Source organism: Aeromonas sp. QDB54 (assembly GCF_027707385.1).
In the GTDB taxonomy this organism is placed as follows: Bacteria; Pseudomonadota; Gammaproteobacteria; order Enterobacterales; family Aeromonadaceae; genus Aeromonas; species Aeromonas hydrophila.
This window is the reverse complement of sequence record NZ_JAPCIT010000015.1, coordinates 1-55,905: the sequence shown is the minus strand read 5'-3', so window position 1 is coordinate 55,905 and position 55,905 is coordinate 1. Positions and strand designations below refer to the sequence as shown.

Below are 55,905 nucleotides of genomic sequence, written 5' to 3'. Positions count from 1 at the left end.
GACATTCGTCGACTGGTCCTGTAAGTGAGAGGGCGGGCCCAGAGCCTGCCCTTTTTACTTCTCATTTCGTTAACAGGATTGTAAACTTGCCCCGTTTTTTTCACGGCTGCAGCCGCCTCGTTCTGGTTTAAGACTGCGCTGTCCGGGGATATAAGAACGACAAAGAGGTCATGATGAGTAAAGAAATCAAAACCCAGGTCGTAGTACTGGGTGCTGGCCCTGCCGGTTATTCCGCTGCCTTCCGTGCGGCTGATTTGGGTCTGGATACCATTATCGTCGAGCGTTACTCCACCCTGGGTGGCGTCTGCCTGAACGTGGGTTGCATCCCGTCCAAGGCGCTGCTGCACGTCGCCAAAGTCATTGAAGAAGCCAAGGCGCTGGCCGAGCACGGCATCGTCTTCGGTGCCCCGCAGACCGACATCGACAAGATCCGTCTGTGGAAAGAGAAAGTCATCAACCAGCTGACCGGCGGTCTGGCTGGCATGGCCAAGATGCGTAAAGTACAGGTTGTTAACGGCTTCGGTAAGTTTACCGGCCCGAACACGCTCGAAGTGACCGGGGAAGACGGTAAGACCACCGTTACCTTCGACAACGCCATCATCGCTGCCGGTTCCCGTCCGGTGAAGCTGCCGTTCATCCCGCATGACGACCCGCGCGTATGGGACTCTACCGATGCGCTGGAGCTGACTACCGTTCCTGGCAAACTGCTGGTTATCGGTGGCGGCATCATCGGCCTGGAGATGGGTACCGTGTACTCCTCCCTGGGTTCCGAGATCGATGTGGTTGAATTTGCCGACCAGCTGGTACCGGCTGCCGACAAAGACATCGTCAAGATCTACACCAAGCGCGTGGCCAAGAAGTTCAACATCATGCTGGAGACCAAGGTCACCGCAGTTGAAGCCCGTGAAGACGGCCTGTACGTCTCCTACGAAGGCAAGCACGCCCCGGCCGAGCCGGTGCGTTACGACAACGTGCTGGTTGCCGTAGGTCGTGTGCCGAACGGCAAGATGCTGGATGCCGAGAAGGCCGGCGTTGCCGTGACCGAGCGCGGTTTCATCGAGGTGGACAAGCAGCTGCGTACCAACGTGGCTCACATCCACGCCATCGGTGACATCGTTGGTCAGCCGATGCTGGCTCACAAGGGTGTGCACGAAGGCCACGTGGCTGCCGAAGTCATCGCCGGCAAGAAGCACTACTTCGACCCGAAAGTGATCCCGTCCATCGCCTACACCGAGCCAGAGATGGCCTGGGTTGGTCTGACCGAGAAGGAAGCCAAGCAACAAGGGCTGAACTTCGAAGTGGCCACCTTCCCGTGGGCGGCTTCCGGTCGCGCCATCGCGTCCGACTGCTCCGACGGCATGACCAAGCTGATCTTCGACAAGGAGAGCGGCCGCGTCATCGGTGGTGCCATTGTGGGTACCAACGGTGGTGAACTGCTGGGTGAAATCGGTCTGGCCATCGAGATGGGTGCCGACGCCGAAGACATCGCGCTGACCATCCACGCTCACCCGACTCTGCACGAGTCTGTGGGTCTGGCTGCCGAAGTGTTCGAAGGCTCCATCACCGACCTGCCGAACGCCAAGGCCAAGAAGAAGAAGTAATTCGCTTCTGCCTGTAAAAAAGCCGCTCAATCGAGCGGCTTTTTTGTTTTTGTATATAGCTGAGATTTGTTCGGGGCTGATTGCTATGCTAATGACTTCCATATCACTTGCTGGAGTCAGCCATGCAAACACCGGCTATCCCTGACAATGAAAGATTGCGCCTCGACGCATTGCGCCAGATCTCCATTCTCGACAGTTCCGCCGAAGAGCGTTTCGATCGGATCACCAGGATGGCGCGCAGCATGTTTGATGTGCCCATCTCGTTGGTGTCGCTGGTGGATGAAAACCGGCAGTGGTTCAAATCCTGTTGTGGTTTGCCGGTGCAGGAGACACCGCGCGACGTCTCTTTCTGTGGGCATGCCATTCTCGGTGATGGTCTGTTCGTGGTGGAGGATACCAGGCAGGATCTGCGCTTTGCCGATAATCCACTGGTATCCGGTGAACCCCATATCCGCTTCTATGCCGGCTGCCCGTTACAGATTGGCGAAGGCTACAAGCTGGGTACTCTGTGCATCATTGATCGCAAGCCGCGACTGCTGGATTCCCGCCAACAGGACTTGCTGACGGATCTGGCCGGCATGGTGGAGCGCGAGCTGGCCGCGATCCAGCTGGCTACGCTCGATGAACTGACCGGTATTACCAATCGACGCGGCTTCATGCTGCTGGCGCAAAAATGTCTGCAACTGGCTCACCGGCAGGAGCGGGAGGCTACCCTGCTGTTCATCGATCTCAACCGTTTCAAGGAGATCAACGACCGGCTTGGGCACGATGTGGGTGATGATGCCTTGCAACAGATGGCCGGTCTGATGTGCCGGGTTTTTCGGGAGGCGGATATTTTTGCCCGGCTGGGGGGTGATGAATTTGCGGTGCTGCTGCTGGGTTCAGGCCCTCTTGAGATAACAAGGGTATTGGCCCGTTTTGCCGAGGCTCTGGCCGTCTTCAATCAGGAGGGTGGCAAACCCTATCAGCTGACCTGCTCGATCGGCGTGGGACATTATGACGGACGCTCGCCGCCTGCGCTGGAACAGCTGCTGCAGCAGGCGGACCAGAAGATGTATGACTGTAAAAAAGGGCGCTAGCAGCGCCCTTTCTTGGCCTGCCCCGGCGGACAGAAGGTACCATAACCCCCCCGATCCCCGTCGCTGACCCGTATCCGGGTATCGTCCACGCTCACGTCGGCGCCGTGTACCCGTACCGGCCCGCTGCTGCAGGCGCTGAGCAGACCGCTCAACAAGATCATCACTACCAGCTTGCCCATAACTCCTCCTCTCATTTTCCTGATTATGGGGCATTTTCAGAGGCGGGTGGAGGCGGCGCAAAGCCCCTGCGTCACGGCCTGCCGTGGTGGCGACAGAGGGCGCCGCAGCGCCCTCTGGCAAGTCGTGCCGAGGCAGCCAAAAGCTACAGACGGAAGTTGCCGACCAGCTTGTCCAGCTCGCCGGAGAGCTGCTGCAGGCCGCGACTGGCATCGGTCAGCTGGTGGGCAATGTCGGCGGTTTCCATGGTGAGCTGGTTGATGTCCTCCACGTTGCGGTTGAGTTCGCCGACCACGCTCGACTGCTCTTCGGTGGCGGTGGCGACCTGGATGTTCATGTCGTTTATCTGGGTGATGTGGGCGGTGATCTGGCCGAGCGCGCCGTTGGCCTCGTCAGCCTGGGTCACGACGGCCAGGCTCTGGCTGCGGCCCTGGGTCATGGCGCTGACGGCGCGGGCACTCTGCTCCTGCAGCCGGTTGATCATGCCCTGGATCTCGGCGGTGGAGGCGGCGGAGCGGTTGGCAAGGTTGCGCACCTCATCCGCCACCACGGCGAAACCACGACCCTGCTCCCCGGCGCGGGCGGCCTCGATGGCGGCGTTCAGTGCCAGCAGGTTGGTCTGCTCCGAGATGCTGCGGATGGTTTCCAGAATGCTGCCGATGGAGTCGGTCTGGGTCGCCAGCGACTCGATCACCCCGGCGACCTGTGCAATCTCGTCGGAGAGACCGACGATGCCGTGGCGCGCCTGGGCGACCACGCCGGCACCCGCATCCGCCTGCTCGTTGGCCTGTCTCGCCACTTCTGCGGCGAGGGAGGCGTTGCCGGCGATCTCGGTGACGGTGGCGCCCATCTGGTGGATGGCGGTAGCCACCTGCACGGTGCGATCGCGCTGGGCGGTACAGTTCTGCTGGGTCAGCTGGGCCTTGGCGGCCACCTCGTCGGCCGTGGCGGCCAGTTGGTGGGAGTTACGGGCCACCTGCTCGATGGCGCTGTGGATCTTGCTGACGAAGTGATTGAAGCTCACCGTGATCTCCGCCAGCTCGTCATTGCCGTTCAGCTGGGCACGGGAATCCAGCGCCAGGTGTTCGGCGGCATAGCCGATGTACTGCTGCAGGAAGCCGACCCGGCGCTTGAGGTTCATCAGGATGAGTACCGAGACCAGCAGCGAGATGAGGATGGCGCCGGTGATGATGCTGATCATCTGCAGCCGCCCGCTGGCATAGCTCTGTTCACCGAGCTGATGACGCTGCTGGGCCTGCTGGATCAGGCCGTCGAGCAGGGCGTTGGCATCCTTGCGCATGGTGCCGTAGGTGACGGTATAGCGATCCCGATAGATGCCCCTTGCCGCTTCCATGTCGCCCTGTTCCAGCGCCTGCAGCATGGGAGCCAGCTCGTTGCTCGCCATTCCCTCGAACTGGCTGAGCAACTGCTGGGCATTGGCTTTGGCGGCGGGGTCGGTCTGGGCGGTGACGGCCTGTTGCATGGCCTGACGCATCTCGGGAATGTCCTCCTCCCGGCTCTCCTTGACCCGGGTGATCACCCCCTTCGCATCCTTGAGAGAGGTATCCTGCAGCAGCATCATGTCGATGCCGACCCGCATGCGGGGAATGCGCGACACCACCTCCGCCATGGCGCGCATGGGGGTGGCGGTGTTCTGGTAAAGCTCGGTGGATTGCTGCTGGATGGTGCCCATGCTCTTGAGGCTGGCACCGCCCACCAGCAGCAGGGCGAGACAGGGCACGGTGACAGCCAGGATCAGCTGCAATTTGAGCGTCAGTTTACCTTCTAGCATGGGTTTTCCTCGCTGATCATGACGATGTGAATTGTCAGAGTATAAATCGACGGATTTGGCGCCAACTTGAGTTGTTGTTAACAAACAACCAACAAAAAGGGGCGCCATAGCGCCCCTCATGATGTCAGAAGTCTTAAAGCCGGAAGTTGCCGACCAGCTTGTCCAGCTCGCCGGAGAGGTGCTGCAGGCTGCGGCTCGACTCGGTCAGCTGGTGGGCGATGTCGGCGGTCTCCATGGTGAGCTGGTTAATGTCTTCCACGTTGCGGTTGATCTCGCCCACCACGCTGGACTGCTCTTCGGTGGCGGTGGCGACCTGGATGTTCATGTCGCTGATCTGGGTGATGTGGGCGGTGATCTGGCCGAGGGCGCCGTTGGCCTCATCAGCCTGGGTCACCACGTCCAGGCTCTGGTTGCGGCCCTGGGCCATGGCGCTGACGGCGCGGGCGCTCTGCTCCTGCAGCCGGTTGATCATGCCCTGGATCTCGGCGGTGGAGGCGGCGGATCGGCTGGCGAGGTTGCGCACCTCGTCGGCCACCACCGCGAAGCCGCGGCCCTGTTCCCCGGCGCGGGCGGCCTCGATGGCGGCGTTGAGCGCCAGCAGGTTGGTCTGCTCCGAGATGCTGCGGATGGTGTCGAGGATGCTGCCGATGGAGTCGGTCTGGCTGGCCAGCGACTCGATCACCCCGGCCACCTGCTCAATCTCGCCGGAGAGGCCGACGATGCCGTGACGGGCCTGGGCTACCACCAGGGCGCCGGCGTCGGCCTGTTCGTTGGCCTGCTTGGCCACATCGGCCGCCAGCGAGGCATTGCCGGCGATTTCACTCACGGTGGCGCCCATCTCGTGGATGGCGGTGGCCACCTGCACGGTGCGATCGCGCTGGGCGGTACAGTTGTGCTGAGTCAGCTGGGCCTTGGCGGCCACTTCGTTGGCGGTGGCGGCGAGCTGGCGGGAGTTGCTCGCCACCTGCTCGATGGAGCCGTGGATCTTGGCGACGAAGTTGTTGAAGCCGGTGGCCACCTGGGCCAGTTCATCCCGCCCCTCCACCTTGAGGCGCTGGGTCAGATCGCCGTCGCCGCTGCCGAGTTCGCGGAACAGACGGGCCAGCTGGTTGAGCGGGCGGCTCACCGAGCCGGCCAGCAGCATGCCGAGCAGCCCCATGCCGGCGGCGATGGCCAGGCTCACCAGCAGGATGTGCAGGCGGGCACGGTCCAGTTCGGCATAGATCTCCGCTTCCGGCACCTGGGCCACCAGATACCAGTCGAGCAGCGGAATGTAGCTGCTGGCCAGCACCACCGGCTGGCCGTCGATCTCGGCGTGGGTGGCGGCAAAGGGCTGCTTGTTCAGCAGGTTGCCGCTGCCGCTTGCCAGCTGGGCCAGGCTGTCACGGTCGATGCGGCTGGCGTCTGGGTGCAGTTTCACCTTGCCGCTGCCGTCGGTCATGAACACGAAGCCGCTGTCGCCGATGCGGAAGTTGGCGAGCATGCTGACCATGCTGTCGAGGGACTTGGCGAGGCCAGCGAGGCCGCGGCCATTGAGCTGCTGGAAGTTGACGAACAGCTTCACCTCGCCGTTGCTCTCGCGAAAGATGCTGAGCATTAGGTCTTGCTGGCTCTTGGTGTAGCCATAGAACCAAGCATCCTGCTCCGGGGTGAGGTTGCGCAGGAAGCCATCCTGGTTGTAGTAGGCGGCGCTCTGGCGATCGGCGAATGAGGCGGTGACCAGCCCGTACTGGGCTGCCATGTCCTTGAGCTGGTCGATCAGGATCGACTCCTGCTCCTTGGGCATGCCGCGGGCCACCCAGTCCAGCACGAAGCGATCGTTGGCCAGCTGTCTGGCGGCGCCGGCGACCGAGGTGAGATCCTTCTCGATCTCCTTGCCGATGCGCTGGGTCAGGTTGGGCAGCTCCTGCTCGAACATACGGCTTTCGATCAGCTGCTGCGCCGAGCGCTGGCTGAAGTAGCCTACCAGCAGGCAGGAGAGCACCACGGCCAGGGTGACCGTGGCCAGGATTTTCTGTTTGAGTGTCAGGCTTGCAAGCATAGGAGTGACTCGGGTGTGTGAACACGGGATTGAGGACATATTAGCGGCAGCCCGGCGTCACCCTTGATAGGCCGACCCACTTTATTGACGGATTACGTTTGCGCTCACATCGCTGCATGGGCGGCCAGCGTCGCAATGCGTGCCGATATCCCCTGCGAACTGTTGCGGTTCGCCGGCCGCCCCTTATAGTAGGCTTCACTGCCTAGCTGGCTCGCCCTGGATTCAATGGAAAATCATATGCGCATCTTTCGTCGAGGATGGAACCCCCTGTTCCTGATATTGCTGGCCTGTCTGCCGCTGATGGCGGCGGCCCAGTCCGAGCGGCCCAAAATTGCCCTGGTGCTCAGCGGCGGCGGCGCCAAGGGGGCGGCCCACATCGGCATCCTCAAGGTGCTGGAAGAGAAGCGCATCCCGGTCGACATCATAGTGGGCACCAGCATGGGTTCCTACGTGGCGGGTATGTACGCCATGGGACTCAGCGCCGAAGAGGTGGAGCGCACCACCCTGGCCATCGACTGGAACAAGGGCTATCAGGACAAGGTGGGGCGCGACGAGCTCTCCCTGCGCAAGAAGCAGCAGAGCGAGCAGTATCAGCTGCGTACCGACATCGGTATCAATGGCGACTCGGTCCAGTTCCCCGACGGCTTCTTCCAGGGCCAGTCCATGGCCAGCCTGCTGCGCCACGCCACCTCCAACCTGCCGGTGCAGAAGAGCTTCGACGATCTGCCCATTCCCTATCGCGCCATGGCCACCGACATGGAGACGGTGACCCCCTTCGTGCTGGACCACGGCAGCCTCGCCAAGGCGATGCAGGCGTCCATGTCCATTCCCGGTGCCCTCAAACCGGTGGAGTGGGAGGGACACATCCTGGCCGATGGCGGTACCGTCAACAACATGCCGGTAGACGTCGCCAAGGCGATGGGGGCCGACGTGGTGATCGCGGTGGACATCAGCGCCAAGCTGCGCACCCGCGAGTCCTTGAAGTCGGGGCTGGCCATGATCGATCAGCTCACCACCTACATGACCCAGGTCGGCACCGAGAAACAGAAGGCGCTGATGGGGCCCAGGGACGTATTGCTGACGCCTGAGTTCGGCAACATGGGCATCGCCGACTTCGCCCTGATGCCGGAGGGGATCAAGCTCGGGGAGCAGGTGGCCAACCGCGCCTCGGCCCAGCTCGATGCGCTCTCTCTCTCGCCCGCTGCCTATACCGCCTATCGCAACCAGAAGCTGAGCCGGCGCGCCGAGCGCAGCGGCCAGCCCGCCTACTACATCGACAAGGTGGAGATCATCAACAAGTCCCGTCTCTCCGACGAGACGGTGCGCGCCATGCTGAAGGTGCGGCCCGACAAGATCCAGACCAACGAGAGCCTGGAGGCGGGCATTCGCCGGCTCTATGCGCTGGAGTCGTTCGATCGCATCACCTATGAGGTGGAGGAGCGGGGCGGCGAGAACGTGCTGGTGGTCAACGCCAGCGAGAAGAACTGGGGGCCGGGCTACCTCAACTTCCAGTTCGGCTTCTCCGATGACTTCGAGAGCAGCTCCAACTACAACGTGGGCATGTCCTACACCCTCACCAACGTCAACGACTGGGGGGCCGAGTGGCTGACCGAGGCATCGCTCGGCACCGCCAAGCACTTCAAGACCGACTTCTACACCCCGCTGGAGCCCTCCCAGACCTTCTTCGGCGAGGCGAGCCTGGCCTACGACAAGACCCAGCGCCGCATCTTCATGCCCGAGGAGACGCGGGCGGCGGACGGGGTGAGCTATGTCGATTCCGAATACAACTTCACCAACGTCGATCTGGCGGTGGGCTGGAATCGCCAGCCCTGGAGCCGCCTCTCGCTCGGGTTGGAGGGGAAGGTGGGCGACATCGATGTGCGCAACGTGGCGGATGCCAAGGTGGATGCCTCCTCCTGGGGCCCCTATGTCCGCTTCGAGCACGATACCCTCGACAGCCGCTACTTCCCCTATCAGGGCGCCTACTGGGACATCAAGGGGGGGTACTCCGCCGTCCGGCTGGATAATAACAGTGACATAGATGATCGCTATGAGGGGGTCAACTATCACCTGGCGATGGTCAAGCCCTGGTCCTGGGACAGACACAGCCTGAACCTGTTGCTGGAGGGTGGGGGCTCTACCTCCCAGGAAGAGCTGCCGCTGTTCGTGCAGGATCTGGGCGGGTTGTTCCGCATGTCCGGCTTCCAGCGCTATCAGCTGAGCGGCCGTTACAGCCTGTTTGGCGGGCTGCGCTACATCTACCGGGTGGCGGACAACGACTTCGGCGCGCTGCGGGCGCCGCTCTATCTGGGCGGCTCCCTCGAGCAGGGCGGGGTGTGGGACAAGGGCGAAGACATCAGCATGGAGAGCTCCTTCACCGCCGGCTCCGTCTACGTGGGGGTGGAGAGCTTCCTCGGCCCCATCTTCCTCGGCTACGGCATGGCGGAGGGGGGCAACGACATGTTCTATCTGCAATTGGGCAGCACATTCGAATAGCGGTCAAATGCTGCCTTTTTGTTAACTTATTTCTGGTGTGCCATTTATCTGTTTGTAAAACACCAGCAACTTTAGATGGTTATGTTGTTTTGATGAATATCTGTACAGGCTTTGGATTTTAATTAGTCGTTAAAACTTATATAGTGGGGGGCACCCTACGGGTGTCCCGCAAGGACGATCGCCGCGAGCGTGGGCGAACCCCAAAAAAAGACCAAAGAGGAATTAGTCGTGCTTGAAACATACCGTAAACACGTCGCAGAACGTGCCGCCGAAGGCGTGGTTGCCAAACCTCTGGACGCAGAGCAGGTCGCCGCCCTGGTCGAGCTGCTGAAGAACCCGCCCGCCGGCGAACAAGACTTTCTGAAAGAGCTGTTGTCCTCCCGTATTCCCCCTGGTGTTGATGAAGCGGCCTATGTCAAAGCCGGCTTCCTCACCGCCGTCGCCAAGGGCGAAGCCCACTCTCCCATCCTGAGCGCTGCCGAGGCCGTCGAGCTGCTGGGCACCATGCAGGGTGGTTACAACATTCAGCCGCTGATCGACCTGCTGGACCACGGGACCCTGGCTCCTCTTGCCGCCAAGGGCCTCTCCCACACCCTGCTGATGTTCGATTCCTTCCACGACGTGGAAGAGAAGGCCAAGGCGGGCAATGCCCACGCCAAGCAGGTGATGCAATCCTGGGCCGACGCCGAGTGGTTCCTCTCCCGCCCTGAACTGGCCGAGAAGATCACCGTCACCGTGTTCAAGGTGACCGGCGAAACCAACACCGACGACCTGTCGCCGGCGCCGGACGCCTGGTCCCGCCCGGACATTCCGCTGCACGCGCTGGCCATGCTGAAGAACGCCCGTCCCGGCATCACCCCGGACAAGGATGGCGTCATTGGCCCCATCAAGACCATCGATGCCCTGAAAGAGAAAGGTTTCCCGCTGGCTTACGTGGGTGACGTGGTCGGTACCGGTTCTTCCCGTAAATCCGCCACCAACTCGGTGCTCTGGTTCATGGGCGACGACATTCCGCACGTGCCGAACAAGCGCGCCGGCGGTGTCTGCCTCGGTGGCAAGATTGCCCCGATCTTCTTCAACACCATGGAAGATGCCGGCGCTCTGCCCATCGAGGTGGATGTCTCCAAACTGGAGATGGGCGATGTCATCGACATCTACCCGTTTGCCGGCAAGATCTGCAAGCACGGCACCGACCAGGTGCTGGCGCAGTTTGAACTGAAAACCGACGTGCTGATCGACGAAGTGCGCGCCGGTGGCCGTATCCCGCTGATCATCGGCCGCGGCCTGACCGACAAGGCCCGCGAAGCGCTGGGTCTGCCGTTCTCCACCGTGTTCCGTCGTCCGCAGCCTGTCGCCGACACCGGCAAGGGCTTCACCCTGGCCCAGAAGATGGTGGGCAAGGCGTGCGGCGTGAAGGGCATCCGCCCGGGCACCTACTGCGAACCCAAGATGACCACGGTCGGTTCCCAGGACACCACGGGCCCGATGACCCGCGACGAGCTCAAAGATCTGGCCTGCCTCGGCTTCTCCGCCGATCTGACCATGCAGTCCTTCTGCCACACCGCGGCCTATCCCAAGCCCATCGACGTACAGACCCACCACACCCTGCCGGACTTCATCATGAACCGTGGCGGCGTGAGCTTGCGTCCGGGTGACGGCGTCATCCACTCCTGGCTGAACCGCATGCTGCTGCCGGATACCGTGGGTACCGGTGGTGACTCCCACACCCGTTTCCCCATCGGCATCTCCTTCCCGGCGGGCTCCGGTCTGGTGGCCTTCGCCGCCGCCACCGGCGTGATGCCGCTGGATATGCCGGAATCCGTGCTGGTGCGCTTCAAGGGCGAGTTGCAGCCGGGCATCACCTTGCGTGACCTGGTCCATGCCATCCCCTACGCCGCCATCCAGAAAGGGCTGCTGACCGTCGAGAAAGCGGGTAAGAAGAACATCTTCTCCGGCCGCATCCTCGAGATCGAAGGTCTGCCGACCCTGAAGGTGGAGCAGGCGTTCGAACTGGCCGACGCCAGCGCCGAGCGTTCCGCCGCCGGTTGCACCATCAAGCTGGATAAAGAGCCGATCATCGAGTATCTGAAGTCCAACATCGTGATGCTGAAGTGGATGCTGTCCGAAGGCTACGGCGATGTACGCACCATCACTCGCCGCATCAAGGGGATGGAAGAGTGGTTGGCCAACCCGGTGCTGATGGAAGCGGACAAGGATGCCGAGTACGCCGAAATCATCGAGATCGATCTGGCCACCATCAAGGAGCCGATCCTGTGCGCGCCGAACGATCCGGACGATGCCCGTCTGCTGAGCGACGTGGCTGGCGACCAGATCGACGAGGTGTTCATCGGTTCCTGCATGACCAACATCGGTCACTTCCGCGCCGCCGGCAAACTGCTCGAGAAGTATCAGGGCGAGCTGCCGACCCGCATGTGGATCGCCCCGCCCACCAAGATGGACAAGGATCAGCTGACCGAAGAGGGCTACTACGGCATCTTCGGCCGGGTCGGTGCCCGCATCGAGATCCCGGGCTGCTCCCTCTGCATGGGCAACCAGGCGCGGGTAGCGGAAGGGGCCTCCGTGGTTTCCACCTCCACCCGCAACTTCCCGAACCGTCTGGGCAAGGGTGCCAACGTCTATCTGGCCTCTGCCGAGCTGGCTGCGGTTGCCGCCATCATCGGCAAGATCCCGACCGTGGCCGAGTACCTGCAGTACGCCAAGACCCTGGACGCCACTGCGGCCGACACCTATCGCTACCTCAACTTCAACGAGATCGCCTCCTACACCAAGAAGGCCGATGCGGTGATCCTGCAGCAAGCGGTGTAAGGGTCGGCGCCGTCATGGCGCTCCCGTGCTGATGCAAAGCCCCGGTCCGTGCCGGGGCTTTTGTTTTTGTTCTGGGCATGCTTGGTTGTTTTTTGCACACATTAGGGCTGGGTTCAGCATCGGCTGTTAAGGTGGGCTGCCATGTTTGCTGTCTGGTCCCGCTATGTCGATGTCGCTGCCCAATCTGGATTTCTCCCGTCCCTGGCTCCGTCTTGGCTGCACCCTGTTGCTGTTCAGCCTGCCTTTCTCGCTCGGCGGCTGGGCCATCTACAACAGTCATATGCACGCTCTGGATCGTCAGTCCGAGCACTCCGCCAGACAGGCGGTGACCCTGATGGAAACCATGCTGGCCCACGCCGAGAGTGCGAACCGCTCGCTCTTTCCCTTCATCGATCAGCCGTGCGAGCAGGCCCTGTTCACCCTGCGCCAGCAGGTGGCGTTGGTGCCCTTCGTGCGCACCGTCAACCTGGTGGGGGAGAACGGGATCTACTGCAACTCGCTGTTCGGTGCCATCCAGTGGCCGGATCGGCTCGAGCGCTACAGCGGTGGACGGCTGCTGCTGTTGGCGGGCAACCAGGTGCGGGCCCACCACCCCCTGCTGGCCCTGCGCGACAGCCATGGCAAGGGGGCCGCTTTCAGCACCATAGACGGCGAGTACCTGCGCTTCATGCTGGTGCTGAGCGGACGGCCCTGCACCCTGCTGCTGCACGTGGGGCAGCAGTGGCTGGATGAGCGGGGCGTGCTGAGCGAAGGGGGACAGCCGCAGCCGATGCTGGCCAGCCATGAGATCCACTCCAGCCGCTATCCGCTCTCGATCTATGCCGGGCACGAGGTGCCCTCGTTCTGGAACTCCCTGTGGCAGGCCAGGCGCTGGGCCATTTTGCTGTTGCTGGGGATCTCCCTCGGCTTCGCCCTGCTCATCTGGTGGCTGCTGGGACGGCCCCGTTCACCGGAGGTCGAGCTGGCGCGAGCCCTGCGCAATCGGGAGTTTGTGCCCTATTTGCAACCGCTGGTGGCGGCGGGGAGCGAGCGGGTGATCGGGGCCGAGGTGTTGATGCGCTGGCAGCACCCGACGGCCGGGCTGATCCGCCCGGATTTCTTCATCCCCCAGGCGGAGGCGAGCGGTCTGATCGTGCCGATGACCAGCCTGCTGATGGAGGAGGTGGCCCGCGAGCTGAGCATGGAGCGCGACCTGGTGCCCGACGGGTTTCACATCAGCTTCAACATCAGTGCCGCCCACTGTCGCGACATGGCGCTGCTTGCCGAGTGCCGGCGCTTCCTCGATCACTTCGCGCCGGGCCAGGTAGTACTGGTGCTGGAGCTGACCGAGCGGGAGCTTCTGGTGGCGGATCCCCAGACCCTGATGCTGTTTCGCCAGCTCGACCAGATGGGGGTCAGGCTGGCCATGGACGATTTTGGCACCGGCCACTCCAGCCTGCACTACCTGCAGCAGTTCCATGTGGACTATCTCAAGATAGATCAGTCATTTATCGGCAGGATCGGCACCGAATCCCTGTCCGAGCACATAGTCGACAACGTGATCGATCTGGGGACCCGGCTCGGCCTCGCGCTGGTTGCCGAGGGGGTGGAGACGCGCCAGCAGGCCGACTACCTGAAACGCAAAGGCGTCGACTACCTGCAGGGCTATCTGTTTGGCCGTCCGCTGCCGCTGCGCGACTTTCAGGCTGCATTGGCCCAGCCTCAGGTCGACCGCACGGCGCAGCTGGCTTCTGCCTGAGCCATCAGGTGAGGGATTGCAGCCACTCCGCCAGCCTGGCGTGGGCGCTGCCGGGAGCGGGCGGGGCGGGGGCGAGCAGGTGGTAGCCGGTGCCGTCGGGACAAAAGCCGAGCGGCGCCACCAGCAGGCCGGCCTCGATGTCGTCGCACACCTGCCGGTAGGGGCCGATGGCGACCCCCAACCCGGCGACGGCCGCCTGCAGGCTGAAGTAGAAATGCTCGAAGGTCTGCCCCGGCGCCTCCTCGCCGGCGGACTGGCCGGCGTGCTGCAACCACTCCTGCCAGGCTCCCGGCCGGGTCTTGGTGTGCAGGCGGGGGGCTGCAGGGCGCAGGGCCGGGCCGTTGGCCCCCGTCTCGAAGAACTGTGCCACCTTGCCCGGCTGGCAGACCGGCCCGGTCAGCTCCTCGAACAGCGGCTGGCTGTAGAGCTCGGCCGGCCACTGGAAGTCGTTGCGCCGGATGGCGAGATCGATGCCGCTGCCGAAGCTGAGGGCACCGCCACCGGCCATCAGGTGCACGTCCAGCTCGGGATGCAGGGCCTGGAAGGCGGGCCAGCGCGGGATCAGCCAGCGCATCAGCAGGGTTGGCTCGCAGGAGATGACCAGCGACGTCGGCCGCCCCTGCCGGCGCAGCGCCTGCGCCGTCTGGCGGATGCCGCCCAGCCCCTCCCTGACCGCCTGATAGAGCCGATCCCCCGCCTCGGTCAGAAAGACCCGGCGCTGGCGCCGCTCGAACAGCATGACCCCGAGATCCTCTTCCAGCAGGCGTACCGCCCGGCTGACCGCGCCGTGGGTGAGGTGCAGCTCGTCGGCGGCGCGGCTGAAGTGTTCGGTACGGGCCGCCACCTCGAAACAGCGCAGCGCGGTCAGGGCCGGCAGCGACAGGCTTTTCTGTGAATCATTCTCACCGTTCATGTCAGAAGTTATCGTTCGTTATTGGTGCTATGGCCAAATAAAATAGCCGATATTCCATGTGATCAGGACTATTTTCATGACCGAATTGTTAGCCGTAGTAGCCATTACCTTCTTTGCCGTCATCAGCCCGGGGCCCGACTTCGCCATGGTGTCGCGCAACAGCCTGCTGCTCTCGCGTCGCAGCGGGGTGCTGACGGCGCTCGGCATCGGCGCCGGGGTCTGCGTGCACGTCACCTACACCCTGCTCGGGGTGGGGCTGCTGATCCAGCAGTCGCTCTGGCTGTTCAGTCTCATCAAGCTGGCGGGGGCTGCCTACCTCATCTTCCTTGGCATCAAGATGCTGCGGGCCAAACCGGTGACCGCCGAGGTGCTGGCCGAGCAGCCCGCCCTCTCCAGCCTAGGGGCGCTGCGCACCGGTTTTCTGACCAATGTGCTCAACCCCAAGACCACCATCTTCATCGTCAGTCTGTTCATGCAGGTGGTGCAGCCGCAGACGCCGCTGGCGGTCCAGCTCGGTTACGGCGCCTTCATCGTGCTGGCCCACGCCGTCTGGTTCAGTGCGGTGGCGATCTTCTTCTCCACCGACTCGGTGCGGGGTCGGCTGCTGGCGGTGCGCCACTGGATTGATCGGGTGTTTGGCGGGCTGCTGGTGGGATTCGGCATGCTGCTGGCACTGACTCAGCAGACGCGCTGAGGCGAGGGGAGAGGCGCTCTCCCCTATCCACCCCCGACTGTAGGGGCTTGTTTTTCATGCCTTGCGCCCCGCTTTTCGGTAGAATTGGCGCTCATTTTGACGTCAATAAAGATGAGGGGCGGTATGACGGTCAGGTTCCAGGCATTTCACAGCATCAAGGCGATAGGTCAGCGGGAGGTGCTGTTCAACTGGTCCAGGACCAATCCGCTCGGCGCACTGGAGCAGGTGTGGCGTCCGAAGAATCGCGACGAACTGCAACAACTGCTGCGGGAAAATCCCGAGCGCAAGCTGCGCCTCATCGGCTCCGGCCTCTCCTTCGAACCCATCCACAGCGTCTATGCCGAGGGCAGCCAGGCGCTGCTGGTGGACTTGCACCACCTGCGTGGCCAGCTAGGGCAGACCGCCGACACCGTTACCTATCAGGCGGGCACCCCGCTCGACACCGTCTACGCCGATCTCATCGCCATGGAGCGGATGCTGCCGGCTTCCCCCGGCGTCATCGGCATCCAGACCCTGGGCGGTGCGCTCAGCACCGGCACTCACGGCCAGGGGCTGCACCAGTCCGCCCTGTGCGATGCGGTAGAGGCGATGACGGTGATGCTGGCGAGTGGCGACATCATCCGGGTGGACCGCAGCGATCCACGCTTCGGCGCCTTCGTGATGGGCATGGGGATGCTCGGCATTCTGCTCGACGTCACCCTGCAGACCGTGCCCAACCGCATCATGCGCTGCACCAAGTTCACTACCGACTATCCCTTCCTGCTGGCGCACAACGAGCGGCTCAATCGCGAGCACGCCTTGGTGAAGAGCTGGTGGTTCGCCTGGACCGGCGAGAGCCACATCTGGCTGGTGGATCCGGCCTCCGAGGAAGAGGTGGCCCGCTACCGCGCCGGTGGCAGCGAGCCGCTGTTGCTGGAGGGCGACATCGACGCCCGCATGAATGCCACCATAGATGCGACTCTGCAGAAGATGGCCAAGGACACCAAGGATGAGGCGCTGGCCGGCGAGCACTTCGAGACGGTGCGCCGCTTCAAGGATGCCTCCGATCTGGTGGGCAACGTCTACCAGATCCTCTGCAAGGGGATCCCGGCGCCCCAGATCAACTGCGAGGTGGCGGTGCCGCTGCATCGCATGAACGAGGCGCTGGAAACCCTGCAGGCGTGGCAGCAGGCCAACCCCGGCGTGCTGCATTACCCCTTTATCCTGCGCTGCACCGGCCCCTCCAAGGCCTGGCTCAGCGCCGCCTATGATCAGTCGGTCTGCTGGATCGGGTTCCTGGTCTATCTGGCGGCGGACGGCACCTTCGTCAACGGCTCCATGGAGCAGATGCGCGAGCTGCAGCAACTGCTGGTGCCGCTCGGCGGCATCCCGCACTTCGGCAAGCACCTGGCGATGGATCTCTACGACTTCCCGGCGCTGCTGCCGCGCTGGCACGACTTCCTGGCCCTCAAGGGCGAGCTCGACCCCCACGGCCGTTTCGAAAACCGCTGGCTCGCCGACCTGTTTGCCAACCGGTAAGGATCTGACATGACCGATATGCAAGACACTCGCTTACTCATCACCCTGCCGACCAGAGGGGAGTCATCCCTATGACGGACATGCAAGATACGCGTATCCCTGTGACCCTGCTGACCGGCTTTCTCGGCAGCGGCAAGACCACCTTGCTCAACCACTGGGTCAAGCAGCCCGAGCTTGGCGAGTGCGCTGTGCTGATCAACGAGTTCGGCTCGGTGGGGCTGGATCACCACCTGGTACAGCAGGTGGACGAGCAGGTGGTGCTGCTCGATTCCGGCTGCATCTGCTGCTCGGTGCAGGGCTCTCTGGTGGAGGCGCTGCAGGGGCTGTTTATGAAGGCCATTCAGCGCAAGATCAAACCGTTCAAGCGACTCATCATCGAGACTACTGGCCTCGCTGACCCGGCCCCCGTGCTGTTCACGTTGAGGGAAGAGGGCTTTATCGCCCAGCGTTACCGTTTCGACGGCACCGTCACCGTGGTGGATGCCGGCCATATCGAGCAGCAGCTGGCGGCTCAGTATGAAGCGGTGAAACAGGTGGCGCTGGCGGATCTGCTGGTAGTGAGCAAGGGCGATCTGGTGGATGAAGAGACGCTGGAGCGAGTCGAAGCCCAGCTGGCGGCCCTCAATCCGGCGGCCCCCATCGAACGGGTCAGCAACGGGGTGCTCTCGCCCGCAGTGCTGGAGAAGCTGGGGGCTTACAACGAGGCGGCCGGGCGCGATGTGCGCCAGCTGCTGGCCTGGCTGCGCACCGAAGCCCCGAAACAGGGGCTGGCCTCACCGATGCAGCCGAAGATGAAGCCGTTCGCCGCCAAGGTGGGCACGGCCGCGCCGACCCACTTCGAGCACGGCAATATCGAGAGTTTCGCCCTGCGCATCGGCGAGCCGCTCAAGCCGTCCCGCCTGCTGGCCGCCATCGACGCGGTACAGGCGCAATACGGCGATGCGCTGCTGCGGCTCAAGGGCATCTTGCAGCTGGAGGGAGAGAGCCAGCCGGTGGTGATCCACGGCGTTCATGGCCAGCTCTATCCGCTGCAGGCGCTGGGAGAGTGGCCGGAAGGCAAGGCCCAGTCCCGGCTGGTATTCATCGTGAAAAGTCAGGACAAGGCGGGCATAGAGCGGTTGTTCCTTGAGACGCTCAAGGCGCCCGAGCCCAGCCTGGAAGAGCAGCTCAGAGCCATGCTCGGCCAGCCTGATGCCTGATGTAATGAGATGACCCGCGCTTGTGCGGGTCTTTTTTTGTCTGAAGAGGAGGTGGATGCAGATGCCCGATAGCACACACATGGTGACCCCTGCCCAGCGCAAATGGCTGCCGCCGCTCACGGCGGTCGGTTTCTTCATGCAGACGCTGGATGGCACCATCCTCAACACCGCCCTGCCAAGCATGGCCGAGACCCTGGGCGAGAGCCCGCTGCAGATGCAGTCGGTGATCATCGCCTACATGCTGACGGTGGCGCTGCTCATTCCTGCTTCCGGCTGGCTGGCGGACCGATTCGGCACCCGCCGCATCTATCTGGCCGCCATCCTGCTGTTTACTCTGGGCTCCCTGGCCTGCGCGGCTGCCAACTCCCTGCCGCTGCTGGTGGCGGCGCGGGTGCTGCAGGGGATTGGTGGCGCCCTGCTGATGCCGGTGGGCAGGCTGGCGGTGCTGCGGGTCTACAGCAAGCACGAGCTGCTGCGGGTGATGTCGTTCGTCACCATCCCCGGCCTGGTGGGGCCGCTCATCGGCCCGGCACTGGGGGGCTGGCTGGTGGAGGTAGCGAGCTGGCACTGGGTGTTTCTCATCAACCTGCCGGTGGGGTTGCTCGGCTTTATCGCGAGCTGGTACTTCATGCCGGATCTGCGCCAGAGCACGGCCAAGTTCGACTGGCAGGGATTCGTGATGTTCAGCGCCGGCATGGTGCTGGTGTCGGTGGGCCTGCAGGGGCTGGGAGAGCACAGCATCTCCACCGGCTGGGCGCTGTTTGCCCTGCTGTTCGGGCTGGCCGCCATGGCGAGCTACTGGCTCTACGCCGCCAATGCCGAGGAGCCGCTGTTCGGGCTGGGGCTGTTCAAGACCAGCACCTTCGCCATCGGTATCTGGGGCAACCTGTTTGCCCGGCTCGGCAGCGGCGCCATGCCGTTTCTCACCCCGCTGTTTCTGCAACTGGGGCTCGGCTTCTCGCCTAGCAAGGCGGGGATGACCATGATCCCCACCGTGCTGGGGGCCATGTTGACCAAGACGCTGGTGAACAAGCTCATTCCGCGCATCGGGTATCGCCGCATCCTGATCGGCAACACCCTGGCGCTCGGGGTGATGATCGCCAGCTTCTCCCTCATCGACAACCAGCTCCCCTACGGGGTGCTGCTGGGCTGGCTGATGGTGTTCGGCGCCATCAACTCGCTGCAGTTCTCCGCCATGAACACCCTGACCCTGCAGGATCTCAGCCCAGAGTTTGCCAGCAGCGGTAACGGCCTGCTGTCGGTGGTGATGCAGCTCTCCATGAGCCTGGGGGTGGCCATCGCCGCCAGCCTGCTGGGGCTCTTCTCTGCCGGCTCGTCGGCGGCGGATGGTCAGTGGCTGGGAGGCTTTCACCTCACCTACCTCTGCATCGGCCTGATGTCGATGCTGGCGGCGCTGATCTTCGCCCAGCTGGCGCGGGACAAGCGCTGAGCCGCGGGCTCAGGGGGCTGGCAGGTAGCTCACCTGGCAGGGCAGCTGGGTCAGCAGCCCGGCCAGGTGGGCGGTTTCCAGCAGGAAGGTCTGCTCGGGGTGGCCCGGCGTCCAGGTAAAGGCGTGGTGGGCCATGAGAGTGGGATCCACCAGCAACGGAATGTCGGCGCGGGGCAGGAAGGGGCAGACCGCGCCCGGCAGGCAACCGATCTGGGCCTGCATCTCGTCGGCGGTGCAGATGGAGGGCTTGGCGCCGAGCGCCGCCTTGACCGCCTTGTTGTCGAGTCGGCCGTCCCTGTGGGTCAGCAGCAGGGCGAAGCGACCATCCTTGAACTTGAGAAACAGGGTTTTGCTGAACTCGGCCTGCCAGCCAAGGCGGGCTCTCACCTTTTCATCGGTGGCGTAATCGAGGATGGGTTCGTGCTCGAAGCGCTGATGGGGCAGCCCGGCCAGCAGCCGGCAGTTGAAGTCGTGAATGGTATCGAGTGGCATGGGGTTCTCCTGTGATGGCGGCCATCCTGCCACTTGCACCGGCGCAGGCCCAATCACGGTTTCTTATCCGTTATCAGCTCCGTCCATCAACAACAAGGGCACCCGTGGGTGCCCTTGTTGTTCAGTGGTGCTGCAATTCGCCCGCAGCCCAGTGAAAGGGGATGGGGCAGAGCCGCTGGGAGGCCTTGTCATAACCCTCCCACAGCTCACCGAGAGTGCGGCCATCCAGCGGATGGCGCAGGGCAGGTGCCAGTTCGGCCAGCGGCCAGAGCACGAAGGCGTTGCTGAGGATCTCGCCGCGCGGCAGCACCAGCGGCGTCTCGCAGACCAGCTCGCCATAGAGCAGCAGATCGAGATCCAGGGTGCGCGGGGCGAACTTCTTGGCGTCCGGCTCGCGGCCGTGGGCAAACTCCATGGCTCGCAGTCGCTGGCACAGGGTCGCCAGCGGCAGCTCGGTATCGGCGCCCACCACCAGGTTGTAGAAGGGGCGGCCGTTGAAGCCCACCGCCTCGCTCTCGAACACCCGGGAGACCTGCAGCTCGCCAAACTCGGCCTGCAGCGCATCGAGGCCGGCGCGGATATGACGCTCCCGCTCGATGTTGGATCCCAGGCTGATATAGACACGAGTCATGCGGTGCTCCCTGTCATCTGGTTGGAACCCAGGCTGATGTAGATACAGGTCATGCAGCACTCCCTGTCATCTGGCTGGAACCCAGGCTGATATAGATGCGGGTCATCAGTTGGCGCTCGCGGCCGGGGTGCGGTGACGCAGGATCTCGACACCGACGCCGGCGGCGTTGGGGACGGCGCCCGGTTTGGTCAGGGTGACTTTGACCCACTGCACTCGTTCGTCGGCCAGCACCAGCATGGCGACCTGTTCGGCCATGGTTTCGACCAGCTCCACTACCTTGCTGGAGGCGTGATCACAGATCTTGCGAGAGAGGGTGGCGTAATCCAGTGCCAGCTTGATATCGTCGGTTGCGGCGGCGGGGCGGTTGTCGAACCCCATCTCGAGGTCGAAACAGAGCTTCTGGCGAATGCCTTTCTCCCACTCGTATACACCGATAGTGGTCAAAACCTCGAGTCCGCGAATAAACACCTTGTCCATGACAGTACTTCTTCTTTACTCTTGATGGGCTGTGATGACAGCGCAGGGATGCAGGCCTGGCCAGCGGATGAGTGCCGGCGGCCGGTTTGGGCGACACGCGTTGGGCAACCCCACGTCGGCGCCAGAGAATGTGGCCCGCATCATACCCCATTCATATCGTGGTAAAAACGACCAAGATGACGGCCCTGACGATTTTGATGATTATTCTGGCCTACCTGGGCGGCTCGCTGTCCAGTGCGGTGCTGGTTTCCCGCATCACGGGTCTGCCGGATCCCCGTGATCACGGCTCCCACAACCCGGGGGCCACCAATGTGCTGCGCCTCGGTGGCCGGCTGGCGGCCGTGGTGGTGTTGCTGCTCGATGTGCTCAAGGGCACGGCTCCCGTCTACCTCGCCTGGTATCTGCAGATCAAACCCGTCTACCTCGGCTTTATCGGGGTGGCTGCCTGTCTCGGCCACATGTACCCCATCTTCTTCCACTTTCGTGGCGGCAAGGGAGTGGCCACGGCGCTCGGCACCATGATGCCCATCGGTTTCACCATGGGGGGCGCGGTGATCGGCACCTGGTTGCTGGTGCTGCTGGTGAGCGGCTATTCGTCGTTGGCCTCCATCATTACCGTATTGCTGACCCCGCTCTTTACCTACCTGCTCAAACCGGAATACACGTTGCCGGTGTCGCTGCTCTCCTGCCTCATTCTGATCCGCCATCACGAGAACATTGCCCGCCTGCTGAAGGGGGAGGAACCCAGAGTCTGGGGCCGCCAGAACCGTGCCGAGCAGGAAGAAGTGCTGGAAATGGATGATCCTGAGCAAAAAAGAGACGAACGAGACAAAAAGTGAAATTTCCCGTTGACCACCTGCCTTAAAATCCGTTTAATAGCGCCCACGCCCAGATAGCTCAGTCGGTAGAGCAGGGGATTGAAAATCCCCGTGTCGGCGGTTCGATTCCGTCTCTGGGCACCAAATTTTGGTGCCATGAAATAAAAACTTGTTCATGCACAATGGTTTAAAGTGTGCCGGCTTAGCTCAGTAGGTAGAGCAACTGACTTGTAATCAGTAGGTCACCAGTTCGATTCCGGTAGCCGGCACCATTTGCCCAGATAGCTCAGTCGGTAGAGCAGGGGATTGAAAATCCCCGTGTCGGCGGTTCGATTCCGTCTCTGGGCACCACAATAAAGGCGACGAGATAGCGATATCTGGTCTCCGATAGTTAATTCCTCCTTAGTTCAGTCGGTAGAACGGCGGACTGTTAATCCGTATGTCACTGGTTCAAGTCCAGTAGGAGGAGCCAATTCAAAAGCCCAGCAGCAATGCTGGGCTTTTTCTTTGCCTGTTTGCCGCTATTTGGCACTCACTGCGGACAATAAATGGGCCAACCGGCGCCAAGTTGTCGCATGGCTCACCCTGTCCCCTCCCCATCAGTGACTTCGTCGGCTCGGCTAGTATGATGGCTTGCTGAGTCCGTCTCCTGCCCGGTTCGGGTCATGCAGGCTTATCGGGTACCAGGCCCGGAGCAGGTAAACGGAACCGTTTTTTGAGCGAGGTCATCCATGAATGCTACAGAGCTTTGGCAGCTTTCCCCCGAACAGTTCAACGAGTGGCGCCGGGCCAACGACTATCCCCTGATCTGGGATCTGCTGGTGGCGTCGCTGCCCCATTTCGACGACTGGATGACGGAGCAGAAGATCGACAAGCAGGTGATCTTCCAGATCGGCATTGCCCGCTTCATCAGCTCCCGCTGCGTGCTGAGCCTGTGTCTCTACATGAGCGACGACAAGATCAGGCTCTATGAGACAGCCTCGAGCGCGCTGGAGTCCCTGCGCAAGAGCGGGTTGATCCGCGCCGAGACGCGCTTTGAACCCTACTGCATGTGGCTGGCCGGCAAGCACGGCAAGGACGAGGTGAAGCGGGTGCAGAGCCTGCTCTCGGTCTCCGAGAACAACAAGGGGGAGGCCCAGGTGCTGGGCAAGCACCGCCTGCTCAACATCGGCGGCGTCGAGCTGAAAAGCCCCATCATCTCCGGCCGGTTGCTCGACTTCACCTGCCTGGACGAGCTCTCGCTGGATGGCGCCGTCAACAACTCCAAGGTCTATCTGTGGCACTGCTCGGCCAAGGGGGTGAGGGTCAACGGCGGGGTGATCGGGCTCGATCTGTTCGACTCCCTGCTGTGGGACCACAGGGCCTGGGCCAAGAAGCGGGAGCTGGCGCTGGAGGACGGGGTGTTTCAGGACTTCACCATCGAGTGCGAGGAGATCCGTTTTCACTCCTCCCGGGCGGTGCTGAAAAACTTCAACGTGCGGGCCAAGAACTTCGACGCCACCATGGAGCACACCAACCTGGACAAGGTGCAGGTGGCCTACAACGAGAATGGCCGGGTCGATCACAGCGAAGCCAGCAAGCTCTACCGCAACGCCAAGCGGCTCTTCTCCAGCGTGGGCGATACCGTCGATGCCGGCGAGTGTTACTACAAGGAGAAGCTGCACGAGATGAAGTCGCTGGCGAGCCCCAGAGAGCTGTTCAAGGAGTGCTGGCTGCGCAGCGGCTGGCTCAAGAAAGGCTGGCTCACCCTGCTGTGCTACCTGAAGTGCGCCGCCAAGTTCATCAGCTTCATCACCTGGGGTTTTGGTGAGCGGCCGATCCGCAGCCTGTTGCTGTCGATGGGGGTGATCCTGCTGGCGACCCTGACCTATTTTCTGGCGCCGGCCTCGGTTACCTACCACCATCTGGGCCGCTCGCTCTACTTCAGCATCGTCACCTTCGTGACCCTGGGCTATGGCGACATCTCCCAGACCTCCTCCCCGCTCCAGCTGTTGTCGGCCATCGAGGCCTTCTGCGGCATGTTCCTGACCGGGCTGTTCCTGGCGGGGTTTGCCTCCAAGACCAAGCAGTATTGATGGGGAGTTGGTTACCGGTAGAGCGGGTCAGCCGGCTGGCGTGATCTGCTGCATCTTGAGCCAGAAGGCCTCCTGGCAGGGGTTGTGGAACAACTTGCGCACAGGTGTGATGGGAATGGGGCTGGTGACCACCCAGTAGCTGATCCAGCACTCCGGGCAGATCTGCGGAGAGGGCTCTTCGTCCAGCTCCAGCTGGTGGCAGATGACCACGTCGTTGGCAAACCAGTAATGGGTCTGCCGGTGATGAGTCAGGGTGCCGCTCTCGTCCTGCTCGCTGTACTGTTCACTCTGCTGGCGGACGATGATCGCCGGCCCGGCCTGGCGATGGATGGCCCTGATGTAGGTCACGAGGTCGTTCATGGTGCTGCTGGATGAGTAGATGGATGGCCGATGGGGCGAGCTTACCCGCGCCGGCCGTGGACGGCAATCTCGCCCGCCGCTTGTCGGGTGGCGGGCATTCAGGAGAAAAGTGATGGGGATCCCTGCTGACAAGGCCGAGCTGCTGCTCGCCATCGAGATGAACTTCGGCAAGCTGCTCAAGGCCTTGCAGGCCGTCCCCGAGGGCCTGACACGGCAGCCGGTGATGGAGGGGCACAGCAAGGGCACCCGCATGAGCGTGGCCAATCTGGTGGCCTACCTCATCGGCTGGAATGAGCTGCTGATCAAGTGGATCGAGCGGGATGCGGCGGGTCTGCCGGTGGATTTTCCCGAGACCGGTTTTAAATGGAACGAGCTGGGCGGGTTGGCGCACAAATTCTATCGGGACTATGAGGGGCTGACCTACCCGCAGCTGCTGACCCGGCTGGTGGCGGCCAGGGCCCGCATCGTCGAGCTGATCGGGCAGCGCAGCAACGATGAGCTGTACGGTCGCCCCTGGTATGAGCGCTGGCCGCTGGGGCGGATGATCCAGTTCAATACCGCCTCGCCCTATCACAATGCCAACGGCCGGCTGCGCAAGTGGTTGAAGAGCGAAGGGGTGAAGCCGTAGAGCTCGTTGGCGGCCAGCACAGGCGAGGGGGTGGCAAGGCGCAGGTCTCCCCCCTTGTTTCGCTGGCAGGCCCCAGTTGTTATACTGCCGCCCCGTTTCGTCGCCGGGCTGGCCGTGGGCCGGCGCGCTGGCGCGAGACGGACAGACTGGACAGGATCGTCCGGCCACCCGTGTTTCTTCCCTGGTTCAGCCGCTGGCGCGGCGAAGCGTCAATCCGTATGGCACGGGTTCGCGGCCAGCAGGAAGAGTCATTCAAGGAGCCCTTGTCGCAAGACAAGGGCTCCTGCTTTATGGGTGCCATAACAACAATACTCACCACACAGCGACAGATTTCAGGATTGGTATGGAAAATCAAGTAGTTAAAGATTCTCACCAGGGAGCGGCCTCCCTTCGCCGCTGGCTGGAGCCGGTATTGGTGCTGGTTATCCTCGGCAGCCTGTTTGGCTACCTCGGCAGCCAGATGGGCCTCTCCGCCCTGGTCAACACCCTGTTCAACACCGCCCACCAGCTGTTGCTCAACACTGTGCTCTTCATCATGGGCATTACCGTGCTGTCTGGCGCGCTCAGCCAGCTGCTCAGCGAGTTCGGGGTGATCCGCCTGCTGGAGGTGCTGCTGGCTCCGCTGATGAAGCCGGTGTTCCGGCTGCCGGGGCGCACCGCATTGGCGGCCCTGATGACCTTCTTCTCTGACAACCCGGCGGTGATCAGCCTCGCCAAGGACAGCCGCTTTCGCAAGGGCTTCACCCCCTGGCAGCTGGTGTCGCTCACCAACTTCGGCACCGCCTTCGGCATGGGGCTGATCGTGGTGACCTTCATGGCGACCTTGCAACTGCCGGGCGGCGAGTCCACCGCCAGCGCGGCGCTGATCGGTCTGCTCGGCGCCCTCATCGGCTCCGTGGTGTCGACCCGGCTGATGCAGCGGATGATCCGCCCGCTGGTGGGGGAGGTTCCGATCACCGACGAGGTGGCGAGTGTGGGGGCCAAACCGGGTCTGAGCCAGGAAGTCGCCCCTACCTGGCTGCGGGTGCTCAACGCCCTGCTGGACGGTGGCAAGTCCGGGGTGGAGCTGGGGATGGCGGTGATCCCGGGGGTGCTCATCATCAGCACCTTCGTGATGCTGCTGACCTTCGGCCCGGGCGAGCAGGGCTACAGCGGTGAGGCTTTTCAGGGGGTAGCGCTGCTGCCGGTGCTGGCGGCCAAGGTGGGCTGGCTGTTCGAGCTGCTGTTCGGCTTCACCCATGCCGAGCTGGTGGCCTTCCCGGTCACCTCGCTGGGGGCGGTCGGGGCCGCCATGTCGCTGGTGCCCCCCTTCATCGGCAAGGGCTGGATCACTGGCAACGAGGTGGCGGTGTTCACCGCCATGGGCATGTGCTGGAGCGGCTTCTTGAGCACCCACACCGCCATGCTGGATGCGCTCGGCTATCGCCATCTCACCTCTCGCGCCATCGTGGCCCACACCATCGGCGGCCTGTGCGCCGGGGTGGCGGCTCACCAGCTCTATCTCTGGCTGGGCTGAGCCATCAAGCAGCAAAAGGGCGCCTCGGCGCCCTTTTGCTTGCGTGGCCGTCCGGCGGCCTCACAGGTTGCCGGGTCTGGGGATGGGGATACCGAGCAGGAAGTTGTCCATCATGCCGACCATTCGGCCCAGCTCCGGTTTGGTGATGGTGTCGTTGGCGCCCAGCTGCAGCGCCTTGTGGCGGTTGTCATCGCTCATCAGCGACGAGAACATGACGATGGGGGTGGTCTTGAAGGCGGGGGTATCGCGCAGCCGCTTGAGCAGGTGCATGCCGTCCATGCGGGGCATCTCCACGTCGGTGATGATGCCGCTGACGAACTCGGCCACCGGGATCTTCTCCTCCTGCGACAGGCGATCGAACTCCATCAGCATCTCCAGCCCGTCACCCCCGTCCTTGGCGGTCACCACGTTGTAGCCCGCGGTGCGCAGGGTGGTCTCGATCATCTTGCGGATGAAGGCGGAGTCGTCCACCACCAAAATGGTTTTGGCCTGGCGCATGGCCATCATGCGATCGTCGATGATGACCTTGCGATCCTGGGTCACATCGTACTTCTCCATGCTCAGCTCTGGGTTGATGTCGGCGATGATCTTCTCGAAGTCGAGGATCATGATGAGGTTGCCGTCGCGCCTGACCACCGCCACCACGCAGTCATTCTCGCCCGCCTCCAGGAACTGGCTGGGGGACTCCACATCCTCCCAGGAGACCCGGTGGATTCTGCTGACGCTGTCGATGAGGAAGCCGTTTGCCATCTTGTTGAAGTCGGTGACGATGACCACCTTGTTGCTGTTGTCCGGGTTGGTGCGGATGCCGAGCCAGCCGGCCAGATCCACCAGCGGGATCAGCCGCTCGCGCAGGGAGAAGACCCCCACCATGTGGCGCTGGGCATTGGGGTAGTCGGTGGTCTCCGGCACCCGGATCACCTCGCGCACCTTGGCGACGTTGATGCCGTAATAGGCTATTTTCTCGCGGCCATCGGGCAGCTGCTTCTTGAGGTGGAATTCGATGATCTCGAGCTCGTTGGTGCCGCTCTCGGTCAGGATGGATTTACGCTCTTCCCCGTCTTTGGACATCATGGTCACTCTCGTGCTTCTGGTTGCGCTGGCAGCACCCGCTGCGGTTTTCCCTCAGTATAGGAATGGATCCGCCGACGACGGCGGGATCCACACAAGATCGCCTCCATAACCGCTTGATCCCGCAGGCTGGAAGGCGCGTATCAGCCTATCAGGAAAAGCGCGGGGCGATGGAGAAGGCCATCACACTCGCCACAAGGGGGCTCGTCATGGAAGAGAGTGTCGTGGTGATCGGCGCCGGCGGTGGGCTGGGAAGCGCCCTGGTCGAACACTGGCTGGCGGCGGGCGCCGCGCCCGTCATCGCCGTGAGTCGCCAGCCGCAACCGGCGGAGCTCAACAGCAGCAAGCTGCACTGGCTGCGCTGCGATTACAGTGATGAACAGCTGGCGCAGGTGGTGGCCCGCATCGGCGAGCTGGCACCGAGGCTGCGCTGGCTGGTGATCTGCAACGGCCTGCTGCAACAGGGCGGCATCCGGCCTGAGAAGCGGTTCGAGGCGCTCAACCTCGAGGCCATGACCGAGCTCTACCAGACCAACGCCCTGCTGCCGCTGCGCTGGATCAGCCAGCTGCTGCCCCTGCTGGGGTCGAGCCCCTGTACCCTGGCGGTGCTCAGTGCCCGGGTCGGCAGCATCGGCGACAACCGCGCCGGGGGCTGGTATGGCTATCGCGCCGCCAAGGCGGCCCTCAACATGCTGCTCAAGTGTGCCGCCATCGAGCTCGCCAGACGAGCGCCCGGCGTCAAGTTGCTGGCGTTTCATCCGGGCACAGTGGATACCGCGTTATCTCGTCCATTTCACGGCAACCTGGCCGCCGGCAGTCTGCACAGCCCGCAACAGGCTGCCGCGCATCTGGTCACGCTGATGGCGCGGCTGACGCCGGATGGCGAGCTGAGCTACCTCGACTGGCGTGGTGAGCCTATCGAGTGGTAGCGGGCGGCAGCAGCCGGGCCAGCAGGCTGCGCAGCGCCTTGATGACTGCCGGCTTGCCTGCCAGTTGCAGCCTGGCCGCCAGCGATCCCCAGTCGGCATATTGCCAGATGGTGGCGATCAGCAGTTGCCGCTCGGCGGGGTCAAGCTCTGCCAGTGTTGTCAGGTTGCCCGCCAGCCAGCGCTGCAGGCTGGGCTGGCACAGCTCGAACGGTTTGTGGTGGTGGGCAAAGCAGACCAGCTCATTCTGATCAAACTCATCGAGCCCGCTCGAGGTGGCCTCACCATCCTGCAGGCACTGCCACACCAGCTCGGATTCAAGATTTTTCAGCTCGCCCGCCAGCAGGGTCGGCAGTTGGCGCACGAAGCGTTGGTGCCAGTCGGCCAGCTCGGCGGCCCGTGTTGGTTGCAGCGCCTTGAGCAGCAGGGCGGCGTGGCTGCCGCTGGCGGCATCCCGCTGCAGGCCGATGCGCAGCACTTTGAGCCCGGCCTTGCACCAGAATGGCAGCAGATCGGCGCTGGCCGAGAAGGCCGAGCCCAGATAGTCGAGCCCTGCCGCCTGATAATGCTGTTCGAGGTGGGCCAGCAGGAGCGACCCCAGCCCGTGGCGATGCAGCGCCGGGTGGATGGCGATGCGCATCACCCGGGCGTAGCTGCGTGCGCCTGCGGTTTTGAAGCCGGCGTGCGCCAGCAGCGACTGGGGCAGCAGATGGCCGCGCGGGCGCCGTCGCCCGGCCCAGATCGCCTCGGCCAGCTCGTCTGCTATCTCTCCTTCCCGGGCCACCAGCGCCACCCCGAGCAGATGTGTGCCCTGCTCCAGCAGGTGGATGTCGAGGGCCGGGCTCTCCAGCAGGTAGCGCAGATCGCTCGGCGTGGTCTGGTAGTGGGCCAGCACCAGCAGGCCGAACACCCGATGGAGCAGTCCCTCGTCGGCAGCCAGTGCATCCTGTTCGAGCAGGCGCCAGCCAGGGTGGGTGGGTGCTGGCGGCGTCTCGACCTCGGCATTGAGGCCGAGCAGCCGGAACACCAGCGGCTCCAGCGGATCCCGGCTACTCCAGCGGATCGGCTCGGCCAGGTGGATCTCCTGCCAGCCGGGCGTCTCGCGATCGAGCACCCGCTTGAAGCGCAGGTGAAAACCGCGCCCGGTGCCCTCGTAGCCGTGTTCTGTGGTGGCGAAGACGATGCGGCCGTGCCGGGCCAGCATGGCTTCCAGCAGCGGGGTCGGAATGGCGGCCGCTTCGTCCACCAGCAGCAGGTCGGGTTGCAGCGGTTCGTGTACCAGCCGATCGGGCGAGCAGTAGCTGAGTCCTGTCAGCAGCTGCGGCGCGTCTTCAAGGGCGCGGGCGGCGTGAGCAAACAGGGTGGCGACCGTGGCCTGGGAGGGCGCCGTCACCACGATCTGCAGATCGGGTTGCTGGCGCAGCAGCTCGGCGGCGGCCAGCCCCAGCAGGCTGCTCTTGCCGCGGCCCCGATCCGCGCTCAACACCAGCGGGCGGCGGCGGTGACCGTGCAACACCTTGTGGATGGCGGGCAGGGCGCGCGCCTGATCACAGCTCAATGGCCGCGCTGGCCCAACCGGCTGCCACGGGGTCGTTGTGGCAGGGGGCGTCAGCTCGAGGGCGGGGTCACCCACCAGCAGCCGCACCAGCCTAGCGAGAAAGCCGTGACCCGCCAGCACCATGTCTTCCGGTTGTGCCACCAGCCGTACCCGGTCTGGATCCGGCCAGGCTGGCCATTGGGTCCGCGGCGGGGTCAGCAGCAGCAGCAGACCGCCTGCCCGCAAGGTGCCTGCCAATGCCCCGAATGCGTCGGGGTGAAAACCGCTGAACGTATTAAATACAAGCGTGTCGCATTCCTGACCGAGCCGCTGCAACGCCTTGGCCGCCGGTTGCGGGTGGTGCTCGCTCGGGCCATTCCCCAGCCAGTAGCTGACGCCGCTCAGCAGCGCCTCGGCTCGGGCGATGCAATCGGCCTCATCACCTTCCAGCCAGATCAGCCGCCGTTCGCCGGTGCGGGCCAGCACCTGGCGCAACTCGTCGAGCGCAGCCGGCATCATGAGGCGGTGCTGTCGGCCGGTTTGCGGGGCTCGAACATGCGATCTCCCATCTGGTCGATGAAGGTGTGTGCCTTCTGCACCATGAAGCGCTCTGCATCGGCGGGGTTGGCAAACAGATCGGAGCGGATGAAGCGGTGGGTCTGCAGCACGCCATCCAGCTCCTTGGTGATGCGGCCAGCCAGTCGATACTGACCCCCTTCGGCCATGGGCTCGGGATAGATGAGGTAGCCGGCGTATTCGGTGGGCGTGACTTCGGCGACCGCAGCGGGCTGGCCGCCAAACAGGGCAGTGAACAGTTTCTTGAGCATGATGTTTCCCTCAGTGACAGGGCATTGTCACCAAGGGGTTGATGGCTGGCAAGCGGGGGATCTTATTACCAATCGTTATTTGCACTACGAACCATTCTCATTTAGATTTCATGGCAATCCAGCATGAGGTAAACACTATGTACGTCTGTTTGTGCCGCGGCATCACAGATTCCCAGATCCGCAAGGCGGTACAGGCAGGCAAGACCGAGTTTCGCCAGCTCAAGCAGTCGCTCGAAGTGGGTGCCCAGTGTGGCAAATGCGTGCGCATGACCATGGAGGTCATCGCCGCCGAACTCGACAAGGCCGAGCTGGAACAGGCGCCGCTCTACTACGAGGTGGCCTGAGCAGGGCCTGTCGCCGGTAAAACCGGCCCGTCTTTTCAATTTCTCCCCGCAGGCGAGCTGGCTCGCCGGACCTCTTGTTGTCACTTTTCTGGACTAAGCTCTAAGGATCTCAGCCTCAGGCACGAACCAAGGAGCACTGTCGATGAAAGGAGATCCCAAGATCATTGTCCACCTCAACAAGGTGCTGGCCAATGAGCTGATAGCCATCAACCAATATTTTCTGCATGCCCGCATCTACGATGACTGGGGCCTCAAGGCGCTTGGGCACAAGGAGTATCACGAGTCCATCGACGAGATGAAACACGCCGACGAGCTGGTCAAGCGGGTGCTGTTTCTGGAAGGGCTGCCCAACTTGCAGGATCTGGGCAAGCTGCGCATCGGCGAGACGGTGGAGGAGATGCTGCGCTGCGACCTGTCGCTGGAGATGGACGCCATCCCGGACCTGAAGGTGGCCATCGCCTACGCCGAGTCGGTGCAGGACTACATCAGCCGCGACCTGTTCCAGGAGATCCTGGAAGACGAGGAGGAGCACGTGGACTGGCTGGAGACCCAGCTCGATCTCATCGATCGCATCGGGCTGGAGAACTATCAGCAGTCCCAGCTGCATCACGGCGGCTCCTGAATAGTTATGGCATGAAAAAACGATTAAAAAACCCGCTGCGGCGGGTTTTTTAATGTCTGGCTGCATAGCTTTTCATGAGGCTTATCATCATGAAAAGTAAGCTTATTTTTGTTAATCAGGTCGCAAAAAAGTACGCGGGAGAGATGCACTATTGGAACCCCTTATTGGGGACAAACAATAACAACGGTTAAAGGACTACACCATGCACTTCTTGCCCAACAAGCTGGCGCTGGCTTGCGCCATCGCACTCTCGCTCGCTGCCTGCAATGACAACAGCTCCAACGCCCCGGCGGATCCCGCCGCCACCAAGGCCTCTCTGATGCAGACCATGGACGAGGCCCTGCGCGAGGGCCAGGCGCTCGACCCCTACGGCTTTGCCATCGATGCCGCCAGCATCGCCAAGCGCAAGGCCCTCGACAGTTCCCTGCTCAAACGGCTGGATGCCCTGGACTCGAGCGTGCTGAGCGAACGGGACCGGTTGTTCTACGACATGATCCGCTGGGATCTGCAGATTAACCTGGCGGGTTACGATCTGCCCCAATCCCAGATCCCGATCCATCACTTCCGCAACCGGGTGGTAGATCTGGCCGATGAGGTGGGGGCCGCCCCGGCCAGTGGCAGGGCCGCCCGCACCGTCGAGCGCGGCTTCGATTACTTCGAGCAGAGTTCGGCCGAGCGGGTCGCACCGGGGGATACCGCCTGGCGGCGCGACCTCGATCGCCCGGCTGCGGCACCGGTGCTGGCGAGCAAGGCGAGGGCCGCCACCGCGCCACTGGCCTGGTATCAGGAGCACCTCACCTGGCTCAAGGCCTATGACGGCTACCTTGCCGAGGTGAAGCACCAGTTCGAACTGGGCAGCGCCCAGGGCAACACCCTGCCGGACGAGCTGGTGGACCGGCTGCTGGCCCAGCTCAACAGCAAGCTGGATGGGGAGGCGATCGCCGGTTCCTACCTTGGCTGGCAGCAACTGCCGGGAGAGACGGACGAGGCGCTGCGCAGCGAGTACAAGGGGGTGCTGGACAGCATCAACGGCCGCTATCTGGCGCTGCGCGACTACCTGGATTACCAGCACGGCGGCGCCTATGCGGTGCGCCTTGGCAGCGGCGAGTGCGACGACGGTTTCTGCGGCATGACCAACGGGCGCGACTGGTATCGCTGGCTGCTGAAGAAGCACACCACCACCGACATGACGCCGGAGCAGGTGCATGCGCTGGGGCTGAGCGAGGTGGAGCGGATCTTCGGCGCCATGGTCAAGGTGTGCCATACCGTCGGCAAGTGTGACAGCGACGACGTAGTCCAGAGCAAGCAGAGCGGCCAGATCTACGCCTTCTTCCGCTATCTGAACGAGCCGGCCTTCTTCTATCAGAATCCGCTGGCTGTCTGGTCGGCCGGCCTCAACCCGGACAATGCAGCCGGGGCGACCCTGAGCGGGCCGCAGCAACAGGCGCTGGCCGAACACGAGCGTGCACTGCAGGAGTACAACGCCTTCAAGAGCAAGGCGGCGCTGGTGCTGCCGGACTTCTTCGATGCCGAGCGTACCATTCCCAAGCTGGATTACGAGGTGGTGCCCGTCTCCTATGAAGATGCGCCATACGGCGGGGTGGCCTGGTATCAGGACGGCAACCCGCAGACCGGTCGCAAGGGGCAGTTCTTCCTCAACACCTACTACCCCTATGGTCTGCAGAGCTGGAACATCAGCACCCTGCTGGCCCACGAGGCGGCGCCGGGTCACCACTTCCAGATCACCATAGCCCAGGAGCTGGCCGCCAAGGATCCCGACTTCCCGCAGTACGTGGCGAACGCCTCCTACACCGCCTATGCGGAGGGCTGGGCGCTCTACACCGAATACCTGGCGGATCACGACATGGGGCTCTATCAGGGGCGCGGTCTCTATGATCCGGCGGTGGGGGACGTGAAGGTCGAGGGCTCGTCCGCTTTCAACAACCAGCTGCAGTATTTCGGCCGCCTCAACGAGGAGATGCTGAGGGCCATGCGGCTGGTGGTGGATACCGGCATTCACTGGTATGGCTGGAGCCACGGCCAGGCCGTCAACTACATGAAGGAGAACTCGGCACTGGGGGCGGGGGACATCAGCTCCGAAGTGCCGCGCTACATGGCCTACACCGGCCAGGCGACCTCCTACAAAGCGGGCCAGCTGGCGCTGATCCGGATGCGGGAGTCGGCCGAGCAGGCGCTGGGCACAGGCTTTGACCTCAAGGCGTTCCACCACCATGTGCTGGAATACGGCATGCTGCCCATCTCGGTGCTGGAGCAGAAGAACAAGCTGTGGATTGAACAGTCGAAGTGATCACAGTTACGGCGCCCGGCAAGGCAACGGGCGCCGCTTTCGATTAGGATACGGCTCTATTCAAACAACACTGCTACGGATGATGTCCATGGAACAGATCGCCCGTGAGATGGCGGCCCACAAGCGAGTGGCGCTGGTGGCTCACGACAACATGAAGACCCCCCTGCTGAACTGGGTGATGCGGCGCAAGGAGGAGCTCAAGCTCCACCACCTCTACGCCACCGGTACCACCGGCACCATGCTCGGCAAGCAGGCACAACTGCCCATCACCTGTCTTTTCTCCGGCCCCATGGGGGGCGACCAGCAGCTTGGCGCCCTGATCGCCGAGGGCAAGATCGACGTGCTGATCTTCTTCTGGGATCCCCTCAATGCGGTGCCCCACGATCCGGACGTGAAGGCCTTGCTGCGCCTCGCGGCAGTCTGGAACATCCCGGTCGCCACCAACGAGGCGACCGCCGATTTCATCATGGACAGCCCTCACATGCGCCAGGCGTTCAGCGTGCAGATCCCGGACTACGCCGGATATCTCAAGGCGAGAACCCAGTAACGGGGCAGAAACGACAGAGCCGGCCACAAGGCCGGCTCTTTTTATTGGCGGGAACGAAGATCAGCGCTGGAAGCTTTTCTGCGCGAACTTGGGTCTGGCATTCATGATCTGCTCCACCTGCTCGTCGCTCATCTTGCCGCGCGACAACCCCAATACCTTGTAGGTGAGCAGCGGCCGGGCCGGTAGGGCGATCATCAGGGCGCGGATCTGGTTCTCGTCCTCTTTCTCGCGCACCGGCTTGCCATAGGCATAGGTCAGTACGCCGGCATCCATCAGGTTTTTGACGGCAGGCTCGGTGATCGGCAAGTTTATGACGCTTTTGCGTTGCAGCACGAACTCGCGCAGCACTGCCTTCTCGTTGAAGTCGAGAAAGGAGATCATCTGGGCCAGCTGATCCTGCTGGCGGCGGGACTGCCACTCGTCGCAGGCCCACTCCCAGGCGATCAGGAAGCCCTGACTGCAGAAGTAGGAGATGGCGATCAGCATGCCGACGCCGAGCCAGGCGGCGTGTGTGGCGGCCCACTGGCTGACGGCCCCCTTCATCAAACCGGCCGGAAACAGCAGGATGATGCTGCAGCAGAGCAGCAGCCAGACCATCAGCCAGTTGAGGCGGTTCAGTTGATAGAAATGTTGGATCCACCGTTTCATCGTTCACCCTTCCCAAATCAGTGTGGACAGTAGTCATCTCATAGCAAACGGTGTGCCAAGGCGAAGCGTTCAGCGGCAGGGGAGTGGGTCCGGACGGCAGAACCGGTGGAGGGCACGGTTACATTCCCTTACAACTTGTTGAGCGAATGATCATTAGTTTGCCTTGTGAGGCGGCACTCAACTTGGTAAAAAGCCCGCACTGTCATAGGGGAGTAGCAACCCGCCCGTGATCCGGGCAGGGCTCATGTCAACATTCTTGGATCCTCAGGTCCATGGCATGGGCGGCGATGGCATCCATCGCTCTGCAAGACCTTTGGCCTCGATATGCAAGCCAGCCGGGCGAGCCGTATCGGGTCCATTGGTTGTTCTGCTCGCCTGGCGGTTACTCATCATGCTGATCACCCTGCTATTATTTCTGCTCTCTGCCGTCACCATCTATCTGGCCTGCGAATATTTCGTCAACGGCATCGAATGGACCGGCCACCACTTCAAGTTTTCCCAGAGCGCCACCGGCTCCCTGCTGGCGGCCCTCGGCACGGCTTTGCCTGAATGCATCGTCACCCTGACCGCATTGCTGATGGGGAATGCCCCCGCTCAGCAGCAGATCGGGATAGGCGCCGCCCTCGGTGGTCCGCTGGTACTTTCCACCATTGGTTATGCCGCCGTCGGCGTGACCCTGCTGCTGTGCCTGAGCCGCGAGCACAGGGCCATCGATGGCGAGGTACAGCGCGAGATAGGCCGCGATCAGGCCTGGTTCGTCGGCATCTTCCTGGTGGCGGTGGCCCTCGGCATGGTGGCCTTCACCGGTAAAACCTGGCTGGCCCCGCTGTTCGTGCTGGTGTATCTGGTCTATGTGCGGCGCGAGCTGAAACAGACCGACAGCCACGAGGTCGAGTTGCCAGAGCCCCTCAAGCTGGATCCGGGCGCCGAGATCCCGGCGCTCGGCAAGGTGCTGCTGCAAACCCTGGTGGCGCTGGTGGTGGTGGCGCTGGCGGCCCAGCTGTTCGTTCACCAGCTGGAGAGCATGGGCGAGCTGTTCGGCCTCTCGCCGGTGCTGGCGGCCCTGTTGCTGAGCCCGGTGGCGACCGAGATGCCCGAGCTGATGAACGTGCTGATCTGGGTGCGACAGGGCAAGCACCGGCTGGCGCTGGCCAATATCTCGGGGGCCATGATGATCCAGGGCACCATTCCCAAGGCGTTCTGCCTGTTGTTCACCCCCTGGCTGCTGGACAGCACCATGATGGTCTCCTCGCTGGTGACGCTGCTGGCTGTTGTGCTGTTGTGGTGGGGGTTCAGTCGGGAGCGGATGACGGCGGGCAGGCTCGCCTGGGTGGGGCTGATCTATCTTGGCTTCTGCGGCTGGCTGATGGCGAGCTGAGGCACCAGCCACACCAGATGCAAAAGGGCGGGACCTGGTCCCGCCCTTTTTGTTGTCATCACCCCGTGCCGGCCGATGTCGGCAAGGAGGTCAGAACTGCTGGAACCAGCGCTGGATCTGGGCCGGATCCTTGCTCTGGGTGAGCGAGAGCATCAACAGGATGCGCGCCTTCTGCGGGTTGAGGGTCTCGGCGGCGACGAAGCCGTACTTGGCGTCATCGATCTCGGCATCCAGGGTGGTGGAACCGGTCGGTACGCGGGCGGAGCGCACTACCCGGATACCGTCCTTGCTCGCCTTGGCCAGGGTGTCGAACAGGGTGTGGTAGAGGTTGCCGTTGCCCACCCCGGCGCTGACGATGCCGTCGAACTTGGCATCCACCATCGCCTTGGCCGGCAGATCGGTGGCGTTGGCGTAGCTGTAGACGATGCCGACCTGCGGCAGCTTGTCGAGCTTGCTCACGTCAAACGGGGTCTTGCTGGTGTGCAGACGGGCCGGGCTGCGCTGATAGTCGATCTTGCCGTTGTGGATGTAGCCCAGCGGGCCGAAGTTGGGGGAGGCGAAGGTCTGCACCCCTGTGGTGTTGGTCTTGGTGACGTCGCGGGCATCGAGCACGGTGTCGTTCATCGCCACCATGACACCCCGTCCCTTGGAGGCGGGGTCAGAGGCGGTCACCACGGCGTTGTAGAGGTTCATCGGACCGTCGGCGCTCATGGCGGTGGAGGGGCGCATGGCGCCGACCAGCACCACCGGCTTGTCGCTCTTGACGGTCAGGTTGAGGAAGTAGGCGGTCTCTTCCATGGTGTCGGTGCCGTGGGTGATGACGATGCCGTCCACGTCATCCTTGGCCAGCAGCTCGTTGACCCGTTTGGCCAGCTTGAGCCACACCTCGTCGTTCATGTCCTGGGAGCCGATCTTGACCACCTGCTCACCCTGCACGTCGGCCACGTTCTTCATCTCGGGCACGGCGGCGATCAGCGTCTCGATGGCCACCTTGCCGGCCTCGTAGTTGGACTGGGTGGCGGACTGTCCCGCCCCGGCAATGGTACCGCCGGTGGCCAGGATATGGACGTTGGGCAGGGCCATGGCCATCGGGGAGAGGGTCAGGCCGAGGACGGCGGCGAGCAGGGTCTTGCGGATCGGGAGAGTCATGCAGCAAATCCTTCTGAGGTGAGAAAAATTGCAGCAAGTTTGCGCTTTCTGTTGCCGGGGTTTGTGATGACTCTCACCAAAAAACAGCTGGGTACAGAATTTTAACCTGTTTTATACCTATATAGAGATAATTTAACTCGCCGAGAAGCCCTTGGCTTCGATCAGGGCGATCAGCTCGGCCTTGCTCAGTTCGCTCTCGATGACGGCCTTGCTGCTGGCAAAGTCGACGCTGGCGCTGCTGACGGCAGGCTGGGCCAGCAGAGCTTTTTGCAGGCTGGCGGCGCAGCCACCGCAGGACATGCCGGAGACGGTGAGTTCGATGGTCATGGGATATCTCCTCTGTTGGTAGGCAGTCAGCGTAAAGCTGCCGCCCGCGGCAAGGTCAAGTCATCCGTCGCGTCGTCGTTGCTGCTGGCTAGCCCATCAGCCCCAGGTAGTTCATCAGGGCGGCGCCCAGGCTGGTGCTGACCAGCGAACCCAGCGTGGTGGTGGCGATGATTGCATGGAGGGCCAGCATGTTTGCTGCTGGCTAGCCCATCAGCCCCAGGTAGTTCATCAGGGCGGCGCCCAGACTGGTGCTGACCAGAGAACCCAGCGTGGTGGTGGCGATGATGTTGGCTGCCAGCACGCTATCGCCCCCCATGGCGCGGGTCATCACATAGCTGGCGGCAGCGGTGGGGGTGGAGCTGATGAGAAACAAGATGCCGAGTGCCTGCGGGCTGAAGCCCAGCGCCCAGGCCCCCATCACCAGCAGCACCGGGATGCAGAACAGCCGGTTGACGGTGGCCCAGCCGGTCAGCAGGGCGCCCCCGCGCAGGGCCTTGAGGTTGAGGCTGGCACCGGTGCAGAGCAGGGCCAGCGGCAGGGTCATGTTGGCGAAGTAGTTGCCGGTGGTGATCACCAGCTGGGGCAGCTCGATGCCGAGCAGGCCGAAGGGCAGGGCGGACAGAATGGCGATGATCAGCGGATTTTTGGCGATCCCCTTGAGGATCGGCTTGAGCCCCTTGCTGCCCCCCAGGCTGCGGGTCAGGGTGATCACCGCGAGCACGTTGTAGAGCACGGTGACCGAGCCCACCAGCAGGGCGGCGGCGCCGATCCCCTCGGCGCCGTAGGCGTTCTGTACATAGGCCAGCCCCATGATCCCCATGTTGCCGCGAAAGCTGCCCTGCACGAAGATGCCGCGCTGGCGCCGTTCGGGGATGAAGCGGGCCGCCAGCAGCTCCAGCACCAGAAAGCCGGTGAGGGTACCGAGCAGGCCGTAGAGGATGAGCCAGGGGCTCGGCATGGTTGAAAAGTCGGTGCGCACCATGCTGAGGAACAGCAGGGCGGGCAGGGTGACCTGGAACACCAGGCGGGAGGCGGACTCGACGAAGCTGTCGGGCAACAGACCCAGCTGCTTGAGCCAGATGCCGAGCAGCAGCACCACGCAGATGGGGCCTGTGATGGAGAGGGAGAAGTGCAGACTGGCCAGCAGAGTCATGATGGATCTCCTGTGCGATAGACGGGGCCCGTGACGGAGAGAGATGGAAGCAGACTGGCGAATAGACCCATGATGCGCGTCCTGTGCGATGGCGAATGGCACGGCGTTCGCCGGGGCCAAAGGGGCATTCTAACGCCATGGGCTTGTATTCACAGGGGTTAATCACAACAATGTGGGCAATTCCACCGCCGAGCCCCTGTGAGCCACTTCATGGACAAAAAACTGACCATCCTCGATATCGCCCGACTCAGTGGTGTCGGCAAGTCGACCGTCTCCCGGGTGCTCAATCAGGATCCCAAGGTGAAGCAGGCGACCCGTGACCGGGTGGAGCAGATCATCGCCGAACACGGCTTCGTGCCGAGCAAGTCGGCGCGGGCCATGCGCAGCCAGAGCCAGCAGGTGGTCGGCATCGTGGTGTCGCGCCTCGACTCCAGCTCCGAGAACCAGGCGGTGCGCGGCATGCTGGAGACCCTCTACCAGCGTGGCTACGACGCCGTGCTGATGGAGAGCAAGTTCTCCCCCGCCAAGGTGAGCGAGCACCTGGCGGTGCTGGAGCGGCGCGGGGTGGACGGCATCATCCTGTTTGCCTTCAACGATCTGGACTATGCCGCCATGGCGCCGCTCAGGGAGAAACTGGTGCTGATGGCCCGCGAGCGCCCCGGCTTCTCGTCGGTCTGCTTCGACGATGACGGGGCGGTGCGCGCCGTGCTCGCCCACCTCGGGGAGCGTGGCCTGACCGAGGTCGCCTATCTCGGGGTGGAACGCAGCGATCTCACCACTGGGCTGCGTCGGCATCAGGCTTACCTCGACTACTGTCGGGAACAGGGGCGCACGCCCCGCAGCGCCCTCGGGGATCTCGGTCTGCAAAGCGGCTATCGGCTCGCGGCCGAGCTGCTCACCCCCACCACCCAGGCCATGGTCTGCGCCAGCGACACCCTGGCCATCGGCGCCGCCAAATACCTGCAGGAGCAGGGTCGCACCGACATCCTGGTGAGCGGCCTTGGCAGCAATCCCATGCTGACGTTCCTCTTTGCCAACACCCTCAGCCTGGATTTCGGCTACAAGGACGCCGGCATCCTGGCCGCCAGACAGCTGCTCGACCAGATTGAAGAGGGGCAACCCCCCAGAGCGACCATCGCCCCCTGTCAGCCCCTGTAGTCTATCTTTTCCTCCATTCCCGGCGTTTTGCGCTTTTTGTGACCAGCGCCACGAATTGGGAACGTTCCCATTGCCGATGCCAGCCACTGGCTTCATGCTGATTGGGAACGATACCAATAAACGGGCGGTCCTTGGCCAGCCGGTAAAGACACGACCATTATTCATGGAGTCACAGAGGGAAGGCTCATGTCAAAAGTCAACACACAGCATCTGGCGCAGCTGATCGAGCGGATCGGCGGCAAAGAGAACATCACCACTGTCAGCCACTGCCTGACCCGGCTCAGGTTCGTGCTGGCCGATCCGGCCAAGGCCGATCCCAAGGCCATCGAGACCATCCCTTCGGTGAAGGGGAGCTTCACCCAGGGCGGCCAGTTCCAGGTGGTGATCGGCAACGAGGTGGATCAGTGGTACAAGGCGCTCACCCAGGAGATCGGCGTGAGCGGCGGCAGCAAGGAGGCCGCCAAACAGGCCGCCCGCCACAACATGAACCCGTTGGAGCGCGGCATCTCCCACCTGGCGGAGATCTTCGTCCCCCTGCTGCCCGCCATCATCACCGGTGGTTTGATCCTGGGCTTTCGCAACGTCATCGGCGACATCAAGATGTTCGACGACGGCACCCACACCCTCACCGAGATCAGCCAGTTCTGGGCCCAGGTGCACGCCTTCCTCTGGCTGCTGGGTGAAGCCATCTTCCACTTCCTGCCGGTGGGTGTCTGCTGGTCTGCGGTGAAGAAGATGGGCGGCTCCGAGATCCTCGGCATCGTGCTGGGTATCACGCTGGTGTCGCCGCAACTGATGAACGCCTATGGCATCGGCCAGCAGACCCCGGAAGTGTGGGACTTCGGCCTCTTCGTCATCCAGAAGGTGGGGTATCAGGCCCAGGTCATTCCGGCCCTGCTGGCGGGTGTCTTCCTCGCCTGGGTGGAGACCAGCCTCAAGCGCATCATCCCGGCCTATCTCTACCTGGTGATTGTGCCCTTCATCTCCCTGCTGCTGGCGGTGATCGTGGCCCACGCCCTGATCGGTCCGTTCGGCCGCTGGATTGGTGACGGCGTCGGCTTTGCCGCCAAGGCGGCCATGACGGGTTCGTTTGCCCCCATCGGCGCCGCCCTGTTCGGCTTCCTCTATGCGCCCCTGGTCATCACCGGCATCCACCACACCACCAACGCGGTGGACCTGCAACTGATGCAGAGCATGGGCGGCACCCCCATCTGGCCGCTGATCGCCCTCTCCAACATCGCCCAGGCGTCTGCGGTCGTCGGCATCATCCTGATCAGCCGCAAGGAGAACGAGCGGGAGATATCGGTCCCGGCCGCCATCTCCGCCTATCTCGGGGTGACCGAGCCGGCCATGTACGGCATCAACCTCAAGTACAAGTTCCCCATGCTGTGCGCCATGGTGGGCTCAAGCTGTGCGGCTCTCATCTGCGGCTTCGCCGGTGTGATGGCCAACGGCATCGGGGTGGGCGGCCTGCCGGGCATCCTCTCCATCCAGCCGCAATACTGGGGCATCTACGCCATCGCCATGCTGGTGGCCATCGTGGTCCCCGCCCTGCTGACGCTGCTGGTCTACAAGCGCCAGCAGGCTGCCGGCAAGCTGGCCCAGGCCAGCGCCTGATCCCACGCATCAGGGCGACCCGCAGGGTCGCCCTCTCCCTTTTTCATTCGAGACAAGAGCAAGACCCATGAGCCAAACACCCTGGTGGCAGAGCGCCGTGATTTACCAGATTTACCCCAAGAGCTTTCAGGATTCCGCTGCCCGTGGCACCGGCGATCTCAAGGGGATCATGGCCCGCCTCGACTATCTCAAGACTCTCGGTGTCGATGCCCTCTGGCTGACTCCGGTGTACGTCTCCCCGCAGGTGGACAACGGCTACGACATCGCTGACTACCTTGCCATCGACCCCGCCTACGGCACCATGGCCGACTTCGAGGCGCTGCTGGCTGCCGCCCACGCGCGCGACATCCGCATCGTGATGGATATCGTGGTGAACCACACCTCCACCGAGCACACCTGGTTCAAGTCGGCGCTGGGGGACAAGAACAGCCCCTACCGCGACTACTACATCTGGCGCGATCCGGTGGATGGCGGTGTGCCCAACAACTGGCAATCCAAGTTTGGCGGCAGTGCCTGGGAGCTAGATGACCTCACCGGTCAGTACTACCTGCACCTGTTTGCCCGCGAGCAGGCGGATCTCAATTGGGAGAACCCGGCGGTACGTGCCGAGGTGAAAAACATCATCCACTTCTGGGCCAAGAAGGGGGTGGACGGTTTCCGGCTCGACGTCATCAACCTCATCTCCAAGGATCAGGCGTTCCCGAACGACGAGGTGGGTGATGGCCGCCGCTTCTACACCGACGGGCCGCGTATCCACGAATTTTTGCAGGACGTGAGCCGCGACGTCTTTGCTCCGGTCGGTGCCATGACGGTGGGGGAGATGTCCTCTACTTCGCTGGAGCACTGCCAGCGCTACGGCGCGCTGGATGGCTCCGAGCTCTCCATGGTGTTCAACTTCCACCACCTCAAGGTGGATTACCCCAATGGCGACAAGTGGACCAAGGCGCCGTTCGATTTCCTCGAGCTCAAGCGCATCTTCAACCACTGGCAGAGCGGCATGCACGGCAAGGGGTGGTCGGCGCTGTTCTGGTGCAACCACGATCAGCCGCGCATCGTCTCCCGCTTCGGTGACGAGGGCGAGCATAGGGTGGTGGCCGCCAAGATGCTGGCCAGCACACTGCACGGCCTGCAAGGCACCCCCTACATCTATCAGGGGGAGGAGATCGGCATGACCAACCCCGGCTATCAGCGCATCGATGACTATCAGGATGTGGAGAGCCGCAACATCTTCGCCATCAAGCAGGCCGAAGGGATGAGCGAGGCCGAGATCCTCACCATTCTCGGCGCCAAGTCCCGCGACAACTCGCGTACCCCGATGCAGTGGAGCGCCGCGGCCAACGCCGGCTTCACCAGCGGATCGCCCTGGCTCAAGCCTGCCGCCAACTACCCGCTGATCAACGCCGAGGCAGCGCTGGCCGACCAGAGCTCGGTGTTCTGGCACTACCGGGATCTGATCCGCCTGCGCAAGACTCATCCCATCTTCACCCAGGGGGATTATCAGGAGCTGCTGGCGGGGCACCCGCAGATCTGGGCCTATGCCCGCTGCGCCAACGGCCAGACATTGCTGGTGGTGAGCAACTTCTACGGCGAGCCGGCCACCTTCGCCCTGCCGGACGAGCTGGCCACCGGCAAGGGGCGCCTGCTGCTTGGCAACTACCCGGATAGCCCGGCCCGGCCGCAGTCCTGTATGCTGCGCCCTTATGAATCCCTGATCTGGCTGGTGGAGTAGGCGATGAACGAGGTGATGACAAAGGCGGTAGTGCGTGGCGCCGAGTGGCAGAAGATGGTAGCGGGGGAGCCTTATGATGCAGGCGACCCCGAGCTCAAGGCGGCGCGCGAGCGTTGCCGCAGGCTCTATCACACCTTCAACACCAGCTGGCAGGAGAAACCGGCGCGGGATGCCCTGCTCCATGAACTGCTGGGCGGCCGTGGCAAAGCGTGCGCCATCAACCCGCCGTTCTTTTGCGACTATGGCGCCAACATCTTCGTGGGGGAGAACTTCTACGCCAATGTGGGCTGCACCATCCTCGACGTGTGCGAGGTGCACATCGGCGACAACGTGCTGCTGGCGCCGGGGGTGCAGATCTACACCGCCGCTCATCCGGTGGCGGTGGCGCCGCGCATCAAGGGGGTGGAGTTCGGCAAGCCGGTGCGGATCGGCCACAACGTCTGGATCGGTGGCAGCGTCGTCATCTGCCCCGGCGTCACCATAGGGGACAACAGCATCATTGGCGCGGGTTCGGTGGTGACCAAGGATGTGCCAGCGGGCGTGGTGGCGGCTGGCAACCCCTGCAAGGTATTGCGGCCGATGACGGCGGAGGAGCTGGCAGCGGTCTGACCCAGCCGGGGCGGGCAATCCCACCCCGGTTGAGATCTGGCGCCGCGTTCAAGGCGCCATCCTTTATCTCATTTCTTCCCAAGGACATGCTGCGTTCTCACCTCAGGCAGGCAGCAAGGCTCCGCAGCGTTTGTGCTGTTTCATGACCACCAGGGTCTTGAAGCTGCGCACCTGCTCCCTGGCATGCAGCACCCGCCGGGTAAACAGGTCGTAGCTCTGCATGTCCCGTGCGGCGACCTGCAGCACGAAGTCCTGCTCCCCCGTGACGTACCAGAGGTCCATGACCTCCGGCTCCCCTTGCAGGCTGGCGATCATCCCATCGATGATGCGGCCGTGATCCCGCTCCAGCGTCACGAGCACCAGCATGGTGATGGGCCAGCCCATGGTGGCGGGTGCCACCAGCGCCACCTCCCGCTCGATGAGTTCAGCCTCCCGCAGCGCCCGCACGCGGCGGTAACAGGCCGGTGCCGAGAGGCCGACCCGGTGGGCCAGCTCGGGGGTCGGCAGGCGGGCATCCTGCTGCAGTTCGGCGAGGATGAGCAGATCGAATTTGTCGGTCATGGGGAGAGAGATAAAAATTATCGAATAGGGCCAGTTTTAGACCGAAATTACGGCCATCGCCAGATATATTTTACTTCTGATTGTCTGCTCAGGTTTGAACAAGATGCCGCCGAACACCACTGCTTTCTCCTCCCTGCTGGCGGTCATCCTTGCCATGCTGTCGATTACCCTCGGTGCCTCGCTGGCCAAGTCCCTGTTTCCCCTGATCGGGGCTGCCGGTACCACCTTGTTCCGACTGGGATGCGCCGCCCTGCTCCTCTCGCTGGTGTTTCGCATCTGGCGAATTCCCTTCGATCGACGCACCCTGCTGGGGGCCATCCCCTATGGGCTGTCGCTCGGGGCCATGAACCTGCTCTTCTATCTGGCGATCGAGCGGATCCCCCTCGGCGTGGCGCTGGCCATCGAGTTCATCGGCCCCTTGACGGTGGCGCTGCTCGGCTCGCGCCATCGGGCAGACTTCCTCTGGCTGGCGCTGGCCATCGTCGGCCTGCTGTTGTTGCTGCCGTTGCGGGCGGCCGAACAGACCCTCGATCCGTTGGGGGCGGCGTTGGCGTTCGGGGCCGGGGTGTTCTGGGGGCTCTATATGCTGACCGGCAAGCGTGCCGGTGCCCTGCTGGGGGCGCAGGCGCCGGCGCTGGGCATGTGGGTGGGAGCCTTGCTGGTGCTGCCCTTCGGCCTCGGTGGTGCGAGCGAGGCCACCTTCACCCTGCCCGTGGTGCTGACCATCGTGGGGGTAGGGCTGCTCTCCAGCGCGATCCCTTACTCCCTCGAGATGTTTGCCCTGCGCCGGCTGCCGCTCAAGAGCTACGGCATTCTGACCAGCGGTGAACCCGCCATGGGGGCCCTGATGGGGTTGCTGTTGCTGGGGGAACAATTGCCCCCGGCCCAGTGGCTGGGGATCGCGGCGATCATCGTCGCCTCCATGGGCACCACCTGGCAAGGCGGGCGCCGGCGCACCGAGCCGGCGTGATCTGCCGGGCCCGTACGGCAGCCGGATTACGCGCATGACCTCGCCGGTGGGGGTCTGCCGTTCGCTGAACCCGGGATGTACAGCCACTTCAGATTTTTTGAACATCTAGGCCAGTTTATCTCGCTAACAATGGCGGGCCTGGATGTTTAATATTCACTCAACGCTTAGGCAGGAACGCCAAGCGGCCAAATAACTGGTCGTTCAAGGCTGTGGCACTCTCAAACAGGGTGCCGGATGTCGGTGAAAGAACAACACACTATTTGAATAACCTCTTGCAAGGATGCATTGATTCGGGCCCGTCGGCCCAGGCAATGACATAAAAACCAAGAGAGTGAATGAACATGAAAAACGTAATCAAGATGCTGGCCGTTGCAGGCCTGATGACCGCAGGTTTCGCCCAGGCTTCCGTTCCGGCTGACTTCAACGCCGCCCCGGGCGTGCTGTTTGTGAACTGGCACGCGACTGCCGCTGTCGAAGGCAAGGCCAACCCCATGCTGGAAGTGCGTGACGAGTCTGGTGACGTGGTTGCCTCCGTCCATGCCAACCTGATGGGCACCCAGCAAGTGCAGATCCCGAGCCGCACCCAGGGCAACCTGACCGTGAGCCTGGGTGATCAGAGCAGCGACTACCGCATCCCGTTCGGTATCGGCAGCGGCAAGCAGCGCTAAGCCGACAACGCCCTGGCGTGATGGCCGCAGACCGCGCCGGTTCGACCGGTACCGTCCCCGGCCATGATCGCCAGCGTGGCGTGCAGATGCAGAGTGCTCAGAGAGAAGGCCCCGCCATGCGGGGCCTTCTGCTTTTCGTGTCCGGTTGGCCGGGCCTCACAGCTTGAGCATGATGTGGCGCGGCACCGTGTAGTCTTCGAGGGCGTAGAGGGAGAGATCCTTGCCGTAGCCGGACATCTTCATGCCGCCGTGGGGCATCTCGGAGGTGAGCATGAAGTGGGTGTTGATCCAGGTGCAGCCGTACTGCAGGTGGCTGGCCACCTTGCTGGCAAGGCTCAGATCCTTGGTCCAGACCGAGCTGGCGAGGCCGTAGTCCGAGTCGTTGGCCCACTGCACCACCTGCTCGGCGTCGCTGAAGCGGGTCACCGACACCACCGGGCCGAACACCTCGCGGCGCACGATTTCATCCTCCTGACGGGCATGGGCGATCAGGGTCGGCTCGAAGAAGAAGCCGTTGCCGGGGCGGATCTTGCCCCCCGCCGTCACCTCCACGTGGCCGCTGCTCTGGGCCCGCTCCACGAAGCTGGCCACCCGGTTGCGCTGCCGGTCAGAGATGAGCGGCCCCATCTCCACCCCCTCCTCGCGTGGGCCGCCCACCTTGATGGAGGCGACCGCCTCGGTCATGGCGGCGACGAACTTGTCGTAGATCTTGCCCTGGGCGTAGATGCGGCAGGCGGCGGTGCAATCCTGGCCGGCGTTGTAGAAGCCGAAGGTGCGAATGCCCGCCACCACGGCCTCCAGGTCTGCATCGTCGAAGATGATGACCGGCGCCTTGCCACCCAGCTCCAGATGGGTGCGTTTCATGGTGCGGGCGGCGCTCTGCAGGATCTTCTGGCCGGTGGCGATGTCACCGGTCAGCGACACCATGCGTACCAGCGGGTGCTCCACCAGCGGCGCCCCCACGCTCTCGCCTCGGCCGCAGACGATGTTGATGACGCCGCGCGGGAAGAGCTCGCTGGCGAGCTCCGCCAGGCGCAGGGCGGTGAGCGGGGTCTGCTCGGAGGGCTTGAGCACCACCGTATTGCCGGCGGCGAGCACGGGGGCCATCTTCCAGGCCGCCATCATCAGCGGATAGTTCCAGGGGGCGATACTGCCCACCACCCCGATGGGATCGCGGCGGATCATGCTGGTGTGCCCCTCGATGTACTCCCCCGCCAGCGGCCCCTGCAGGCAGCGGGCCGCGCCGGCGAAGAAACGGAAACAGTCCACCACCGCCGGCAGCTCGTCATTGAGCACCGCCAGATAGGGTTTGCCGCAGTTGAGGGATTCGAGCGCCGCGAACTCCTCGGCGTGGCGCTCGATGGCATCAGCCAGGCGCAGCAGCAGGTTGCTGCGCTGGGCCGGGGTGGTGCGGCTCCACTGGGCGAAGGCGCGCTGGGCACCGTTTACCGCCCGGTTGACCTGCTCGAACGAGGCTTCCGGCACCGAGGCGAGCAGCTCGCCGGTGGCCGGGTTGAGGATGGGCTCGGCCTGGCCGTCACCGGTGACGAACTGACCGTCGATCAAGAGTTGGGTAGAGAGTTTCATGGTTGCATCCTTGCGCACGCGTTGAGTCGTTATTTGCCACTGCCGGCGACGTCCTGGCCGTCGCGGGTGAGGTAGTAGGCAAGCAGAATGGGAATGGTGGTGAAGGCCACTATGATGAGCGCCACCACGTTGGTGACCGGCCTGTCCCGTGGCCGGATCAGCTCCTGATACATCCAGATCGGCAGCGTGGTCTGCTGGCCGGCGGTGAAGGTGGTGACGATCACCTCGTCAAAGCTGAGGGCGAACGCCAGCATGCCCCCCGCCAGCAGCGCCGTGGCGAGGTTGGGTAGGATCACGTAGCGCAGGGTCTGGAAGCCGTCGGCCCCGAGATCCATCGACGCCTCGATGAGGCTCTGGTTGGTGCGGCGAAAGCGCGCCAGGGCGTTGTTGTAGACCACCACCACGCAGAAGGTGGCGTGACCGATGACGATGGTCCAGAAGCTGAAGGGGATCTCCATCACCCCGTAGGCGGAGCGCAGCGCGATGCCGGTGACGATACCGGGCAGGGCGATGGGCAGCACCAGCAAGAGCGATACCACCTCCTGGCCGAAGAAGCGGCTGCGGGCGATGGCCCCCGCCGCCAGAGTGCCGAGCACCATGGCGGCCAGCGTCGCCAGCCCCGCTACCTCCAGCGACAGCTGGATGGCGCGCCACACGTCGGGGCGGTTGAGGGTCACCTCGAACCACTTGAGGGTGAGCCCGGGGGGTGGGAACTGGTAGCTCTTGCTCTCGCTGGTGAAGGCGTAGAGGAAGATGAACAGGATCGGAAAGTGCAGGAACAAGAGACCGCCGATGGCCGCGTACTTGAGCAGGCCGGAAGGCTGGTTGCCATGGTCCCGTTTCATGGGCTGATTAGAGCGCATCGAAGGCCCCCAAGCGTTTCGCGATGGTGAGGTATATGGCGATGATGAGGATCGGCACCAGCGAGAAGGCGGCGGCGAAGGGCAGGTTGCCCGCCGTGCCCTGCTGCATGTAGACCACCTGACCTATGTACATGGTGGAGTTGCCTATGATGCCGGGGATGATGTAGTCCCCCAGCGTCAGGGAGAAGGTGAAGATGGAGCCCGCCACCACGCCGGGCAGGGCCAGCGGCAGGATCAGGGTGCGAAAGGTCTGGGCCGGAGTGGCACCGAGATCGCCGCTCGCCTCAAGCAAGGAGCGCGGGATCCGCTCCACCGCCGCCTGGATGGGCAGGATCATGAAGGGCAGCCAGACGTAGACGAACACGATGAAGGTGCCGATGCGCGAGAACGACAGCGACGCTCCCCCGATCACCGGCAGCGAGAGGATGGCGTCCAGTAGCCAGTCCAGTCCCAGAGTATCAGCCAGCCAGCTGATGACCCCCTCCTTGGCCAGGATCAGCTTCCAGGCGTAGACCCGCACCAGATAGCTGGACCAGAGCGGCAGCATGATGCCGACGTAGAACAGGGCCCGGGTCTTGCCGCTGGTGTAGCGCGCCATGTAGTAGGCCACCGGAAAGCCGAGCAGGGCGCAGGCCAGGGTCACCAGCAGCGACATGCCGACGGTGCGCAGGATCACGTCCAGATTCTCCGCTCGCAGCAGGGCGACGAAGTTCTGCAGCCCCAGCTCGTGGCGGATCTGGCCGCTGAACTCGTCCAGCCCGAAGAAGGCGTTGGAGAGCAGCATCAGCAGGGAGCCGACATAGATGATACCGAGCCACAGCAGCGGCGGCCCGAGCAGGATGGCCAGCAACAGACCTGGCCGCCCGTAGAGCAGGGTGGAGAGGCGCCGCAGCGGCCGATAGGAGAGAGGGGCAGTGGGTTGGCTCATGGCAAGGCTCGCACTGTGGGGGGCGCTCATGGTTGAGCTCCCAGAGGGGCGGTGTGCAGGCGATGGATCGCCTGCTCCGGCCAGCTGAGGCTGACCCGGGCGCCACGGGGCAGGCGGGCCTGGCCCTCGTTGGGGTGGTTGACGATGAGCTCGAGCTGCTCGCCGAGATTGACTCGGTAGCGCACGAAGGGGCCGAGGTACTCCACCTCGCGCACCTCCCCGGACCAGCCCGGTGTGCCGGCCTCGGCGAGCCGGATCCGCTCCGGGCGCACCATCATCTGGCGAGCATCGCCGCACAGGCGGCGGGCCTGCTCCCCCTCGAACAGGTTGACGGTGCCGACGAAGCGGGCGACGAAGGGGGTGGCGGGGGCGTCGTAGATGGTATCTGGCGCGGCTATCTGCTCGATCTTGCCCTGATTGAAGATGCAGATGCGGTCGCTCATGGAGAGCGCCTCCTGCTGATCGTGGGTGACGAAGATGAAGGTGATGCCGAGCTGGCGCTGCAAGGCTTTCAGTTCGAGCTGCATCTGCTCGCGCAGCTTGAGGTCGAGCGCCCCGAGCGGCTCGTCCAGCAGCAGGATGCGCGGCTGGTTGATCAGTGCCCGGGCGATGGCGATGCGCTGGCGCTGGCCGCCGGAGAGCTGGCCCGGTTTGCGGTTGCCGACGCCGGGCAGGCGCACCAGCTCCAGCATTTCGTCCACCTTGCGGTAACGCTCCGCCTTGGCGACGCCCTTGAGCATCAGGCCGTAGCCGATGTTGTCGCGCACATTCATGTTGGGAAACAGGGCGTAGTCCTGAAACACGGTATTGAGGTTGCGATCGTAGGGGGGCACGGTGGAGCAGGGCTCGCCGAACAGCCGGATCTCCCCCTCGCTCGGGTATTCGAAGCCCGCGATCATCCGCAGGCAGGTGGTCTTGCCGGAACCGCTCGGTCCCAGCAGGGTGAAAAACTCGCCGGCCGGGATCTGGAAGGAGATGTCGTCGACCGCCTTCACCTCGCCATAGTGGCGGCTGACCCGGTCAAATTGTACGGCATTCATGGGGCGTCCTTGTCTGTGTGGGAAGCGGGCCGGACTCCTGTCCGGCCCCATATCGGCATTTACTCAGGCTGTCTCAGCGACCACCCAGGATGGCGATATAGTCCGAGACCCAGCGGTAGTAAGGAACGCAGGTTCCCTGGCTCTTGCACTGGGTGACAGGGGTACGCCAGAAGCGCACTCGATCGAAGTTGTCGATGCCGTTGGTCTTGCACCCCTCTTTCCCGAGCAGGGCATTGCCGTCACAGGCGGCCGGCACCACCGGCACGGAGCCGAACCAGGAGGCGAGATCCCCCTGCAGCTTGTTGTTGAGGGAGTGCTCCAGCCACTTATAGGCACAGGTGAGGTTCTTGGCCTCGCTGTGCACCATGCTGGTGTCGGCCCAGCCGGTGACGCCCTCCTTGGGCACCGTCGTGGCGATGGGCTGCTTGTCGGCAATCAGGGTATTGGCCTGGAACGGCCAGGAGCCGGAGGCGACCACCCCCTCGTTCTTGAAGTCGTCGATCTGGACGAAGGCGTCGTGCCAGTAGCGTCCCACCAGTTGGCGCTGCTGGCGCAAGAGGTCGAGGGCTGCTTTGTACTGATCCTCGTTCAGCTCGTAAGGATCCTTGATGCCGAGCGCCGGCTGGTGGCTCATCAGATAGAGGGCGGCATCGGCGATGTGGATGGGGCCGTCGAACGCCTGCACCCGCCCCTTGTTGGACTTGCCGTCCGGCAGGGTCTGCTCCTCGAACACCACGCTCCAGGAGTCAGGCGCCTTGGGGAACACCTTGGTGTTGTACATCAAGATGTTGCCGCCCCACTGGTAGGGCACGCCGTAATGCTTGCCGTCTACCGTGTGCCAGGGGGCATTCTGCAGGCGGGGGTCTATCTTGCCGTAGCTCGGGATGAGCGCTAGGTTCAGTGCCTGCACCTTGCCACCGGCGATGAGGCGCAGGCTGGCGTCGCCGGAGGCGGTCACCAGATCGAAGCCTCCCTCGTTCATCAGCGCCACCATCTCGTCCGAGGTGGCGGCCGTCTTGACGTTGACCTTGCAGCCGCTCTCTTTCTCGAAGCCGGTGACCCAGTCGTAGTTCTTGTCGGTCTCGCCGCGCTCCACGTAGCCGGCCCAGGCCACGATGTTGAGCTGGCCTTCACTCTTGCCGAGGGTGGTGGGGGCAGCCTGGGTCTGTCCTGCCAGCAGGGCGGGGATCAGGGCCAGGGTGAGGGGGGTCAGTTTCATCTTGCTCTCCTTGCTGAGGCGGGCACGGTTGTGATGCCATGCTGACAATTAACATCCTGTTAACCAGTCATGAGCGTAGGAGAAGCCGTGAGCAATGAGAATTTCAATTTTTAACGCCGGAGGTATCTGCTAAATCGATATCGAGTGCAGATGAATCTGAATTTCTGCGGCAGATACCACGACAGTTGCAGGGCAGGCTCAGCGGGCGAGGGGTTGACGGGCCCGCAGCCGGCTCTGATCCCGCACTATGTCGATGAACTCGCGGGCGGTCCACTCCAGCCGCGAGCCGCGCCGCCACACCAGGCCGATGTCGATGGCGGGGATGGGCTCCTTGATGGCGCGGGCCTCGCCCCGCTCCTGCTCCAGCGACCAGGGGCGGTAGGCAAAGTCTGGCAGCAGGGCGAGCCCGAGCTGGCTCGCCACCAGGCTGCGCACCGCCTCCACCGAGGCGGTCCGCAGCACGATGCGCGGCGCTATGCCGTAGCGGCGCAGGCCGCCGCCGATGATCTGGTCCAGCTGATCGGCGGTCAGCGAGATCATGGGCTCCTCGCCGAGCGCCTTGAGGGAGAGGGTCGACTCGGCGCAGAGCGGGTGGTTGGCGGCAAGCCAGACCCGCAGCGGCGAGCGGGTCAGCAACTCGGTATCGAACGCCTCCTGGCGGATGGTGCGGTTGGTCATCAGGATCCCCACATCCACCTCGCCGTTGACGATCTGATGCTCGAGATAGGGCTGCTCATCCTCCTTCACCTCGATCTGCACCGCCGGGAAGGCGCGGCGAAAGCGGCCGAGTGCCTCCGACAGGTAGTAGCCGGCCACCAGCGTGGTCACGCCTATGGTGAGCCGCCCCTGATCTTGCTGGGCCACCGCCTTGAGGGACTGGCCGGCTTCGGTCATGGCGCCGAGGATGCGCCGGGCGTGCAGCAGAAACTGGTGACCCTGGGTGGTGAGGCTGACGCCGCGCGGATTGCGCTCGAACAGGGCGGCGCCGAGCTCGGTCTCCAGCTCGCGGATGGCGCTGGTGACCGCCGACTGGGAGATGTGCAGCTCGGCGGCGGCGCGGCTGACCGAGAAGCTGTCTGCTACCGCCACGAAATAGCGGATCTGGCGAAAGGTGAAGTTCATCTGGGCGTCCTGCCGCGTGTGATCAAGGTGACTGCCAGCTTAACCTCTAATCTCGGCCAGACAAAAGGCGCCGTGCTGGCGCCTTTGTCATGGTTTTTCCGGCGGTTAGCGGGAGCTGGCCGCCTCGATCACCGGGATCCGGTTCACCGCCTTGCCGAGATAGGCGAGGGTGATGGTCACGATGATGCAGGTGAAGCTGAGCCACATGTAGGGCAGGTAGTCGAGGGTCGCCACCCCCAGTACCCCGGCCATGAAGATGCCGTTGTCGCTCCAGGGCACCATGCCACAGGTGAGGGTGCCGCCGAACTCGGCGTTGCGGGAGAGGTTCTTGCGTGCCAGCCCCAGCCGGTCGTAGTTCTTGGCCATGATCTTGGGGGTCAGGATCAGCGATACGTACATGGCCGAGCCGAACACGTTGGCCAGGAAGGCGGTACCTATGGTGTGGGTAGTCAGGCTGCCGGCACCGTTGATCCGCTTCTCGAAGGCACTGGCTATCACTTCTAGGATGCCGACCTTCTCCAGCAGGCCACCAAACCCCAAGCCAAAGATGATGACGGCCACCGAGCCCAGCATGGACTCCATGCCGCCGCGGCCCAGGATGTTGTCGATGAAGTCGACGCCGGAAGTGATGGCAAACGGGCTGTAGGCGGAGTGCATCGCCTTGACCGGATCCATGTCCTGGAACAGGATGGCCCAGATCAGACCCAGCAGGGCGCCGAAGCTGATCACCGGGAAGGCGGGTTTGCGGTTGGCCAACAGGCCCAGCACCAGCACCACCGGGACTATGGCCAGCGGGGTGATGTTGAACTGCTTGTCGAGCGCTTCCATCACCAGGTTGACCTGCTCCAGGCTGACGTTGCCGGAGTACTGCATGCCGACCACGGTGAACAGGGCGGCGGTGATGACATAAGAGAACAGGCTGATGGGCAGCATCCCCTTGATGTGTTCCATCACGTCGACGTTGGACATGGTCGAGGCCAGCACCACGGAGTCGGAGAGCGGGGAGAGCTTGTCACCGAAATAGACACCGGAGAGCACGGCACCCGCCACCAGCGGCGCGGGCACGCCGAGGCTGTGGCCGATCCCCATCATGGCGATGCCGGCAGTGGCAGCTGAGCCCCAGGAGGTACCGGTGGCCAGCGAGGTCAGCGAACAGATAATCAGGGTCGCCAGCAGGAAGATGGACGGGTGAATTACCTTGAGGCCGAAGTAGATGATGCTGGGGACGATGCCGCCGGCAATCCAGGTGCCGACCAGAGCACCGACGGAGACCAGGATCAGGATGGCCCCCATCCCCTTGGCGACGCCGTCTACGGCCGCCTGCTCCAGGGATTTGTAATCATGGCCGAGCTTGATGCCGAGCCCCATGATGACGAACCAGGCGATGAACAGTGCCAACTGGATTGGCAGGTCGAGCACGCTGGTGAAGGAGAAGGCCAGGGCCAGGAAAATAGCCAGGCAGGCAAACACTTGCGACATGCCCGGCAATCGGATGTGGTTTTGTTGGTTTTGCATAGATACTTCCTAAACTCTTGCTCGCCAAGGTCAGTCCCTCTCGTCCTGTGGATACACGTATCCCGAGGGGCCCACCCAAAAAGAGGCCGCAATCTACCACAAACCTGGGGGGGCAAATCCCAACTGATTTAGCAAAAATGCAGTTTTGATTGAAAAACTTACAAATTAGTTGATCTCATAACCCGTTTTTGAGTGCTCTGTTTGCCCCGATGGGACATTCGACTCCGATAGAAAAGTCCGATTGCATACTCCTAAAATACAAATGATAATTGTTATCAATTGTTGAGAGGGAGTGTGTCATGAGATGGATAGTGAGAGCCATGCTGCTGATCGGGCTGCTGGCGATCCTGATCTGGGGTCAGGACAAGGCATACGGTATGTGGAGCCTGGGCTTCTTGCTGGCCGCCTGGGTCATGCTGGAACCCAGGCTGAGGCCTGCGCTGATCCTGCTGCCGGTGGCCGGTATGACGGGAGTCGCGGCCCTGATCTGGCAACAGCCCTGGTTATGACGAGGTGGCCGGGGCGCTTTGCACCTTCTCTTGCGCCAGCTTGAGCGACTCGATGACGTTTTTCTCCATCTCGGTACGCTTGGCATCGGTCAGGAAGTAGATCATGTCGACGTCGTGACGAATGTAGTGGGAGGGCAGCTGGTTCAGGGTCAGGCAGCAGAGATCGGCCATCTGGTTGGCGCTCAGCTTCTGGTTGAGCCCCTGTCTCTCAATCTCCTTGAGCACCAGATGCTCGTAGAAGTTGTGAATGTCGGTATCCAGTATCATATGCGTTCCTTGGCATGACGATGGGCGGTGAGTCGTCAAAAGCATAGTCATAACAAGGGCTAAAAACAAAAGGCCCATCACTTTCGTGATGGGCCTTTTGCATAATGAATGGTGCGAAGAGAGGGACTCGAACCCTCACATCCGTGGGACACTAACACCTGAAGCTAGCGCGTCTACCAATTCCG

The 55,905-nt window shown here is 63.3% G+C and carries 51 protein-coding genes, 4 tRNA genes and 1 riboswitch (1 of these 56 only partly in view); of the genes, 31 read left to right on the top strand and 24 right to left on the bottom strand.

The annotated features are described in order from the left end of the window. From aceF to PG881_RS15305, 3 genes are all read left to right on the top strand, one after another. Window positions 1-24, top strand: the 3' end of a protein-coding gene (gene aceF / locus PG881_RS15315; RefSeq protein WP_270801131.1) for a pyruvate dehydrogenase complex dihydrolipoyllysine-residue acetyltransferase. The gene continues 1,878 nt to the left of window position 1, outside the view; 24 of the gene's 1,902 nt are visible here — the last part of the coding sequence; its start codon lies off the left edge, out of view; it ends in the stop codon at window positions 22-24. A gap of 149 nt (window positions 25-173) precedes the next feature. Then, a complete protein-coding gene (gene lpdA, locus PG881_RS15310) occupies window positions 174-1,601 on the top strand; it encodes a dihydrolipoyl dehydrogenase (RefSeq protein WP_011707561.1) in 1,428 nt (475 codons plus the stop codon). Window positions 1,602-1,723: 122 nt separating this feature from the next. Next, a complete protein-coding gene (locus PG881_RS15305; RefSeq protein ID WP_270801127.1) occupies window positions 1,724-2,680 on the top strand; it encodes a GGDEF domain-containing protein in 957 nt (318 codons plus the stop codon). Here the strand turns inward: PG881_RS15305 and PG881_RS15300 are convergent. The 3 genes from PG881_RS15300 to PG881_RS15290 all read right to left on the bottom strand — a co-directional run bounded on the left by PG881_RS15300 (window position 2,677) and on the right by PG881_RS15290 (window position 6,690). Next, window positions 2,677-2,859: a hypothetical protein gene (locus PG881_RS15300; RefSeq protein ID WP_011707560.1), complete on the bottom strand. Its 183-nt coding sequence runs from the start codon at window positions 2,857-2,859 to the stop codon at window positions 2,677-2,679. The two genes, PG881_RS15305 and PG881_RS15300, sit on opposite strands and share 4 nt — an antisense overlap. 143 nt (window positions 2,860-3,002) lie before the next feature. Then, window positions 3,003-4,649, bottom strand: coding sequence for a methyl-accepting chemotaxis protein (locus PG881_RS15295; RefSeq protein WP_065475387.1), 1,647 nt, complete (start codon window positions 4,647-4,649; stop codon window positions 3,003-3,005). A gap of 133 nt (window positions 4,650-4,782) precedes the next feature. After that, window positions 4,783-6,690, bottom strand: coding sequence for a methyl-accepting chemotaxis protein (locus PG881_RS15290; protein ID WP_270801122.1), 1,908 nt, complete (start codon window positions 6,688-6,690; stop codon window positions 4,783-4,785). A gap of 237 nt (window positions 6,691-6,927) precedes the next feature. On the opposite strand from PG881_RS15290, the gene PG881_RS15285 reads away from it, so the two are divergent. From PG881_RS15285 to PG881_RS15275, 3 genes are all read left to right on the top strand, one after another. Further along, entirely contained in the window at window positions 6,928-9,186 is a 2,259-nt protein-coding gene (locus PG881_RS15285) for a patatin-like phospholipase family protein (protein ID WP_270801120.1), read from the top strand. 228 nt (window positions 9,187-9,414) lie between these two features. Continuing rightward, window positions 9,415-12,012: a bifunctional aconitate hydratase 2/2-methylisocitrate dehydratase gene (gene acnB, locus PG881_RS15280; protein WP_016352156.1), complete on the top strand. Its 2,598-nt coding sequence runs from the start codon at window positions 9,415-9,417 to the stop codon at window positions 12,010-12,012. A gap of 163 nt (window positions 12,013-12,175) precedes the next feature. Further along, window positions 12,176-13,750 (top strand): cyclic diguanylate phosphodiesterase, encoded by a 1,575-nt coding sequence (locus PG881_RS15275; protein WP_270801117.1) that lies wholly within the window; start codon window positions 12,176-12,178, stop codon window positions 13,748-13,750. Between the two features lie 4 nt (window positions 13,751-13,754). On the opposite strand, the gene PG881_RS15270 is transcribed toward PG881_RS15275, so the two are convergent. Beyond that, window positions 13,755-14,663, bottom strand: a complete 909-nt coding sequence (locus tag PG881_RS15270) for a LysR family transcriptional regulator (RefSeq protein ID WP_270801116.1) — start codon at window positions 14,661-14,663, stop codon at window positions 13,755-13,757. Between the two features lie 76 nt (window positions 14,664-14,739). Here PG881_RS15270 and PG881_RS15265 point away from each other — a divergent pair, with 76 nt between their 5' ends. The 4 genes from PG881_RS15265 (at window position 14,740) to mdtD (ending at window position 19,524) form a co-directional block, all read left to right on the top strand. Then, window positions 14,740-15,357: a LysE family translocator gene (locus PG881_RS15265; RefSeq protein ID WP_270801113.1), complete on the top strand. Its 618-nt coding sequence runs from the start codon at window positions 14,740-14,742 to the stop codon at window positions 15,355-15,357. Window positions 15,358-15,480: 123 nt separating this feature from the next. Next, a complete protein-coding gene (locus PG881_RS15260; protein ID WP_270801111.1) occupies window positions 15,481-16,875 on the top strand; it encodes a D-arabinono-1,4-lactone oxidase in 1,395 nt (464 codons plus the stop codon). Window positions 16,876-16,946: 71 nt separating this feature from the next. After that, a complete protein-coding gene (locus tag PG881_RS15255) occupies window positions 16,947-18,074 on the top strand; it encodes a CobW family GTP-binding protein (protein ID WP_270801109.1) in 1,128 nt (375 codons plus the stop codon). Between the two features lie 61 nt (window positions 18,075-18,135). Beyond that, window positions 18,136-19,524 (top strand): multidrug transporter subunit MdtD, encoded by a 1,389-nt coding sequence (gene mdtD, locus PG881_RS15250; protein ID WP_029302083.1) that lies wholly within the window; start codon window positions 18,136-18,138, stop codon window positions 19,522-19,524. Between the two features lie 9 nt (window positions 19,525-19,533). On the opposite strand, the gene PG881_RS15245 is transcribed toward mdtD, so the two are convergent. The 3 genes from PG881_RS15245 to folB form a co-directional block, all read right to left on the bottom strand. Next, a complete protein-coding gene (locus PG881_RS15245; RefSeq protein WP_270801107.1) occupies window positions 19,534-20,016 on the bottom strand; it encodes a YbaK/EbsC family protein in 483 nt (160 codons plus the stop codon). A gap of 121 nt (window positions 20,017-20,137) precedes the next feature. Beyond that, window positions 20,138-20,647 (bottom strand): 2-amino-4-hydroxy-6-hydroxymethyldihydropteridine diphosphokinase, encoded by a 510-nt coding sequence (folK, locus tag PG881_RS15240; protein ID WP_270801104.1) that lies wholly within the window; start codon window positions 20,645-20,647, stop codon window positions 20,138-20,140. A 105-nt stretch (window positions 20,648-20,752) separates the two neighbouring features. Beyond that, the gene (gene folB / locus PG881_RS15235) at window positions 20,753-21,124 is read right to left on the bottom strand and encodes a dihydroneopterin aldolase (protein WP_011707547.1); all 372 of its coding nucleotides are present in this window, start codon (window positions 21,122-21,124) and stop codon (window positions 20,753-20,755) included. Between the two features lie 176 nt (window positions 21,125-21,300). Between folB and plsY the strand changes: the two genes are divergently transcribed. The 6 genes from plsY (at window position 21,301) to PG881_RS15205 (ending at window position 24,017) form a co-directional block, all read left to right on the top strand. After that, complete coding sequence (gene plsY / locus PG881_RS15230) at window positions 21,301-21,963, top strand: glycerol-3-phosphate 1-O-acyltransferase PlsY (RefSeq protein ID WP_016352149.1); 663 nt, start codon at window positions 21,301-21,303, stop codon at window positions 21,961-21,963. A gap of 47 nt (window positions 21,964-22,010) precedes the next feature. Further along, window positions 22,011-22,086, top strand: a tRNA-Phe gene (locus tag PG881_RS15225). Window positions 22,087-22,138: 52 nt separating this feature from the next. Then, window positions 22,139-22,214 (top strand) — tRNA-Thr (locus tag PG881_RS15220). A gap of 3 nt (window positions 22,215-22,217) precedes the next feature. Further along, window positions 22,218-22,293 (top strand) — tRNA-Phe (locus PG881_RS15215). 45 nt (window positions 22,294-22,338) lie between these two features. Further along, window positions 22,339-22,414 (top strand) — tRNA-Asn (locus tag PG881_RS15210). Between the two features lie 259 nt (window positions 22,415-22,673). Next, a complete protein-coding gene (locus PG881_RS15205; RefSeq protein ID WP_039213987.1) occupies window positions 22,674-24,017 on the top strand; it encodes a potassium channel family protein in 1,344 nt (447 codons plus the stop codon). Window positions 24,018-24,044: 27 nt separating this feature from the next. Here the strand turns inward: PG881_RS15205 and PG881_RS15200 are convergent, their stop codons facing one another. Then, complete coding sequence (locus PG881_RS15200; RefSeq protein WP_270801102.1) at window positions 24,045-24,377, bottom strand: hypothetical protein; 333 nt, start codon at window positions 24,375-24,377, stop codon at window positions 24,045-24,047. Window positions 24,378-24,489: 112 nt separating this feature from the next. Between PG881_RS15200 and PG881_RS15195 the strand changes: the two genes are divergently transcribed. Further along, a complete protein-coding gene (locus tag PG881_RS15195) occupies window positions 24,490-25,005 on the top strand; it encodes a ClbS/DfsB family four-helix bundle protein (protein ID WP_270801099.1) in 516 nt (171 codons plus the stop codon). Between the two features lie 343 nt (window positions 25,006-25,348). Next, window positions 25,349-26,521 (top strand): CD0519/CD1768 family membrane protein, encoded by a 1,173-nt coding sequence (locus PG881_RS15190; RefSeq protein WP_270801096.1) that lies wholly within the window; start codon window positions 25,349-25,351, stop codon window positions 26,519-26,521. Window positions 26,522-26,581: 60 nt separating this feature from the next. On the opposite strand, the gene PG881_RS15185 is transcribed toward PG881_RS15190, so the two are convergent. After that, window positions 26,582-27,595: a chemotaxis protein gene (locus PG881_RS15185; RefSeq protein ID WP_011707542.1), complete on the bottom strand. Its 1,014-nt coding sequence runs from the start codon at window positions 27,593-27,595 to the stop codon at window positions 26,582-26,584. Window positions 27,596-27,801: 206 nt separating this feature from the next. Between PG881_RS15185 and PG881_RS15180 the strand changes: the two genes are divergently transcribed. Continuing rightward, window positions 27,802-28,521 (top strand): SDR family NAD(P)-dependent oxidoreductase, encoded by a 720-nt coding sequence (locus PG881_RS15180; RefSeq protein WP_270801093.1) that lies wholly within the window; start codon window positions 27,802-27,804, stop codon window positions 28,519-28,521. Here the strand turns inward: PG881_RS15180 and PG881_RS15175 are convergent. After that, window positions 28,508-30,574 carry a tRNA(Met) cytidine acetyltransferase TmcA gene (locus PG881_RS15175; protein WP_270801091.1) on the bottom strand — a complete coding sequence of 689 codons (2,067 nt, stop codon included), beginning with the start codon at window positions 30,572-30,574 and terminating at the stop codon, window positions 28,508-28,510. The genes PG881_RS15180 and PG881_RS15175 overlap by 14 nt on opposite strands. Further along, complete coding sequence (locus PG881_RS15170) at window positions 30,571-30,882, bottom strand: HlyU family transcriptional regulator (RefSeq protein WP_011707539.1); 312 nt, start codon at window positions 30,880-30,882, stop codon at window positions 30,571-30,573. The genes PG881_RS15175 and PG881_RS15170 overlap by 4 nt, the downstream gene beginning before the upstream one ends. Before the next feature lie 137 nt (window positions 30,883-31,019). Here PG881_RS15170 and PG881_RS15165 point away from each other — a divergent pair, with 137 nt between their 5' ends. The 4 genes from PG881_RS15165 to PG881_RS15150 all read left to right on the top strand — a co-directional run bounded on the left by PG881_RS15165 (window position 31,020) and on the right by PG881_RS15150 (window position 34,703). Further along, the gene (locus tag PG881_RS15165; protein WP_270801086.1) at window positions 31,020-31,226 is read left to right on the top strand and encodes a bacterioferritin-associated ferredoxin; all 207 of its coding nucleotides are present in this window, start codon (window positions 31,020-31,022) and stop codon (window positions 31,224-31,226) included. A gap of 142 nt (window positions 31,227-31,368) precedes the next feature. Continuing rightward, complete coding sequence (gene bfr / locus PG881_RS15160) at window positions 31,369-31,848, top strand: bacterioferritin (RefSeq protein WP_270801083.1); 480 nt, start codon at window positions 31,369-31,371, stop codon at window positions 31,846-31,848. Between the two features lie 202 nt (window positions 31,849-32,050). Then, a complete protein-coding gene (locus PG881_RS15155; RefSeq protein ID WP_270801081.1) occupies window positions 32,051-34,156 on the top strand; it encodes a DUF885 domain-containing protein in 2,106 nt (701 codons plus the stop codon). Window positions 34,157-34,244: 88 nt separating this feature from the next. Beyond that, window positions 34,245-34,703 carry a methylglyoxal synthase gene (locus PG881_RS15150; protein ID WP_010635987.1) on the top strand — a complete coding sequence of 153 codons (459 nt, stop codon included), beginning with the start codon at window positions 34,245-34,247 and terminating at the stop codon, window positions 34,701-34,703. A 60-nt stretch (window positions 34,704-34,763) separates the two neighbouring features. On the opposite strand, the gene PG881_RS15145 is transcribed toward PG881_RS15150, so the two are convergent. Beyond that, window positions 34,764-35,351: a superinfection exclusion B family protein gene (locus tag PG881_RS15145; protein ID WP_010635988.1), complete on the bottom strand. Its 588-nt coding sequence runs from the start codon at window positions 35,349-35,351 to the stop codon at window positions 34,764-34,766. A gap of 195 nt (window positions 35,352-35,546) precedes the next feature. Continuing rightward, window positions 35,547-35,654: riboswitch (yybP-ykoY riboswitch) on the top strand. 88 nt (window positions 35,655-35,742) lie between these two features. Between PG881_RS15145 and PG881_RS15140 the strand changes: the two genes are divergently transcribed. Beyond that, window positions 35,743-36,729 carry a sodium:calcium antiporter gene (locus PG881_RS15140; RefSeq protein ID WP_270801078.1) on the top strand — a complete coding sequence of 329 codons (987 nt, stop codon included), beginning with the start codon at window positions 35,743-35,745 and terminating at the stop codon, window positions 36,727-36,729. 90 nt (window positions 36,730-36,819) lie between these two features. On the opposite strand, the gene ansB is transcribed toward PG881_RS15140, so the two are convergent. The 3 genes from ansB to PG881_RS15125 all read right to left on the bottom strand — a co-directional run bounded on the left by ansB (window position 36,820) and on the right by PG881_RS15125 (window position 39,358). Then, a complete protein-coding gene (gene ansB, locus PG881_RS15135; protein ID WP_011707533.1) occupies window positions 36,820-37,878 on the bottom strand; it encodes an L-asparaginase 2 in 1,059 nt (352 codons plus the stop codon). A 132-nt stretch (window positions 37,879-38,010) separates the two neighbouring features. Then, window positions 38,011-38,205, bottom strand: coding sequence for a heavy-metal-associated domain-containing protein (locus tag PG881_RS15130; RefSeq protein WP_024944793.1), 195 nt, complete (start codon window positions 38,203-38,205; stop codon window positions 38,011-38,013). Between the two features lie 202 nt (window positions 38,206-38,407). Beyond that, on the bottom strand, window positions 38,408-39,358 hold the full coding sequence (locus PG881_RS15125) for an AEC family transporter (RefSeq protein WP_268013875.1): 951 nt from the start codon (window positions 39,356-39,358) through the stop codon (window positions 38,408-38,410). A gap of 210 nt (window positions 39,359-39,568) precedes the next feature. Here PG881_RS15125 and treR point away from each other — a divergent pair, with 210 nt between their 5' ends. The 4 genes from treR (at window position 39,569) to PG881_RS15105 (ending at window position 44,471) form a co-directional block, all read left to right on the top strand. Continuing rightward, window positions 39,569-40,516, top strand: a complete 948-nt coding sequence (treR, locus tag PG881_RS15120) for a trehalose operon repressor TreR (protein ID WP_270801072.1) — start codon at window positions 39,569-39,571, stop codon at window positions 40,514-40,516. Window positions 40,517-40,702: 186 nt separating this feature from the next. Next, entirely contained in the window at window positions 40,703-42,133 is a 1,431-nt protein-coding gene (treB, locus tag PG881_RS15115) for a PTS trehalose transporter subunit IIBC (RefSeq protein WP_270801071.1), read from the top strand. Between the two features lie 67 nt (window positions 42,134-42,200). Next, window positions 42,201-43,862 (top strand): alpha,alpha-phosphotrehalase, encoded by a 1,662-nt coding sequence (gene treC / locus PG881_RS15110; RefSeq protein WP_270801069.1) that lies wholly within the window; start codon window positions 42,201-42,203, stop codon window positions 43,860-43,862. A gap of 3 nt (window positions 43,863-43,865) precedes the next feature. Beyond that, the gene (locus tag PG881_RS15105) at window positions 43,866-44,471 is read left to right on the top strand and encodes a sugar O-acetyltransferase (RefSeq protein WP_270801067.1); all 606 of its coding nucleotides are present in this window, start codon (window positions 43,866-43,868) and stop codon (window positions 44,469-44,471) included. Window positions 44,472-44,573: 102 nt separating this feature from the next. Here the strand turns inward: PG881_RS15105 and PG881_RS15100 are convergent, their stop codons facing one another. Then, a complete protein-coding gene (locus tag PG881_RS15100; RefSeq protein WP_270801065.1) occupies window positions 44,574-45,032 on the bottom strand; it encodes an Lrp/AsnC family transcriptional regulator in 459 nt (152 codons plus the stop codon). A 103-nt stretch (window positions 45,033-45,135) separates the two neighbouring features. Between PG881_RS15100 and PG881_RS15095 the strand changes: the two genes are divergently transcribed. Both PG881_RS15095 and PG881_RS15090 read left to right on the top strand, forming a co-directional pair. Next, on the top strand, window positions 45,136-46,002 hold the full coding sequence (locus PG881_RS15095) for an EamA family transporter (RefSeq protein ID WP_270801063.1): 867 nt from the start codon (window positions 45,136-45,138) through the stop codon (window positions 46,000-46,002). Between the two features lie 335 nt (window positions 46,003-46,337). Further along, entirely contained in the window at window positions 46,338-46,670 is a 333-nt protein-coding gene (locus PG881_RS15090; RefSeq protein WP_016352131.1) for a hypothetical protein, read from the top strand. A gap of 156 nt (window positions 46,671-46,826) precedes the next feature. On the opposite strand, the gene PG881_RS15085 is transcribed toward PG881_RS15090, so the two are convergent. The 7 genes from PG881_RS15085 to nhaC form a co-directional block, all read right to left on the bottom strand. Then, a complete protein-coding gene (locus tag PG881_RS15085) occupies window positions 46,827-48,257 on the bottom strand; it encodes a gamma-aminobutyraldehyde dehydrogenase (RefSeq protein ID WP_270801057.1) in 1,431 nt (476 codons plus the stop codon). Between the two features lie 29 nt (window positions 48,258-48,286). Next, the gene (locus tag PG881_RS15080) at window positions 48,287-49,102 is read right to left on the bottom strand and encodes an ABC transporter permease (RefSeq protein ID WP_011707522.1); all 816 of its coding nucleotides are present in this window, start codon (window positions 49,100-49,102) and stop codon (window positions 48,287-48,289) included. Between the two features lie 7 nt (window positions 49,103-49,109). Further along, window positions 49,110-50,078, bottom strand: a complete 969-nt coding sequence (locus PG881_RS15075) for an ABC transporter permease (RefSeq protein ID WP_270801054.1) — start codon at window positions 50,076-50,078, stop codon at window positions 49,110-49,112. Continuing rightward, window positions 50,075-51,088, bottom strand: coding sequence for an ABC transporter ATP-binding protein (locus PG881_RS15070; RefSeq protein WP_270801050.1), 1,014 nt, complete (start codon window positions 51,086-51,088; stop codon window positions 50,075-50,077). Before PG881_RS15070 ends, PG881_RS15075 begins: the two co-directional genes overlap by 4 nt. 73 nt (window positions 51,089-51,161) lie before the next feature. Continuing rightward, window positions 51,162-52,307, bottom strand: a complete 1,146-nt coding sequence (locus PG881_RS15065; protein ID WP_270801048.1) for an ABC transporter substrate-binding protein — start codon at window positions 52,305-52,307, stop codon at window positions 51,162-51,164. Window positions 52,308-52,505: 198 nt separating this feature from the next. Beyond that, window positions 52,506-53,429 (bottom strand): LysR family transcriptional regulator, encoded by a 924-nt coding sequence (locus PG881_RS15060; RefSeq protein WP_270801045.1) that lies wholly within the window; start codon window positions 53,427-53,429, stop codon window positions 52,506-52,508. A gap of 105 nt (window positions 53,430-53,534) precedes the next feature. Continuing rightward, window positions 53,535-54,944: a Na+/H+ antiporter NhaC gene (gene nhaC / locus PG881_RS15055; protein WP_016352125.1), complete on the bottom strand. Its 1,410-nt coding sequence runs from the start codon at window positions 54,942-54,944 to the stop codon at window positions 53,535-53,537. Between the two features lie 299 nt (window positions 54,945-55,243). On the opposite strand from nhaC, the gene PG881_RS15050 reads away from it, so the two are divergent. Continuing rightward, window positions 55,244-55,453 (top strand): hypothetical protein, encoded by a 210-nt coding sequence (locus PG881_RS15050; protein ID WP_011707516.1) that lies wholly within the window; start codon window positions 55,244-55,246, stop codon window positions 55,451-55,453. Here PG881_RS15050 and PG881_RS15045 read toward each other — a convergent pair. Continuing rightward, a complete protein-coding gene (locus tag PG881_RS15045) occupies window positions 55,448-55,720 on the bottom strand; it encodes a late competence development ComFB family protein (RefSeq protein ID WP_016352123.1) in 273 nt (90 codons plus the stop codon). The genes PG881_RS15050 and PG881_RS15045 overlap by 6 nt on opposite strands. Window positions 55,721-55,905: the final 185 nt, after the last annotated feature.

Coding starts and splice junctions, on each gene's coding strand:
- PG881_RS15195 (WP_270801099.1), top strand. CDS start 24,490: ATGGGGATCCCTGCTGACAAGGCCGAGCTGCTGCTCGCCATCGAGATG.
- PG881_RS15085 (WP_270801057.1), bottom strand. CDS start 48,257: ATGAAACTCTCTACCCAACTCTTGATCGACGGTCAGTTCGTCACCGGT.
- PG881_RS15100 (WP_270801065.1), bottom strand. CDS start 45,032: ATGACCGACAAATTCGATCTGCTCATCCTCGCCGAACTGCAGCAGGAT.
- PG881_RS15060 (WP_270801045.1), bottom strand. CDS start 53,429: ATGAACTTCACCTTTCGCCAGATCCGCTATTTCGTGGCGGTAGCAGAC.
- PG881_RS15070 (WP_270801050.1), bottom strand. CDS start 51,088: ATGAATGCCGTACAATTTGACCGGGTCAGCCGCCACTATGGCGAGGTG.
- PG881_RS15180 (WP_270801093.1), top strand. CDS start 27,802: ATGGAAGAGAGTGTCGTGGTGATCGGCGCCGGCGGTGGGCTGGGAAGC.
- PG881_RS15045 (WP_016352123.1), bottom strand. CDS start 55,720: ATGATACTGGATACCGACATTCACAACTTCTACGAGCATCTGGTGCTC.
- PG881_RS15155 (WP_270801081.1), top strand. CDS start 32,051: ATGCACTTCTTGCCCAACAAGCTGGCGCTGGCTTGCGCCATCGCACTC.
- lpdA (WP_011707561.1), top strand. CDS start 174: ATGAGTAAAGAAATCAAAACCCAGGTCGTAGTACTGGGTGCTGGCCCT.
- PG881_RS15300 (WP_011707560.1), bottom strand. CDS start 2,859: ATGGGCAAGCTGGTAGTGATGATCTTGTTGAGCGGTCTGCTCAGCGCC.
- mdtD (WP_029302083.1), top strand. CDS start 18,136: ATGCCCGATAGCACACACATGGTGACCCCTGCCCAGCGCAAATGGCTG.
- nhaC (WP_016352125.1), bottom strand. CDS start 54,944: ATGCAAAACCAACAAAACCACATCCGATTGCCGGGCATGTCGCAAGTG.
- bfr (WP_270801083.1), top strand. CDS start 31,369: ATGAAAGGAGATCCCAAGATCATTGTCCACCTCAACAAGGTGCTGGCC.
- PG881_RS15275 (WP_270801117.1), top strand. CDS start 12,176: ATGTCGATGTCGCTGCCCAATCTGGATTTCTCCCGTCCCTGGCTCCGT.
- treB (WP_270801071.1), top strand. CDS start 40,703: ATGTCAAAAGTCAACACACAGCATCTGGCGCAGCTGATCGAGCGGATC.
- PG881_RS15285 (WP_270801120.1), top strand. CDS start 6,928: ATGCGCATCTTTCGTCGAGGATGGAACCCCCTGTTCCTGATATTGCTG.
- PG881_RS15150 (WP_010635987.1), top strand. CDS start 34,245: ATGGAACAGATCGCCCGTGAGATGGCGGCCCACAAGCGAGTGGCGCTG.
- treR (WP_270801072.1), top strand. CDS start 39,569: ATGGACAAAAAACTGACCATCCTCGATATCGCCCGACTCAGTGGTGTC.
- PG881_RS15140 (WP_270801078.1), top strand. CDS start 35,743: ATGCTGATCACCCTGCTATTATTTCTGCTCTCTGCCGTCACCATCTAT.
- PG881_RS15265 (WP_270801113.1), top strand. CDS start 14,740: ATGACCGAATTGTTAGCCGTAGTAGCCATTACCTTCTTTGCCGTCATC.
- PG881_RS15075 (WP_270801054.1), bottom strand. CDS start 50,078: ATGAGCGCCCCCCACAGTGCGAGCCTTGCCATGAGCCAACCCACTGCC.
- PG881_RS15270 (WP_270801116.1), bottom strand. CDS start 14,663: ATGAACGGTGAGAATGATTCACAGAAAAGCCTGTCGCTGCCGGCCCTG.
- PG881_RS15165 (WP_270801086.1), top strand. CDS start 31,020: ATGTACGTCTGTTTGTGCCGCGGCATCACAGATTCCCAGATCCGCAAG.
- PG881_RS15255 (WP_270801109.1), top strand. CDS start 16,947: ATGACGGACATGCAAGATACGCGTATCCCTGTGACCCTGCTGACCGGC.
- PG881_RS15305 (WP_270801127.1), top strand. CDS start 1,724: ATGCAAACACCGGCTATCCCTGACAATGAAAGATTGCGCCTCGACGCA.
- PG881_RS15175 (WP_270801091.1), bottom strand. CDS start 30,574: ATGATGCCGGCTGCGCTCGACGAGTTGCGCCAGGTGCTGGCCCGCACC.
- folK (WP_270801104.1), bottom strand. CDS start 20,647: ATGACTCGTGTCTATATCAGCCTGGGATCCAACATCGAGCGGGAGCGT.
- folB (WP_011707547.1), bottom strand. CDS start 21,124: ATGGACAAGGTGTTTATTCGCGGACTCGAGGTTTTGACCACTATCGGT.
- PG881_RS15200 (WP_270801102.1), bottom strand. CDS start 24,377: ATGAACGACCTCGTGACCTACATCAGGGCCATCCATCGCCAGGCCGGG.
- PG881_RS15090 (WP_016352131.1), top strand. CDS start 46,338: ATGAACATGAAAAACGTAATCAAGATGCTGGCCGTTGCAGGCCTGATG.
- PG881_RS15170 (WP_011707539.1), bottom strand. CDS start 30,882: ATGCTCAAGAAACTGTTCACTGCCCTGTTTGGCGGCCAGCCCGCTGCG.
- PG881_RS15095 (WP_270801063.1), top strand. CDS start 45,136: ATGCCGCCGAACACCACTGCTTTCTCCTCCCTGCTGGCGGTCATCCTT.
- PG881_RS15145 (WP_010635988.1), bottom strand. CDS start 35,351: ATGAAACGGTGGATCCAACATTTCTATCAACTGAACCGCCTCAACTGG.
- PG881_RS15050 (WP_011707516.1), top strand. CDS start 55,244: ATGAGATGGATAGTGAGAGCCATGCTGCTGATCGGGCTGCTGGCGATC.
- PG881_RS15190 (WP_270801096.1), top strand. CDS start 25,349: ATGGAAAATCAAGTAGTTAAAGATTCTCACCAGGGAGCGGCCTCCCTT.
- PG881_RS15080 (WP_011707522.1), bottom strand. CDS start 49,102: ATGAAACGGGACCATGGCAACCAGCCTTCCGGCCTGCTCAAGTACGCG.
- treC (WP_270801069.1), top strand. CDS start 42,201: ATGAGCCAAACACCCTGGTGGCAGAGCGCCGTGATTTACCAGATTTAC.
- PG881_RS15130 (WP_024944793.1), bottom strand. CDS start 38,205: ATGACCATCGAACTCACCGTCTCCGGCATGTCCTGCGGTGGCTGCGCC.
- PG881_RS15065 (WP_270801048.1), bottom strand. CDS start 52,307: ATGAAACTGACCCCCCTCACCCTGGCCCTGATCCCCGCCCTGCTGGCA.
- plsY (WP_016352149.1), top strand. CDS start 21,301: ATGACGGCCCTGACGATTTTGATGATTATTCTGGCCTACCTGGGCGGC.
- PG881_RS15205 (WP_039213987.1), top strand. CDS start 22,674: ATGAATGCTACAGAGCTTTGGCAGCTTTCCCCCGAACAGTTCAACGAG.
- PG881_RS15290 (WP_270801122.1), bottom strand. CDS start 6,690: ATGCTTGCAAGCCTGACACTCAAACAGAAAATCCTGGCCACGGTCACC.
- PG881_RS15105 (WP_270801067.1), top strand. CDS start 43,866: ATGAACGAGGTGATGACAAAGGCGGTAGTGCGTGGCGCCGAGTGGCAG.
- PG881_RS15125 (WP_268013875.1), bottom strand. CDS start 39,358: ATGACTCTGCTGGCCAGTCTGCACTTCTCCCTCTCCATCACAGGCCCC.
- PG881_RS15185 (WP_011707542.1), bottom strand. CDS start 27,595: ATGATGTCCAAAGACGGGGAAGAGCGTAAATCCATCCTGACCGAGAGC.
- PG881_RS15245 (WP_270801107.1), bottom strand. CDS start 20,016: ATGCCACTCGATACCATTCACGACTTCAACTGCCGGCTGCTGGCCGGG.
- PG881_RS15295 (WP_065475387.1), bottom strand. CDS start 4,649: ATGCTAGAAGGTAAACTGACGCTCAAATTGCAGCTGATCCTGGCTGTC.
- ansB (WP_011707533.1), bottom strand. CDS start 37,878: ATGACTCTCCCGATCCGCAAGACCCTGCTCGCCGCCGTCCTCGGCCTG.
- PG881_RS15260 (WP_270801111.1), top strand. CDS start 15,481: ATGACGGTCAGGTTCCAGGCATTTCACAGCATCAAGGCGATAGGTCAG.